Raw genomic sequence first — 41,408 nt, 5'->3', positions numbered from 1 at the left:
AGATATAAAACAAAAAACAGTTGCAAGAGGGTTCTTGCAACTGTTTAATTAATTATTTTTATGTAATAACCTGTATCGCTTTTTTAGGACGAGACAAAATAATTCTATGAAAATTTGGAACTTCTGTCTTAATCAAATTTTCACTTCGTATTGTGTTGTTTTTTAATGATTTAAGGCGCGGTCTGTGTTTCCTGCTAATAATCGGTTAGTGTCTTTGAATCTGTTATGAAATTTCATCCTAGTTTAATATGGCTTGCAGTTTCAACTGCAGGGAGAGTAGTAATGTATACTATTTCTATTATCAAAACCAGAGGCAATGCTTGATGCAAATATTTGGTTAGTGTTTTTGAATCTGTTTTGAAAATACATCCTATTTAATATAACACACAGTTTCAACTACGGGGTAAGTTGTACTTTATTTTCTCGTTACTGTTAAACTGAAAAATGAAGAAGGACGATGTGTTTTTTCTGGTCTCCTTACCCGCAAAACAGGTATTAATACTTGTCTTCAATCGCTATAAATTAGGTTACTTTACAATCTTGTAAGAAATTAATTGGTAAAGATTTAATCCCTTAGAAATTGCCTTGGACACCTTTTGAACGGTATGATTGGGTTTTAATCTAACGGTAAATTACCCCGTATTTTACATCAAAAAATGATGGGTTTGAAAGGCTTTTACAAGATTAAAAACTTTGAGCGGATAAGAGAATGCAGGGTTAATTTTTAAATACACAAGTTATTAACGCTAAAAAAAGAATATTATGTTAAAACGTAAAGACCTTGAAGAAGGGGGGAATTTAAATCAGCTTACGGCCGATTTTGCTCAAAAGGCAAATGAAGCGGTATTTGGAGCTCTTCAGGAAGAAGAAGGAATACTGCATAAGTTAATGTCCAAGTATCAAAAAGTTCAGATTGAAGACCCGATCCGACCTTTTTATGAGGAAAACCTACAAACAATTGTAAACAATGTAGATTACGGAATTTTAAGGGTATTAGAAGGTACCTGGGTGAGCTATAACAATAACAATGAAGACCAGAGTAAGAGAAAACTAGTAGGGAGCGGGATACACACGACCATCATGCCTTCTCCAGGTACTAATGCAGGAACCATTCCTGGAAAGTACAGCTTTGAATGCGAAGAGTATATCGAAAAATTAACTTTTAACCTCGTGCCTGGAGGCGTTCGTAATCGCGGAGGTGCAAATGAGCAGTTTTGTGGAGCAGTAAAATACGAACAAAGTATTAAAAGCGTAAACAGCATACCAGGGCAGGATGCATTGCAGTATACTCCGATTCACGAAGAGAACGGTATGTATTTATGGTTGAGTGATATTTTTAATTATGCGGCAACAGATAAAACGATTAAAGAAGATCGCGGTGTACATGCAGTATCACCAAATAACCCGCACAAAGATTTATACAAAAGCGGATATCAGGACGAAACTCTTTTTCTAATCAAGAACGATCAGGGGAAGAAAGAATATGTAACGCTGGAAAACTTAAACGGACGCAAATATTATGAGATTATTGCTTCTAAAGAATTAAAAGCAGGAGCGGGTCAGACCGGACCATATTTTATACCCGATTATTCGATCTCCCGAAGCGGCGTAATTCCACATGGAAGTACAATCACGTTGTTAGGCGATTTAACTCCCGGTAAAAAAGGCTATTTAGTTAAAGGAGCGCCGGAGTTTCCTGAAGGATTTGCGGCTTGGGACTATAATCATCTCTCTATTTCGAGAACAATGGGGGGAGCTGGTGCAAGTAAAGAGCCTATAAATCTTGACGCACCGCCACCGCCTTGGGTATTTGAGGAATTAAACGATGTAAATGATGAAGGTGAAAATAAAATCTACACCCAGCGAATACTGGCAAATCATTTGTATCCGTATTCTGTAAGACCGGATTTACGCCTTCGTGATACGTTGAAAGGCGAAAAAGAGGTAAGAAACCATGTATTGATAGAATTGTCGTCCAAAAATAAAACAGGAGCACAAGGAGGGATATTAAATGTTCCGTTTGTGAATCGTTTTGTTCCTACGGTTGAAATGAACATGAGAATGTGGGTAGAAACAATTTTTGAAAATGATAAAGAAATTCTTCAGTTGCAATACGAGCAGGTTATATTTTTCGAATTTGATTTCGGAGATGATGGAGGCACTACAAGCTGGCCACACATTCAGGTCAATACACTTCGTAAAATGGAAGATGTTTCTCCTGATCAGAAACGTTTAATAGAAGAGCAATTCCCGGGAACTTATAAAGCAGGATCATCGGGAGCTTCAGGCACTGCTTCGGAATGTCCTTATAAAAAGGAGTAATTTTTAAACTTTTAAACATTAAGAAAACGAGTTAAATATTGATTGTAGATATTTTAACTCGTTTTTCTTGTAAAAATGAGCGGCTATTCCAATAAAGTATCTTTTTGAATCTCTTATTAGTGAAATTTAAATCAAGTATAAATACTTGATTTATATGTTTTTAAGTTTGATATATTTGATTTGCTTCTTTTATTTATAATTTCACTCTTGATTGCAAAGCACTAACCAATTAACCACTACATATCATGGCAACAACATACGCAGTTGATGAAGCAGATTATCAGGCTGACTTTATGATTTCTGAAAATTATATCAAATTTACAGCTGAGCTACTTCGGCTTTCTTTATTGGCCATTGCAGGGTTTGGGGCACTTTTCATTGCGAAAATAAAAAATGAAGGATTAGCTCCTAAATTAGATTACTCTGAATTTATTGTAGCCTTAGTATTTTTTGTTATTTGTTCAGGCGCTTGTCTGTGTCACAGGTATTTTGCCACAGACGTGATGAGTTGGTTTATTTGTTTATTGCGCGCTCAGAACAATGGAAATGCGGCTAAAGCTGCTGAAGAAGAAAAGGGTTTGCATCGAACATTATTGTTTTCGAGAATCTTTTTAATTCTCAGCGAAATTTCATTTGGATTGGGAGTGATTTTTTTCTTTATCGCAATTTATAATCTTCTTTAATCTGTTGAGTAAAATTTGTTAGATCTTCTGATTGTATGATTAATTGAATTTTAGTGCTAAGTTTGTAAATACATACTGAATTAAAAATTCTGATCAAACGAGATTATGAGTACATTATTTGTTAAAAACATGGTTTGTAACCGTTGTATTATGGTAGTTCAAAACGAACTCGAAAAACTCGGTTTGGGCTTTACCAATATTAAGCTGGGAGAAGTTACACTGACAAGAGAACTAAAGCAAGAGGAAAGAAACTTACTGGAGGGAGTACTGGTTCCGCTAGGATTTGAAGTCATAGATGATAAAAAGAGCAGAATCATCGAAAAGATAAAAAACATCATTATTGACCTGGTACATCATCAGGATAATGATACCAAAAACAATCTGTCTGATATCCTGAGCGAGAAAATCAATCATGACTACAACTACCTTTCAAATTTGTTTTCTGAAGTGGAAGGTACTACCATAGAAAAGTACTTTATAGCACAAAAAATCGAAAAAATAAAAGAGCTTTTGGTCTACGATGAGTTATCACTTAGCGAGATAGCTTTACGCTTAAACTATTCAAGTGTTGCTTATCTGAGCAATCAGTTTAAAAAAGTAACCGGATTAACACCAAGCCACTTCAAACAAATTCGGACAGAGAAAAGAAAACCTTTAGATGAGGTCTAAGTAAATTTTACAAATCAAATCCATAATTCCACAATAGAATTCAGTGCTATTGTTGCCAACTTTGCAGGTATAATAAAAGAAGCGAATTATGGCAACAAATTTTAATAGTAAGGAAACAATTTACATTCCGCTGGAAGATGTAGAGAGCGAGCACTGTGCATTAATCGTAGAGAAAGGATTAGCCGAAGTTAAAGGCGTTGAAACCCACAAAGTAGAAGTCAACAACCGCAGGGCTGCTATTACGGTTAAAGATAATGAAACTGTTGGTAATGCCGTAAAGGCGATAAAAGACCTGGGATATGGTGTGCCAACAGTTAAAAATACATTCCCAGTTTTAGGAATGACTTGTGCTTCTTGTGCAGGAAGTGCAGAAAGTATCGTCACTTATGAATTGGGAGTAGTAGATGCATCGGTAAACTTTGCAACAGGAAATCTTACAGTAGAGTATCTTCCCAATCTTACAGATGCTTCTAAACTTCAAAAAGCTGTTCAGGCCGTTGGTTACGATTTACTTATTTTAGAAGAAGCGAAACAACAAGAGTCTTTAGAGGCTATTCATGCAGAGAAATTCAAAAAACTAAAAAACAAAACCATCTGGGCCGTTTTACTGTCGTTACCAGTAGTAGTGATAGGGATGTTTTTTATGGATATGCCTTATGCCAATGAAATCATGTGGTTTTTTTCTACGCCCGTAATTTTATGGCTGGGTAAAGATTTCTTTGTAAATGCATGGAAACAAACAAAACATCGTTCGGCAAATATGGATACATTAGTGGCTTTGAGTACAGGAATTGCCTATTTGTTTAGTGTGTTTAATATGTTATTCATGGATTTCTGGCACCAACGCGGACTACATGCCCACGTATATTTTGAAGCAGCGGCAGTCGTCATTGCATTTATTCTTCTGGGTAAATTATTAGAAGAAAAAGCCAAAGGTAATACTTCATCAGCCATCAAAAAGTTAATGGGTTTACAGCCCAAAACCGTGATGGTTATTCAGCCCGACGGTACAGAAAAACAAGTGGCTATTGAAGAGGTAAATGTCGGAGCTATTGTTCTGGTAAAACCAGGTGAAAAAATTGCTGTCGACGGTATGGTTATTTCCGGTCATTCTTATGTGGATGAAAGTATGTTAAGCGGTGAACCAGTTCCGGTATTGAAAAAAGAAAATGAAAAAGTGTTTGCGGGAACAATTAACCAAAAAGGAAGCTTTCAGTTTAAAGCGGTTAAAGTAGGTAAAGAAACGATGCTTGCCCAAATTATCAGAATGGTGCAGGACGCGCAGGGAAGCAAAGCCCCTGTACAGAAATTAGTTGATAAGATTGCCGGTATATTTGTTCCGATAGTAATTGGTATCGCGCTTCTAACTTTTATTGCCTGGATTGTTCTGGGTGGAGATAATGCTGTGGCTCAAGCGCTATTGGCTGCTGTTACAGTATTGGTTATTGCCTGCCCTTGTGCTTTAGGACTGGCTACACCAACGGCCATTATGGTAGGTGTAGGTAAAGGTGCTGAAAACGGAATATTAATTAAAGATGCTGAAAGTTTAGAACTGGCAAGAAAAGTGACTGCTATTGTACTGGACAAAACAGGAACTATTACTGAAGGAAGACCTCAAGTGACGGGTATAAAGTGGCTAGATGATGCAGATGCAACCAAAGATGTTTTGCTAAGTATTGAAAAGCAATCAGAACATCCGTTGGCAGAAGCCGTAGTAAAAAATCTGGAAGGTACACCAGCTGTAGTGCTATCCCATTTTGACAGTATTACTGGTAAAGGAGCAAAAGCCACTTACAAAGAGGAAACATATTATGTAGGGAACAAGAAATTGTTGGCAGAGAATAATATCGTTATTGCAGATTCATTATTGAATCAGGCAGAGGAATGGGGCAAAGAATCTAAGACCGTAATTTGGTTTGCCAATAGTAAGCAGGCACTTTCGGTTATTGCAATTTCAGACAAGATCAAAGAAACATCAGTTCAGGCAATTAAAGAATTGCAGGATATGAATATTGAACTTTATATGCTGACAGGTGATAACGAAGCTACTGCAAAAGCTATCGCGGCACAAACAGGTATTAAACACTATAAGGCAGAAGTATTGCCACAACACAAAGCTGACTTTATAAAAGAATTACAACAACAAGGCAAAACAGTTGCGATGGTTGGCGATGGTATCAACGACAGTACAGCCTTGGCAACCGCCGATGTAAGTATAGCAATGGGCAAGGGGAGTGATATTGCAATGGACGTGGCTAAGATGACCATTATCTCGTCAGATCTTACTAAGATACCTCAGGCTATACGACTGTCTAAACAAACAGTAGCCACGATCAAACAAAACTTGTTTTGGGCGTTTATTTATAACCTTATTGGTATTCCGCTTGCTGCAGGAATATTGTATCCTATAAACGGGTTCTTGTTGAACCCAATGATAGCCGGTGCTGCAATGGCTTTAAGCAGCGTAAGTGTGGTGAGTAACAGCCTTCGCTTAAAATGGAAAAAGTAAACTCCTTGATGCGTTTGCCCAACGGCGGTTTCAAAATTTAGAAGCCGCCGTTTTTATTTTTTTATTATTATTGATTTGTAGTAATGACCTCATTTTTTTCCTTCCTTAACATTTTGGATTGGGTTAAAATGAGGTTATTTTTAGTTAATAGTAACGTCTAAAACATTGTCAATGGTTTCAAGTTTCAGGTTTCAAGTTTTAAAATATATTATTAAAGTGATGCTTGAAAAGAACGGTTTTTAACTAATGGCTAACAAGAAGATGGATATTTGTAAAATGTGAGATGTGAAGTGTGAAATGTAAAATGTGAGATGTGGAAAAAGGAAAGAGCAAAGAAGAAAGAAGAAAGAAGAAAGAAGAAAGACTATAGATTAAAGACCTGTAAAATCAGCCAACCCGAGCGATAGCGAACAGGCGAAGCAATCTGCGAGAGAAGAATTGTCGCACAAGGGATAGGTTTTTAGGGATGTAAAATGTAAGATGTGAAATCTAGGATGTAGAATTAAAGTGACAGTTTTGAAACTTGAAACTTGAAACCTGAAACTTGAAATTTAGAGTTTGGAATTTGGTTTTTAGAATCAGTAAATGTCATAAATCAAACCAGAAATAGTGTATGTCAGTTGAGGATTAATTAACGGAAATTTACAGTATTAAATAACGATTAAAATATCAATACCATGGAAAAGAAAGATTTTCAATTTAAAACAAACCTTAATTGCGGTGGATGTGTAGCGAAAGTGCAATCAGATCTGAATCATGCAGAAGGTATATGCGAATGGAATGTAGACACTACTAATAGCGATAAAATACTTACTGTTCAATCGGATGGTGCCACAGAGGAAGAAATAATTGCTATTATCAAGTCAAAAGGTTTTAAAGCAGAACCTTTAGTGATCTAATATCTAAAGCTTTTATTTAATTATAAAAAAAGGGCAGTCCGAATCATTTTTGGACTGCCCTTTTTGCATGCTCATTTGAAAGTAAATCTGTTCTTCAGATCCTACTTTTTTATTCCTTGGTTTGACAGAAGAAAGTTCTGGTAATTCTCTTCCGATTCAAAGTAAGCTACATTTCCCTGTTTGTTCAATGAAACAATATAAGCCGATGCTTTATCGACTTTTACCCCGGTATGCGGATCAATTGCTTTGCGAACACTTTCGTCACTTGGAATGCGTTCTACGCACATATTACAGCAGCCATAATACATTTTTCCATCAAACGGAACTTTCATTTGTTTTTTGCCCATATGAAGGTCATTGACCATGCAGACTTCATCATTAGGTACGTGATTTCCTTTTGCAACAGCAGGAACATCTTTTGCAGTTAATTCCTGCTGGTCTGAAATCTGATTTTTTTCTTTGTTTTCCTGATCTTTACATGAAATCATTACTATTGCCATTGCGGCAATAAGGAAACATTTACCAATTGTTTTCATCATTGTTATTTTTTAATTTTTGTTCCTTCTATTATTTCTTCGGTCGCTTTCATTAAAATAGCATCACCTTCGTTTAATTCGCCAAATATTTCAACCTGATCCGGCAATACACGTCCTTTGGCTACCGGAATATTTTTGGTTTTCCCTTCTATAACCTGAATGACATACATTCCCATATTGCTTTCTACTAATGCTGTTTTAGGCACAAAGAATGTGGCTTCATCGGCTTGTAGCGAAAGCATAGCTTCTACCACCATTAAAGGTTTTAATTCAGGGTGTGTTTTCAGGATATCGGCTTCTATACGTTCTGAACGTAATTTGAAATCCAGTACTCCCGATTTACGCGAAATTTTAGCACTATATTTTTTCTGCGGAAGAGATGTTACTTTAAAATGTATCGAATCTCCTAAGTTTAAATAAGGTGTATTGGCTTCCGGAATGGAGAGCGAAACACGAAGTTTTTTATTATCCTGAAGTACCAATAAAGGTTTGTCAGATCCTTTACCCATTGGGCCTACATAAGAACCGGGATCAACATTTCTTTCGGCAACGATTCCGTTAAAAGGCGCTCGGATAACTAAATAGTCATTCATAACCTGTATTTCCTGATAAGCAGATTTTGCAGCCTCTAATTGTGACTGGTCGGATAATTTTCTGGCAGTAATCTGGTCTAAAGCATCTTTGGCAATAGCCCCTTTGGTTTCATTGGCCTTAAACATTCGGTCATAATTAGATTTCGTAGCAATGTATATCGCTTCCTGCGCTTTCCATTTGGACTTTGCAGCAGCCAGTTGTGCCTGAATTTCGGGTGCTTCCAGAACCATGATGACTTGTCCGGTAGTAACCGGAGAACCAATATCGACATAGAGTTTTTTTACGTAGCTGTTTACTTTTGCATAGATAGCCGTTTCCTTGTCGGAAACCAGTTCCCCGGCAAGTTTTAAGGGAACTAACGGATTGCTCTTTTTCAGGGATATCGTTTCAAAATTCTGCATCATCATCATGGGCATTGCTGCCGGTTTCATTTCTTTTTTATTTTCTGAATTGCAGGATGCAAATACAATTCCGATAAGGATATAATAGACTAATTTCATGGTTTATTTTTCTAACGTTATATAATGAATACTGTTTTCGTCTTCAGGATCTAGTGAAGGTGATTTGGTGGATGTTTTATTTTGTATCCATACAAATACCAATGGTAATAGGATCAATACACTAAACGAAGATGCGATTAATCCGCCAATTACCGCTCTTCCTAATGGAGCTACCTGATCACCGCCTTCTCCATGTCCGATAGCCATTGGAAGCATACCCGCGATCATCGCTAATGTGGTCATAATGATCGGGCGTATACGTAATGCAGCCGCCTGAACAGCCGAATTAAGGGCATCGCCATTTTGTAAACGGAGAGACTCGGCATTACTAATCAGCAAAACGGCATTCGCAATAGAAACTCCTACAGACATAATAATCCCCATATACGATTGTAAGTTCAGCGTAGAACCAGTAAGTTTCATTAAGATCAAAGAACCCAGAATTACAAATGGTACAGTTGTCAGGATGACCAAGGATACTTTAAAAGATTGAAAATTTGCCGTTAGCATTAAGAAAATAACGATTATGGCAATTAATAATCCTGTAGCCAAACTGTTCATGGTTTCTTCTAAAACAGGAACCATTCCAGAGACCTGAATATTAACTCCTTTAGGCAATTCGCCAAGTGAATCTATTGCAGCCTGTACGTCTTTTTGTGCCCTTCCTAAATCGGCATTGTGAATGTTTGCCGTAACGGGCGTGTAGCCCATGGTACCCAAATTGTAACTTTCGCCTACTACCTTTGTTGGAGTGATCGTTGCAACATCGCCCAAAACAGGTCTATCTGAATTTTTTCCTAACGGAACATTCATTAACTCATCTTTACTGTTTAGAATATTCTGAGGCGTTTGCACCTGAACATCGTAGGCAATTCCCATCATTCCGCCTACCCACATGTTTTTACTGGTGTAACGGGAAGAAGCTGTGATAGGTATTAAAGAACGTGCAATATCCTGCGCGTCGATCCCCAGCTGAGCAGCTCTTACTCTGTCAATATTGATTTCGAAAGCCGGATAATTTAAGGATTGCGGAATTTGCTGATCTCTTAAATAATCAATTTCTTTTAGTTTAGCCAAAAGCTTGTTGGCATACATTACATTCATTTTTTTCATCATTCCGGAGAAACGAACCTCAATAGGAGTGTTGGTTCCCTGGCTTAGAATCTTTTCTGTAAGCTCGATAGGTTCAAAAGAGAAATGCAGTTCCGGCATTTTTTCCTTCATGTGCTTACGAATTTTTTCTTTTAGTTCATTTGTATTGCCGTCAAAATCTTTCAGCGCAATTTGCATTAAGGCCTCATGTGGACCGGCATTGTACAAATAAATCGGACTTACCGCAAAAGAGGAAGGATGCTGACCAATAAATACTGATGAGATAGCAATATGATCTTTGCCAATGATAGTTTCCAGTTCGCGTAAAACCTGTTTTATTTTTAGCTCTGTCTTCTCTATACGAGTTCCTTCGGGAGCTTTAATACGCACTTGAAACTGACTCGAATTTACGGTAGGCAATACGTCTTTACCTGTAATGTTGTACATTAAGAAGGCACTTATTGCTACTGCGATAAAGCTTACGATTAAAATAGGCTTGCGTTTGCCCATTATCGATTGTAAAAATTGTACAAAACGATTTTTGAATCTGTCGAATTTATCTTCCGCATGTTCATGATCTTCTTTGTTTACCATTAACCAGTTTGCCATTACCGGAACAAAGGTTTGTGATAGTATAAAAGACAGTAACATGGAGAAACCGATGGCTAGTGCCAGAGGCATAAATAACGATCCCGGTATGCCTGTCATCATAAAGGCAGGAGCAAATACAGCAAGAATACACAACAGGATTAACAGTTTAGGAAATGCAATTTCTCTACAGGCATCTAAGATGGCTTTAGCTTTACTTTTACCCATGGCAAAATGCTGGTGAATATTTTCTATGGTAACGGTACTCTCATCCACCAAAATTCCAATGGCCAATGCCAGTCCGGACAATGACATGATATTGATGCTTTGTCCAAATAGTTTAAGGAATAATACTCCTGAAATAATAGAAATCGGAATGGTAAGCACCACAATTAAAGCGGCTCTTCGGTCGCGTAAAAATAAAAGCACCATTAATCCGGTTAGCATCGCTCCTAAAACACCTTCTACAATTAAGCTTTTTACGGCATTGATTACATATACGGACTGATCGAATTCGTATGAAATCGCAACATCATCCGGTAAATTATTCTGAATAGCAGGAATCGCCTTTTTAAGGTTTTTTACCACATCCCAGGTGGAGGCGTTACCCGATTTTGCAATGTTAATGTAAACCGATCTGGCACCATTAATAAGGGCATAACCGGTAGTGATATCGGCTCCGTCTTTTATGGTAGCCACATCACGGATATAGATATTATCGACCCCATTTTTAAAAATTGGAATGTTTCCAAAATCAGCTACCTCTTTTATGGTATTGTTCGTAGGAGTCAAATAATTAATATCGTCAACATATATATTACCCGAAGGCGACGTAATGTTGTTTCGGCTAATAGATTCAACAATTTGCTCAGGTGTTAACTGGTGGGTACGCAGTTTATTGGGATCGATGTTTATTTCGATCGTTCTTGGACTTCCTCCAAATGGCGGAGCGGTGGTTAATCCCGGAATTTTAATCAAAAACGGACGTGCCGTAAAGTTGGCTATATCCTGTAACTCGTTATTTGTTTTTGATTTACTTTTAAATACCAGCTGTCCAACAGGCTGAGAGGAAGCATCAAAACGAATAATAAACGGAGGTGGGGCTCCCGGAGGTAAAAATACCTGCGAACGATTGGAGAGCGCATTGATTTCGGCAATCGCCTGTCCCATATCTGTACCTTCATAAAAATTAATTTTCATTAAGGTAAGTCCTTGAGTATTTTTCGTTTCAATGCTTTCGATACCACTGGTAAAAAGCATCATGTTTACATACATTTTTGTAAAATAACCTTCCATTTGCTGAGGTGTATATCCATTAAATGAATGGGCTATGTACACCACAGGAAGATTCATATCAGGTAAGATGTCGACCTTTATTTCTTTAGAAGCTTTAATCCCGAAGAATAAAAGCCCCAACACCATCACCATAACAGAGATGGGCTTGCGCAAGGCAAAACGTATTAAATTCATAATTTCGGGTTTATTGTATCGCGTTTAGTAAAATGTTTAAATTGCCTGTCGCAGCGGCTTTAATCCATAAGGCCTGCCAGATGTTATTCTGGGCAATTTCATATTCAATTTCTGCTCTGTTGAGGGTGTAGTAAGACTGCGTTAAATCGACAATTGTGGTAAGACCATTAGTATACAAAGCAGTATGCTGACGGTAAGCGTCTGTAGCGGCGATTACTTGTGTTTTTGTTTCTTCAAAATTTTCATAAGCATTTTTCAGTTTGTCACTAGCAAGTTTTTGCTGAGCAATAAGTTCCTGATTCATGTACTCATATTCGTTTTGAAGCGATTGGGTAATTAACTTTTGTTCGCGTTTTTTAGAAGACTGGCGATAGATGTTGGTTAAGTTCCAGCTTAAGTTGATTCCAACTATATAATTGCTACGATCTATTCCGACACCGTCTGCATAGGATTTTGAGTAAGCTGTATTGTCCTGTACATAATTCCAGTCAAAACCCGAACCGCGTCCCTGCATGACACCAAATGCCGAAATGTTTGGTAAAGCCAATACGGTTTGTAGTATTTCCTGTTGCTCACTTTTTAAAATATCACTTCTTCGCCATTCGAGTATGGGATGTTTACTTGTTTCTACAACAGGCTCCGAAAGAATTTCAGGTGTTTTAGTAGTAAACACGCTATCGAGTTTATAAACCTGATATTCTTCACCCAGCATTACAGCCAGTGATTTTGAATGATCCAATTCCATATCGTAGGCCTTTATTACAGCCGATTTGGCATTGGCAACTTCGGCTCTTGCCAAAGAATAATCTACTTCAGGAATCAGGCCGCTCTCTGCACGGCTTTTTGTAGTCGTTTCTACCACTTGGGCGCGTTCCAGATTTTTGTCCTGTACAAATTTAATGCGTTGGGCAGCGAGCAGGTTGAGGTAGGCAGCACCCACTTTTACCTGATGCTGAAATTTTATCTGTTCAAGATCTTTTTGTGCTACATTTTCATCAGCTTTGGCAATGGCAACCTGTGTCTTAATTTTTCCAAAAGTGAAAAGATTCCAATTGACATTGGCAAGATACAGCGATCCAAAAGCGGCATTCCAGTTTTGGTCCTGCAAAGGCATTGAGGTTGCAGCGCTGCCTAATCCGCCATAACTATACATGGGCCCGTTTTGGGCATTAATAGTACCATAACTTTGTTGTGCCATTAAAGTAAAGTCAGGTAAATACTGGCTTTTTTGATAGATGGTGTTTTCTTTTGAAGCATTGACAATGGCTTCTTTGGCTTTTATTTTTTCAAAATTTTGAATAGAGCGTTCAAGAGCATTGGGTAACGTTACCGTTTGTGCCCAGAGATTTCCGGAAACAATACAGAACATTGCCAATGCAAAATATTGCATTTTCATAGTATGTATTTAAAATTAAACAATAGAAATCGTATAACATTTGGGATAAATGCTACAGTTCGTTCAATTGCCTAAAATCAAATACGGTAGACGCAGTAAAAAATATACAGAGGGTTATTCCGTATCGGAATAAATGAGGAGAAAGAATATTCGGCTTTGTTGACTTTAGGTGAATAAGAGCCAAATACTACATCGTAAAAATGAATAGGGAGCGCAATTCCAATAAATTTAGGAACTAAATCACTGGGAGCTGTTTGGTGCACCTTTTCGGTAACTTTATGAAATTGCGCCTTATGTTTACAGCAATCTTTGCTTTTTTGCTGGTTTTTCGCAACGCATTTCGGGCAAACTTTTCCAACCGGAATATCACCAAAAAGATTGGTTTCCTGTTGTACTCCTTTACAAAAATGAGTTATCGTAGTAAAGCCTGACGACAATACCAGATAAAAAACCGAAAGAAGTATTAAAAGTGCTTTTCTCATAATCAGTTGCAAAGGTTGCTCTATTATGTCATATAAGTGTTGTAAAATTTTGGCTGAATTTTGCAAAATTTATAAATCTTAGGTTGGTAGAGAACTTCAGGTTTTGTTACCGTAAAATAGAATGTAATTCACTTTATTTGAAATAATGTTTAAGCGAAAAAATAGAAATTTATATTCCTCTGATCCTTTCCACATTCGATAAAGAAATAAAATTAGAATTAAACACGAAAGATGATATTCTAGTGTCAGATCGTTCCAAGGTAAAATCAGAAATGCGGTCAGAGTTAAAATTTTATCTCAAAACAATATCATGAGTATACTTTAAGATAAAATTAAAATGATAATAATTCCTAAGCAGTATATTGCAGTATGGAAATAAATTACTTTTTTTCGTGTCCAGCTGAAAAAGACGGTAATAATTAAACGGGATTAGAATGAAATTGAGAAGAAAATCAAAAATGACATTAGAAGACTATTTTGAAAAAAACTTTAATAACGAACAGTTATGGAAATCTAAGCATGAAAATGTAGAATTACTGGTGCAACTGGTAAATTTGATTCGGCCTAAGGATCCAAAAACAATTACTCTGGTTGATCTTTCGGAACTCATTAATCTGCTTCAGGAAAATTCGAATTATCGCAATGGGCTGATGGACTGTATCAACGCTCATTTAGAAAAGAAGAAATTCAATAAGATCCTTTCGGATGCAGGGATTCTTCAGGACGCTAATTTCTTTTTTGAAGTACGCAAGAGGATTTTTGCTAAATTAATTCCTGAGCAACCGGAAAAAGACACCTTACAATTTATCTTGAATCAGGTGTTTTTTGTCAATACCGACCCAATATGGGTTAAGAAAATACCTAAGAAGCAAATAGTAAAGCTATTCTCGTTATTAGAATTCCAAACAATTTACGGATTAGAAACAGAGAGATCATCGCTTACCGAACTCGCTTTTGCAATGGAAGTTATTACTTATCGTATTTGTGGATGTGCGATGGAAACAGATGTAATCCAGATGGTACCCGAATATGAAAATTATGAAAGTCCGTTCCTTGCTTTTCAACGCGAATTACTGCTTATAAATGAGAGATTGCTCGAATCTCCTAAAAATTGTATTGTTGAAGAGGATTTAGGGTATAAACAATTGTTGATCTTGCACAAACAATGCACAGATTATATAGAAACGGCCTTCAGGAACAGTAATAAATTTGGTATCTCATTGCGAGTGAATCAAAGTCTGTTGCGAATCCGCCAACAACTCCAACGCCTGAAAGCATTATTACCGCTTTTGATTCAGGGCAAAGAAGAAACTGCTAAAAAAAATACAATTTCGCTCGCCTATAAACTCATTAAATACAATTGCGATAAAAACAATATTCAGAAACTAATTAACGAAAGTACCCAACTGCTATCTTACGAAATAACGCAGCATACAGCCAATACCGGAGAACATTATATCACTAATGGTCGAAAAGAATATTACAAAATGTTATACTCTGCGGCTGGGGGAGGTTTTATAGTGGGAATACTATGTATCATAAAACTTTTACTGGGTAAAGTAGAAACCAGCGGATTTGGACATGTCTTTCTGTACAGCATGAACTATTCTATAGGTTTTATTATAATTTACATCCTCGGGTTCACATTGGCAACAAAGCAACCGGCAATGACGGCTTCTGCTTTGGTTAGAGCGCTGCAGGAAGGATTTAAACAAAAAACGCAGGAAAAGATAGACTATAAGTATAAAGAATTTGCCATATTTTTTGCCAGAGTATTTCGTTCGCAGTTTATTGCTTTTGTAGGGAATGTGATTATTGCCTTTCCGGTTTCATTACTCGGAATCTGGCTTATCGATAAAACGTTTCATTATAACATCGCAAAAGAAAAGTGGCCAACTTTAATCAATGATTTGAATCCAATTTATTCTGCGGCGATTTTCCATGCTGCGATAGCTGGAGTCTTTTTATTTTTATCAGGTATTATTGCCGGTAGTATTGCCAATCGTGATAAACATAATCATATTTACTATCGTATTCAGGAACATCCGTTACTCAAATTGAGTTTAGGAAAAAATCTGACTAAGAAACTGGCGAAATTATATGAAAACAAGTGGGCAGGAATCATTTCCAATTTTTGGTTCGGTGTTTTTATGGGAAGTACAGCCTTCATTGGAATTTTCTTCGGATTAAACATTGATATCAGACATATTACTTTTGCAAGTGGGAATTTTGCAATGGCTTTGTATGGTGCTGACTTCGGCGTAACCAAATGGATGTTTTTGTGGTCAATTATAGGTATTGGGCTTATTGGTTTAGTTAATTTTATGGTTAGTTTTAGCTTATCACTAGGGCTTGCATTTCGTTCCCGAAACATTCCGCTTTTAGAGTTAAGACTCGTGGCGGGAGCAATCTTCAGGTATTTTTTAAATAAACCATCACATTTCTTTTTTCCTCCAAAAAACAATACACCATAGTATTATTTACAATCAGGAAGGACTCAGGTAAAAGAAGCAGCTATTCTTTTGTTCACTTTTCGAATCATCTGTACTACTACAGAAAAAATACCTGTAAAGCATCTATTTTGATGACATATAAAGATTAGTTTTTGTTTTACTTGAGTCCTTTCTTTGATTGTGTTTTCCTTATGAAATGATTTTAAGTATTTTGGGAATATTTTAGTTTAAATCTATTCTATTTTTTTTAGTTCGTTTCTTGCGTCATTTTTAAACTTATTAAATACCGTTATACTTACTTTCAAGTTTGATTCCATTTGGTTAAATGCATTATCAATTTTTTCGGCGGAAAAGTATTGAGAAGCTAAAGCATTGTATTCTTTTATAAATTCAGCGTACTTAGCTTTAGATTTTTTTAGAAAAGCGGTTTTATATTCATCCGTATTTTCTCCTTTTGATTCGTGGCCTGTAAAGGGATCCATTATTTTCGATTTCCAGACCAGATTCCATGGTGCAGTAAAAAGGAATGGATTTTTTGTGCGCCCAAATATATGAGTGACCTGATAGTTGCTTATTTTTTTACTTTTTGCACTATCTTTTTTTATCGTTTTTGAAAAGCCAGTGATTTTTTGTAACAATTGGGTTGGTTTTGCATTGTTGGTTGAATCTTTCTTTATTTTGCCATTTCCCAATAAGATTTCGTATAATTCTTTGTATAAATCGGTAGCATGAGCATCCCTTCCATAACCGCGAATATAAACCTGTTTATCATTGGTAACCGAATCGATTAAATCTTTCCATTCTGTCTTAATTTTATCAGAGTCCGGATAAATGGTATCCATTTCAACTCCAAAGTTTATGATTTCCTTGAATTCTATATTAAAATGTTCAAAAAATCGGGTATAAGAATCTCTCATTTTGTTTTTAAATTAATTTCATTTTTTGACTGCTTTCAGCTTTTTTATTTCTTGATTTTGCATTTTTACATGATTTTCGAGTTAGTTTTTTCAATCTTTGAACTCTAGAATATCTCCAGGTTGGCACTCTAGTACTTTACAAATGGCCTCGAGAGTACTAAATCTTATGGCTTTTGCCTTTCCGGTTTTTAATATGGAAAGGTTAGATAAGGTTAAATCTACTTTTTCGGAAAGTTCGTTTAATGACATTTTTCGTTTTGCCATCATCACATCTAAGTTTACAATTATTGCCATAGCTTATATTGTTAATTCGTTTTCTTCTTGTAATTCGATTCCTTTTTTGAAAATATAAGCTACAACAAACAGTATTACCCCCATGAATAACCAAACGTCAGAACCGGCAATTTGTAGTTGCTGAATGTCTTGTAGTTTAAGACCGCTATTGGATAAATTGTTTACCAGTTCTATTCCCCATGAAGAGAATAAACCAATGCCCAACGATATATAAGCCAGTGTCAGTATAAAATTCCTGAATAAGTTATTAAACGGTGCCGCAATGTTGAGGTTTTTGTTTAGAAAAATTTTTATAATGCAATAAAACAATATTGCTTTTAATGAAGCAGCAATAATGATAATACTGCTAAGTGTTATGTATTGGCTCTGATTATATTGGTACAATTCAGTTAAATCAACTGATTTCCAAAATTTAGCCGCATCATTGGGATTTAGCGTTAGGGTAGCAACTGTTTTTGTCAGTATTCCAACCGCTTCGATACATAATCCAACAAAAATAATCCATGAAAGTACGTGTAATACTTTCAGTATGGTTTGGGTACTAATTCTAATTTCCATAACATTAAGTTTAAAAGTTTTATGTGAAAGTAATAAATATTTATTGATAAACAATAAAATTATACTGAAAAATAATCAATTTTGTAAAAGATATTTCTAAAGACGAGTAAAATCAAGGCTTTTGAAGCAAAAAAACAAGGCTATCCAAAAAGTAAGGACAGCCTTGTTTTATAAATAATTTAGATTGAATTATAATCTAAAAAGAAGTTTATTTGGTTGGCAAAAATTATACGTCTTAATTCAACGCTGATTTTACGGATTCGCTATCGCGAAGACGCTGATCAAAACGGATTCTATACCTTTAAAAATCTTTTAAATGAGGAAAAAAATCTGTTTTTATTCGCGTCGAACTAAAGTAAAAATTTAAAACAATAACATAATAAGAGGAAGTTCATACTTTTCGGATAGCCTCTATAGTATTTATTCAAGTTTTCTTTTTAATGCTGTTTCGTATATTTCATTGACCAAATTATTTCTCTTTTACACCAAAAACTAATAGCCACAAACAAATTCCAATTTCACCAAATGTGGCAGGCATACTTATATATTTAGAAATTCCAAGTGTTGAATAATCTGAAATCAAAGTATTACCCAAAAAGTTGATTAAATATCCAAAACACCCCATCATTAATAAAATCCCGAAAAATTTAGGTAAAAAGCCGGATTTGTAGACCAAATAACCAAAAGGGAATAGCCAAAGCCCTGAAAAGATATGTACTATTCGCATGCCGTTATCGTATTGATTGAGATTTAGCATAACCTGCGATTTGATTTGCTCCAATGATAAACCAAGACTATTATCTGTTAATAGAGAAAGCACATTAAATTGATTCTGGGCATTTAAAAAATAAATAGGTACACTTAAAATAGCTAAAAGCGCCATCGTTTTGGCATAACTTATATCAACGGGTTCGAATAGTTTGTAAAGCTGCAGCACCAAGAAAAAGAAGAAAAGATAACAAGACAATCCGGCTACAATTCCAAATCTAAAAAGCGATTCAGCGGCTTTGATATTATTGTATGTTGTGGTTAAATTATCCCAGACAATAAGTTTAGAAGGGACATAAGCTAAACTGAATATTCCTGTCAGGACTACTGCTAAATAGAGTAGACCTGCAATTCGGGCTGTTTTTTTAGGTGTCTTCATTTGGTTTTGGATTTAAAATAAGACGCCAATAAGTTGATTCTGTTACACGTTCTAAAACTATACTATTTAATAACTAATTCAGAGCCTTCGTTTCCTCTCAATAAAATATTGATTTATGTAGGTACAGTTTGTACTTTTGCCTTTATGAATGATAATTTTACAAATGAATATTTTGGGATAGGGATACAAAATGGTAAAACGCCTGAGAATTTGGGTGTTTTGTGGCGATCTGCTCAAAATTTGGGTGCTACCTTTATATTTACTATCGGCAATCGATATGCCAAACAAGCCTGTGATACCCATGATGCGGTAAAAGCAATTCCTTATTTTCATTACGATACTTTTGAAGCTTTCCTCGAAAATTTACCAAAAGGAGCACGCTTAGTAGGGGTTGAACTAAACGAAAATGCTTCCGACTTAGAGACCTATGAACATCCAAGACGTTGTGTTTATTTATTGGGTGCGGAAGATCATGGACTGTCTAAAAAAGTAATGGAGAAATGCCATCATTTGGTAAAGTTTAAATCCGTAAAGAGTTTAAATGTGGCTGTCGCTGGAACTATTATTATGTACGACAGAAACTTACCAAAACCACGCTCTTAGAATAGTTAAAAGGCGGACGGTTTACCTATTAAGTAATAATTACAATGTAATGTAGTATTCTAAAAAAAACAGATAAAATTATAGTGTTTAGATTTTTAAGTAGTTTTATCGGTATCAGTTCTTTTGACTTTTAAACTTTCGACTTACACATTATATTTTATTGGCGGTTGTTTATTGGGCGGCAAAAGTTATCAGTATCAGTTTAAAATTTTACATCCTTAAAATAATAAAGTATGAAAATACTAAAACCAATCTTTGTTGTCCTTTTTCTGACTGTTTTAAGCACCGTTTACGGTCAAAGAGTAGAGGTAGAAAGAGACATTCAAATTATTCCGAAACCAAAGCAATTGGTTCTTAAAGAAGGAAATTTTCAGTTTTCTGCAGCAACTAAATTTGTGGTAAGTGGCGACACTCAGAAAGAAATCGCTACGGTTTTAATAAACAAATTTGAAACAGCAGCAGGATTTCGTCCTGAAATTTCAAGTACCATTCCAAAAAGAAATTATGTGCAGTTTAAAGTCGATGCAACTTTAAAGAACGAAGCTTACTTGTTGGAGGTAAATAAAGAAAACATTGTAATTACGGCAAAAGGAAATGCGGGTTTTATTTACGGTTTAGAAAGCATTCGACAATTGCTTCCTGAAGGTATTGAAAGTAAAAGCATCGGAACAGCTACAAAATGGGAGATTCCAAATCTAACTATTACAGATGAACCTCGTTTTCAATGGAGAGGATTAATGTTGGATTTATCGCGTCATTTTTTTGATAAAAACTATATCATTGAGACTATTGATCGATTGGCAATGCATAAAATGAATGTTTTGCATTTGCATTTAGTTGACGATCAGGGTTGGAGAATTGAGATTAAAAAATACCCAAAACTTACAGAAGTTGGAGCCTGGAGAGTCGATCAGGAAAATGCGGCCTGGAATGCAAGATTGGTTACAAATCCGGATGAAAAAGGAACTTACGGTGGCTTTTTGACTCAGGAAGAACTAAAAGAAATTGTAAAATGTGCTGCAGCAAAAAATATAGAAATCATTCCCGAAATCGAAATGCCGGCACACGTGAGTTCTGCCATTGCGGCTTACCCTGAACTGGCTTGTTTCAATCAGAGAATTGGAGTTCCGTCGGGCGGATTATGGCCAATTACAGATATTTACTGTGCCGGTAAAGAAACTACTTTCGAATTTTTGCAAGATGTAATTGATGAAGTCATTACCATTTTTCCTTCAAAATACATTCATATTGGTGGTGACGAAGCAACTAAAACCAATTGGGATAAATGTCCGGATTGTCAAAAAAGGATGAAGGATAATGGACTGAAAGACGCTCATGAACTGCAAAGTTATTTTGTGAAAAGAATGGAGAAATACATTAATTCTAAAGGCAAAAAAATAATTGGCTGGGACGAAATACTCGAAGGCGGTTTGGCTCCCGAAGCTACTGTAATGAGTTGGAGAGGAACGGTAGGAGGGACCGAAGCAGCAAGACAAGGTCATGACGTCATCATGTCGCCGGAATCGCCATGTTATTTTAATTTTTATCAGGGACCGCAAAACGTAGAGCCTTTGGCTTTTGATGCTTATAATCCACTGAATAAGGTTTATGAGTTTGATCCCGTTGTTGCTACAATGAGCCCACAGGAAGCCAGTCATGTTCTGGGCGGACAAGCAAATTTGTGGGCAGAATATATTACAAGCCCAAAAGCTTCTGAGTATATGATTTTTCCGAGACTGGCTGCTTTGTCTGAAGTTTTGTGGAGTTCAAAAGAAAATCGAAATTGGAATGATTTTACCTCTAGATTGCCTTCTTTGATGAAACGATATGATTATCTAGGAATCAATTATGCCAAAAGTGCTTATTTGGTTACGGCTACTTCTGTGGCTGATTTAAACCAAAAAGCGATTCAGGTTACCCTTAAAAATGAATTTCAAGATTCGGACATTCGTTATGTTCTGGGAGATAAAAACATAGAACATCATGCTATAAAATATGTAAATCCTATTCCGTTTAAAGAAACAACGGTTTTAAAAGCCTCTTTGTTTCAAAATGACAAACCGGTTGGAAGAATATTTACCGATACAATCGTATTTCATAAGGCGTTTGGGCATAAGGCTAGTTATTTAACGCCCTTTAGCCAAAGTTATAAAGGAGATGGACCTTTTGTAATGGTCAATACCATCAGAGGGTCTAAAAATTTTCATGATGGTCAATGGCAGGCATGGCTGGTCAATGATATGGAAATTGTGATTGATCTTGAAAAAGTACAAAGTATCGAAAATGTAGTGATTGGTACTTTAGAAAGCCAGGGTGCCGGGATTTATTTCCCGACACAAGTAAAAGTTTTGGTGTCTAAGGACAGTATTAACTATAAAGAAGTTGGAAAAATAAAACGTCCATTTGCGGTGAATGTGAATTCGGAGTTGAAAGATTTTAAAATCAGTTTTGAAAAACAAGAGGTTAGGTTTGTAAAAGTAATTGCTTCCAATTTAAAAAAAGACCTAAGAGGAGGAAGTTGTTGGTTGTTTGTTGATGAGATTTTAGTGGATTAAAGAAGTTTTGTGAGACCTTTCTCTCGATATACTACATTTATATTGAGAAAAGAATAGCTATTTTCGGATCTAGTGTTTGACTTTTTTTATTGCTTACCAATTAAAGGATTATATATTTCTCGTAAAGAACGTTCTATATGAGGAACTATAAAATCATAATTCAATACGTCAATTTCTATTGTTGTTACTCTAAATTCTAAGCCATGAAGGTTAGTTCTGTGTCTCAATTTCATGGCATATGTTTTTTTGGTAGGACAGAGGTCAATATGTTCTTTAATTCTGCCGTATATGTCTTTGTTTTTTCCTATGTACAAAGGCAACCATTGCTCATCGTAATTTGACATTAAATGTAATCTCTTTTTGATGACGCTCGAAGAAATGAAAGAGTCATTCTTTTTTTGTGACCAGTCAGTTGCAAAGTTTCCAATTTTTTCTGCTCTATTTTTCCCCACTAAATTTGAACTGTCTAGATTTAGTTCAAAAAGATATATGCCTTTTTGCTTACTGTAAGCAAACAAATTTTTACAATCTAATTCATCCGAATTTATAAATTGAATACTTTTTTTTACATCAAATGTGATATCTTTCAGATCATTTTTTAATCTTTCGATATAACTTGTTATATCATTATCAAATTCTTCAAGGGTAGTTTTATAACTCATATTTTTAAATTTCTGTTTTGGAAGTTAAGTTGTGGCGTATAATTTTGTTTTGATATATAAGTTACTTTTATTGTCAAACTAAAGAAGATGATAATTATGTGCAATTATCAACAAGGAGTTTTATTATTTCATTTTCATTACTGTAGCCTTGTATTCTGAACCATTCAAGAATACGATCTTTAATACTTTCTTCTGTATAGGGTTTAGTGAGTTTAAAATTCTTAGATTTTGGAATAATACAGATCAATATATTCTCATTAATTGCCAGTGTCTGAACTGCGTTCTTTTCTTTAGAGATTTCAACCCCCTTAAGTTTCTTATTCAATAAAATCGAACCTTCTCCCAGATTACCGCTTGGTCCTGTATCGCCAATAATACCAAATACAATATTTTTATTAATTGGATTATAGGCTACAACTAAATCTCCTTTTGAAGCTCCGTATTTTATTTGGTCATTTAATACAATTGAAGGAATTTTAAATGGGTCTAATTGGTTGGCACAATAACACTCACTGGTATCTTTTTTTATACCATTATCTTCGGCCGTCATTGAGGCAAAATATCCTTTAAATTGTTTATTCTTTTCAAAAATGCATGGTTTTCCATTTTTATTTACCAGCACGTTTTTCCAAATTATTTCATAACCTTCAACTTGCTTTTCAGGAAAACCGGCATCACGCCATTCTTCAAATACTTTGTAAGCGAGAGCTATATATTTTTTCTTGTCTTCTACAGAAGTTTTCTTAGGGTCAAACTTTGCATTTACCCGGAATCTTTTGGGATATTCATCTAAAGATTTTAGGGGAATACTGATACATCTACTGTCAGATAATCTGTAGATGGCGACTGCATTAGTAATATAGTTTAAGGCCAATGAATTTGCTCTTAAGTCGTATGGATGATAGGATAAGGGAGTACCATCTGTATTAATTGCCATATTGGTTTTGAATACAATAACTTTAGTCTTTTGTGGATTCTCTAATAAGGAAACCTTTTTATTTTGAGGTTTAAAGATATAAGAATCAGAGAACTTAAATTCTTGCCCATGCGTTAAGCACGAAAATGTAAAAAGAAATAGAGTAAGGATTAGCTGTTTCATATCTTATATATTTTAAAATTTCTACTAAATATGTTTATTCGAAGTTTAAAGGATCATAACAGACTTAAAGTTAGCTTAGTTTTAAGAAGTAGAGCATAGCTAAATTGAGGTAAACATTCTACTGGTATCATCTTTATTTGCCTGAGTTTCTGATAGGCTTTGAGATGCGATTGTTTTAGGAATCCTTGCGTTTTTGAATCGATTTATTCTGTTATATTTCCATGCAGTATATTGTTTATTGCTGTTTTTTAAAAAAGTTGAATGGTAAAGCTAAACAAAAGTTCTAATATGCAAACCAGTATATATACGTGATGTCCATCAATTTGAAAAACATTTATTAGTTACGGTTTTCCATAAAAAAAGAATAAATCTTTTAATGTTATTTGTTGTTGAGAAACAAAAATCATTACTTAATTAAAAGAAATTATTATGAACGATGTTAAAGCAATTAAACCTGGTCCGAAACCTAAAAAAGAAGATGGAACACCGGATAAAAGACCGAGAGTGAATCCGCCAAACAAGGATAAACATCCTGATTTAAAGCCTCACAAGCACAAACCTAAAGATTAAAAGTGTTTGGAATGTTTGGAATTTTAAACTAAAACCTCAAAACTGATTATTTCAGATTGAGGTTTTTATAGGTTAATAATCAGGTAAATAGACCCGATTTTCTCCGAATAGTTTTTTTGCGATGCGATGTGAAAAGAATTTTAAATTAGAAATAGTTAAATTAATTGGATTGGGTTGGAAAGTAGAGAGACTTCGTACGGTGGGGATAATATTTTTAATAAATAACTAAAATTTAAAAGATGATTAAAAAGGTAACGATATTAATAATTGTACTCTTATTTATTAATTCTTGCGGTAAACAAGAAACAAATAGCCTAACACCGGAATCTAAATACGAATACGATTCAAATTCGGAACAATATTCAAAGGCTTCTGATACTTTTACACAATATGAAAACACAGTCAAGAAAAAAGTAGAACAAACAACCGATGAACTATTTGAAGTATATCATTATATATACTCTAAAGGAAATGTTGTTGAAGCAGAAACTAATGTACTTTTTGTTGATGGAAAAAATGATGAATTGCAAATAATAATTGATATGCCTAACGGAAAAACTTACGAATATAATTTAGCTGACAAAGTAAGTCTCGGTATTTTAAAAGGAATGGATTCTTATATGTATACATCGGATAATAATGAAAAAATTAATGTTTTTTTTAAAGATGGACGTAAAATGATGGGAATGACATCGGGTAAAGAAGATTTTGTTTTTATGAATATTTCAAGTTACAAAGAATAATAAAAAAATATCTTTATAGGATTATAAATAGAAAAGGCTTTTTAAAATATCTCATAGACACCAAAAATAATGGATACTTCTCATTAGAATTCTTTTGAAACGCGAAATCTCCTGGCCATTCCAACAAAGAGAATCAACAAAGATTATTTTGCAAATAATCACAATATAGACTATTGGAACAGGTATTGTACAGAATCAAACTAAAATTATTGCTCGAGTACTGAATGTTTGAGAGTAACATTCAGCTTTGTTAGAAGTATGTATAAAAAAAGACTGCAATAGCAGTCTCTCGTAATTATAATAATAGAATTCTATTTTTTCAATAGCTTCTCCAAATATTCGATCTTATCTTGCTCGGCTTTCAATAACCTTTCGTAAAGCTTTTTATTTTCGTCTACAGATTCCATTAATTTGTCTAATGGGTTAAAAGTACACTGGCTATTTAATGATGAATTATCATTAAAGTTATTAAAGCTATTGAAATAATTAAAAACCGCTTCTTCTGAGAAATTTTTAATGGCTTCCACACTTATGCCTAATGCCTTTGCAACCTGAATCAATTTTTCCTCATCTATGGTTTCGCTGTTTTCTATAATAGAAATTGCCTGTTGGTTGGTTCCTAAGGCTTGTGCCAAAGCTTCTTGTTTCATGTCTTTCAGTTCACGAATACGACTTATTTTTCGACCTATATGGCTGGGTTTCGTTTGTGTGCTCATAATTCAAAGATAATAATTAAGTATAATAAGAGACAAGATGTATGAAACATATTTGGTTGTGTACCATACAGCCTGAAATAATTGGCGTTTCTGTTATCTATTCTTTTCTTTTCTTGCGGCTTGTTAAACAAAAGTACACTTTTTCTTATAATTTATATTCGAAGAGGTAATTTTTTTAAACACATAGAAACATAGTTTGGTTTGCGTTTATAAGGCGTTTCACTTTATTTAAAAGTGCATAGTAAGCTGTTTGAAAGAAATTCTCTTATAGAAGTGATAAATTTTTTAAACACATAGAATCATAGTTTAGTTTGCGTTTATAAGGCGTTTCACTTTATTTAAAGGCGCATAGTAAACTATGTGAAAGAAACGTGTTTCTTTTTTGCATTCTTTTATCCAGTTTAAAATCTATGTTTCTATGTGTTCAAACCAATTACTCCCAATAGGTTATAAGAAAGTAAAAAGTACACTAAAAAAAATACGATTATGGAAAGAAATGAAATGGAGAATCTGGAGAAATTTAAAAAGCTAACGGCGCGTTATTTCCACACCTTAAAGCCGGGGGAAGATCAAACACAAAGCAATACTGCTCAACTGAAGTTTGTCAATTATTATGAGCTGGGTAGTGTGATTACCAATATGCTCAGATTGTGTATAGTGACACTGGATCAGCATGCTCCTAAGTTTTCGGAAAGAGAAGAGTGTGAGCCTATTAATGTGGGGCTTATTTTGGAAACGGTCTTACAGCTGTTTCCTATGGATGAACTTGAATTTTTGAGCGAGCTTAGTCAGTTGCTGGCTGCCGAGTCGTAGAACGGTATTTAAAAAAACGTGACACGTAATTATTTTTAAACATATAGAAACATAGTTTGATTTGCGTTTAAAAGGCGTTTCACTTTATTTAAAAGCCCAACCGCAAAGAACTGAATTACGAATGAATTACCTGAAAAGTAAAATCAGAACTTGAATTAATTCAGCGGCAAATGTGTTCCTTAAATCACGTATAAACACTTGCTTGTAAAATATTGATTGTCAGTATATTTGATAGGCTTTAATGTTTTGAATGATGTTGCTTATAAAACGATAAGCAACGAACGCTACTACTCATTTTTAATCCTAAACAATGACTTCGACCTATTGATTTTATGCGTAAAGAGGTTCGTATTTGTGATTTTATCATCCGTAAATGCAAATTGAAGGTATTGTTTAAAAACTATCTTATTTCAAACCCTAAAAAAACAAATCCTTATGAAAATTGACAAAAACTGGCTTGTTCAGGAAAGCCAAGCAGAAAAAATAGTAAAAGATCCTACCTCGAATTTTCAATATCAAATTTCGCCAAAATATTTAATAATACATTATACGGCCGGAGATAAAGCAACTGGAGCAATAACATGGTTTAAACAAACAGCGGCACAAGGAAATACAGACCGGATTTGTGCTCATATTGTAATTGATCTCGACGGAACGATTACGCAGCTTGCTCCATTTAACACCAGATGCAACCACGCCGGCTACAGCAGTTGGGACGGACGAACCGGAATGAATGAGTATGCTATTGGTATTGAAATCGTAAATCCCGGTTTCTGTGAAAAATTGGCTGATGGCAGTTTCAGAAGAAGAGTAGGAGAAAACAAAGACGGAACACCTAGTTATAAACTATATCCTGTGTCAGAAAAAGACAGAATTGTAAAATTGAAACACAAACATAAATTTTGGGACAGTAAAGAAAATCAATATTGGTTTAAATATACAGACGCCCAAATAGCAGCAGTCTCCAAATTGAGCAAACTGTTGATAGATACATATCAATTATCCTTTGTAGTGGGACACGACGATATTTCACCGGCAAGAAAACCGGATCCGGGACCTGCTTTTCCCTGGGATGAGTTTAAAATTAATGTTTTTGGAAAAACGGATAATATAGGAAAGATTTTTATTGTTGACTCTGCTTCTGATGGCGTTGCTGAGTTTAGAACAAAACCAGACAAAACTTCGAGTTCGATTCGAAAGCTAAAAAATGGTTATGAAGTGGGATTAATTGAAACCTTCGGACAATGGTCTAAAGTTTATCTCGTGAATGATATTAAAGACATCAAGGATTGGAAACACAGTATTAAAATAGAAGGCTGGATACATTCAAGTCTTTTAAAACCTAAGGGGTAAGCTATTTTTTTATGAAACGGATCTTATTTAAATTACCATAAAGCAATACTGCACCATTAGTTTTAATCTGGCTACTGTGTTCATTATTGATTTAGAGTACATTTCTTTATTTCGCAATGTTAAAATACAACCCTGATACTTTTTTATGCAGACCAGAATGAAAATAGGAAATGTAGCTATGCTAAGTATACATGATGATAGCACATTCTCGTTTAACTAATACATCTCAAAAATGCAAACCCCAAGAGGAGCAATTCTATTGGGGTTTTGTATAAAGTCTACTTTTGAAATATGATTTTCACGATTTCGTGACAGCACCTTTCCAAGAGCGAAAAAACGCTCTTGTACTGTTATTCCGGTTTCCTACACATAAAAAAATGGCTCTCATGCCATTTTTTTAGTTTGTACTACAGAGTCAACCTACTTTTATCAAAAACATCAGCTTCTCAAATAGAGACGGAGAATGTTTAGAGCTCTAAAAATTTTCAATTTGCAAAATGTGCTTTTATGAGAATAGAAATTATTGAAGTACTTAGGAAGAATCAAATGACGAATTAGGGATGACTATTGTTAAATCATTATAGGAGTTAGCCCTATGATTTTTTGAACTTTTCATTTATGTCTGTTAAATCCGGGAGATGCAACAGAACCAATATAAAAATATAGTACAGAATAAATTAGTCAAGTAAATAACTAGTTTTTTGATAAAAAGGCGGAATCTGAAAAGCCTATATTAAACAGAGTAGGAAAAAATCAATAGAATGTTTTTTTTGTAAAAGAAGTAAGATAAAAGGTATGTTTAGTAAAGGGTAGAATTTACATTCAGGATTATCCATAGAACAAAAACGTCCTCGTAGTAATTTTTAATGGTATTTTTTTTGAGAAGCCATTTACTTTATTCTTTTTCTTTTACATAGATAAGATTCGCTAAAATAAGATTATGGCACAATTAACTACTCCGGCCGGAATAGGTAAAGAAACACCTAGTGGCACCACAGAATTAACAGTTACAGTTACATGGACTAAGCCTGACCCGGATTATCCTGATGGAACTACTTTTAGTTACCAGTTTGTAAATAAAGGTAATCCAAATGATATTATTGTACCAACAGTAGCGCAAACAGGCGCACCAACTATAGTTGTTGACAAACATCAGGTGGTATTTACTTTTGGAACCAATGCAGATGCGGTAAAATTAAAGGATTACATAGCCGAAGTTAAGGCAATTCCAGCTACAGGTTCGGGTCCTGATAATAGTGAGTGGGGAAAAGAAATATACTGGATTATAGGTCCTACCTTAACCATTAAAATTGGAAATCAGGAATACACATTGACAAAAAATACATTTGCAGGTGCGACTTCCAAAATTTATCAATTACCGGCATCTGCCGATAATCCTATTACCATTACTTATGATGATATCAAGACTTTTGCAACATCATTAGGTTTAAATCCTCCCGAAAATTATCCGGATGGAACGCCAATTGAAGGATCTTTAAATATCTATCAATTAATTGTGGATTTAGGAAACAATCTTTTCACATTAAGTATTTCATTGGATATACCTGCTTCAAATCCTTTAAACAATATAATTCCTCATTTATCAGTATCTAAAATGGGATTGGTTCTTAAACGCACAAATGGTTCACTTTAAGATGATATAAAAATAGCCTCCTGTTGGATAACCTAACATGAGAGGCTATAATTTATAAATCGAGATTTTGGAAAGGACCTGTTTCAGAAAATTTAAAACAAAATAAACTTGTATTATATTATTCTTAAGGTTTGTGAGTATATCTCTACTATGCCAATTGTTTATCATAATTGAAAAGTATTCAGGTGAATGAAGAGTAATCTAATTCAAAATCTCAAACAATTGTAGCGGCCTGATTGGTTGGGTTGTGGGGTAGTTCTATCGATACAATAAGTAAATCCAACAAATGAAAAACGGAATTAAAACAACAAAATAGAGTGTAAAGACTATTTCAATATCCTTGGCACTCATCAAATGGTTCACAATATAGGTGGAACAGCATCTGAAGATTTCTTTAATGAAGGTCCAATTACAGTAAAATGTGAGAAGATATAATAGTTCAGGATACAATCACATGCCTGATTTTGATAGTAGAATGAAATATCTCCTTATATACGAATAGGCTTTATTAATAAACCATGGCAGAAAATTCACCTGATATAAAAGTATGGGCTATAGGTACGACTATCATCTTAATGATAGATCGATACGAGTTGGTTTTGATGGGAGTCAAAGATTCCGCAACAGGGCTTACAAAATTTTCAGGAGAAGTTAATTTTTTCGACAATCCAATTAGTATCAGGAATCTTATAAATCGATTTCTGTCTAATTTTAATTTAACACTTCCAGAAAGTGTTCCTGATATCACATTCAATTCTTTTGGCGGGAGTGCTGTACTTTCCCCCAAGGATAAAAAAAACTATAGGTTTTATGCCGAGTCTAAAGTAATACTTCCAAATCCTTTTGGACTTAGCAATAATGCACTAAGTTTTGACAATCTAAAATTAGCATTAAATAGATCTGTTAAAATTTCACCAGTATCACCAAAGAAGGATGAAGAATGGGATACAAGCGTATCGGTGTCAACAGATATTTCTTATGTACCAAGCGGAACGAGTACTGATCCGATTACTTTTGGTTCTGGAAATTTTTATTTTGCTTCTGGAGGAAATTATGCACTGAGTCTTTTTATTACTAAAGAAATAGACCCGGCCGGAATTATAGAAGATTTAATTTCTATAACGATACCAGCTGAGGTAAAGACATTTTTACCAATTTTTAAACCTGAAGCCCCCGACAAACCTATTCGGCTCTATAAAGCATCTTCAGATTTTACGTTTCAAAATGTTGAAGAAGACGGCTCACTTTTTCCAATTCATTTTAATAAGGGTTTTAACTTAGATCAACTGGATATCGAGATTGTGAATACCAACTTTTTGGTAGCAATGAGTATCGTGAATGATACATTTAGCATTTCAGCACAATCAGAAAGTATCAAATTATTTGGATTGGTTGAGGTGATAAAAAAAAGTACCAGTATTACTTCTGCTACAGGACCCGGATTGATTGTAGTTTCAAACACAAAATCAATAACACTATTTGGGGGGTTGAAGTTTTTTCCGGATTCTGAAACTCCTGAAATTTTAGATTTTGATTTTACATATTCAAATAAGACGAATGAATTTAGCGGAGATCTTACTTATCAGGGAACTATAATAGGGCAAAGAAATCCAGGACTTGGATTTGCCTGGAAAAAAACAGGAGGATTTAGAATAACCAAATTTCCATTTAACCAGGATGCACTTTCCAAGGCAATGGATTGGGGAAAAAAAATCAAGGATTTCGCAAATGCATCAAAAGATGAATGTGCGGAGAAATGTGGTGAATTGGTTGATTTGGCATTTAATGAACTTATTACAACTTCTTATGATCTGAAATTTACACCAGGGTCATCAAGTAAAAAAGGATATGTACAAATATCTGTAGAAGGAACATATAAAATAGCTGCTGTAGGTAAATCAGTTTCAAATATTACATTCAGTCCGATCGATTTTGAAATTAAAATCCCAACAAGTTTTGATAACCTGGCTGAAGCAATATGCGATTCGTTAATTGCCAGTAGTGAAAAGTTAGCTGAAGGGCTTTGGAATAATAAAGCGCAGATAACAGAATTTTTCACTTTTATTACAATTAAAAATGTAACAGAAAGTCAGGCCTGTAGATTGGCGTGTAAAGTAGGCAGAGAAGTTTTGAAAAAAGCTTTTGAAGATTTATTGAAGTCTGTTGCCGGAAATACACTAGTCGCAGCAGCAGAAGCGGTAGCAGCAGCAATTGGTGTGCTAGCCGCGATTGCGAGCGCAGTTAAATGGCTTGTCGATGCATTGAGTGGAAAGAAATCGGAGGCTGAAAGACAAAAAGAAGAAAATACAAATAGAATCCAAAATGAATTACTTGCAATTGATAATATGGCGGCTACATACTATCAGGAAAATGGAATTGATAAATATATAGAAGTGAATTGGGATGATATTCCCGGTAAAGATTCGGGAGGAGGAGAGGTTTATTATATCATGAGTTGGAGATATTCGGAAATCACAAAATCTAGAAGAATTGCCAGAAATGATACTGGAACCGCATATACACAAAATTTGCAAAGAGAAGAATTTCAAAATGGTGTAGCTGTAGTTATAACTGTCAAAGCATATTTCAATTACAATGGAGAATCGTATTCATCCAATAATCCTGGAAAAGCAACGATAAATACACCTATTTTACAAACACCGGTACCTATTCCCAAAACTATTGATCTTCAAAAAATATGGGTAACAGAACAGCAAAAAAAATTAGGAATTATTGACATCAGCTGGGCTTCTGTTCATGTGATTCCTGTAAATCCGCCAAATCCAGTGACTTGTTTTGAATACAATATATCGCTTTGGAATACGTCTACGAATACGAAGCTCAAAGAACAAACGCTAGTTCTTCCTGCAAAATCATTGGCTGTAACTTTTGATTTATATAAAGATACCATTCCGGTGACACCTTTGGATCAAAGATTTATGCCAAATCCAGAGCATTTATTTCAGATAAAAATTAATGCTATGGCAACAGATCCGGATTTAAATAGTTTAACGGGGACTTCTGATAAATTTAAAATACCATGGGGTATTGGTTATGTAAGAGTAGGATACAATTTTAAAATAGAATGAAATGAGTGAGCAAAATAGAACCATATTAAAAAGTTATTTTGAGACGAATGCTATTCCGACTTCAACTCAGTTTGCAAATTTTATTGATTCAGTAATCAATAAAAAAGAGGATGATATTATTGTTTCTTCCGGGAATATAGGATTTGGGAATCAAAACCCTCTAACGAATGTATCCGTTCAATCAAAAATATTTCAGCTTTCCGGAACAGTTAGTGCAGCTGTAGGGTCTAACTCATTTACTGGTGTAACGACTACTTTTACCAGTCAACTTGTTGTGGGGGAAAGTATTCAAATAAATGGACAAGTCTTTACAGTCGCTTCAATAATTTCAGATATTTCTTTTACAACGCAACAAAATACTCCCACAGCAATTAGCAATGCATTAATACAAAAGGTATACGACATTTTTTCGGTACTGAATAGTAGTGGAAATTCAATTATCTACGTGACAAAGGATGGAAAAGTTGGTTTCTCAAAAAACAATCCATCTGAACTGGTTGATATTGGAGGAAATTTAAAAGCGGAAAGATTTATAGGAAACGGTAATGGTCTTACGGATATTCCTGCCAATCAGTTAATAGGTATTGTACCGGAAAGCAGTCTTCCTGCGGTAAAAGTATCGGCTATAGAAGGTTTATTAACGATTACAGAAACATATGATACAGAGATAACAGGAACATTAAGTGGCACAACAGGCACAACGACTTTAAAGGGTACAGATACTAAGTTTCAAACAGAATTGTCCGTTAATCAAAAGATACAGATTGCAAAAACAGTTTTCGAGGTAGTTGCAATCACTAGTGATACACAATTAACGGTCAAGAATGTTCTCACCGATACCATTACAAATGCAACAGCTTTTGCGGCAGGTAATTTTTTAAAGTTGGTTGATATCAACGGAGCTACTGTTGCTTCTATTGATGAGACGGGCAATGTAACAGCAGCAGGTTTTAGAGGAGATGCATCGGGTCTTACTGATATTCCTGCCAATCAGTTAATAGGTATTGTACCAGAAAGTAGTCTTCCTGCGGTAAAAGTATCGGCTATAGAAGGTTTGCTAACGATTACAGAAACGTATGATGCAGAGATAACAGGAACATTAAGTGGCACAACAGGTACAACGACTTTAAACGGTACAGGTACTAAGTTTCACACGGAATTATCCGTTAATCAAAAGATACAGATTGCAAAAACAGTTTTCGAGGTGGCTGCAATCACTAAGGATACACAATTAACGGTCAAGAATGTCTTAACCGATACCATTACAAATGCAACAGCTTTTGCGGCAGGTAATTTTTTAAAGTTGGTCGACATCAACGGAGCTACTGTTGCTTCTGTTGATGGGACGGGCAATGTAACAGCAGCAGGTTTTAGAGGAGACGCATCGGGTCTTACTGATATTCCTGCCAATCAGTTAAAAGGTATCGTACCGGAAAGCAGTCTTCCTGCGGTAAAAGTATCGGCTATAGAAGGTTTGCTAACGATTACAGAAACATATGATACAGAGATAACAGGAACATTAAGTGGCACAACAGGCACAACGACTTTAAACGGTACAGGTACTAAGTTTCAAACAGAATTGTCCGTTAATCAAAAGATACAGATTGCAAAAACAGTTTTCGAGGTGGTTGCAATCACTAGCGATACACAATTAACGGTCAAGAATGTTCTCACCGATACCATTACAAATGCAACAGCTTTTGCGGCAGGTAATTTTTTAAAGTTGGTTGATATCAACGGAGCTACTGTTGCTTCTGTTGATGGGACGGGCAATGTAACAGCAGCAGGTTTTAGAGGAGATGCATCGGGTCTTACGGATATTCCTGCCAATCAGTTAAAAGGTATCGTACCGGAAAGTAGTCTTCCTGCGGCAAAAGTATCGGCTATAGAAGGTTTGCTAACGATTACAGAAACGTATGATGCAGAGACAACAGGAACATTAAGTGGCACAACAGGCACAACGACTTTAAGCGGTACAGGTACTAAGTTTCAAACGGAATTGTCCGTTAATCAAAAGATACGGATTGCAAAAACAGTTTTCGAAGTGGTTGCAATCACTAACGATACACAATTAACAGTTAAAAATGTTCTCAGCGATACCATTGCAGGTGCAACAGCTTTTGCAGCAGGTAATTTTTTAAAGTTGGTCGATATCAACGGAGCTACTGTTGCTTCTGTTGATGGGACGGGCAATGTAACAGCAACACGTTTTACAGGAGATGCATCGGGTTTGAAAAATATTCCGGCTGATGAGATTACTGGAGATTTAGATCTAAAAGGAAACCTAACAGCTGCCGAATTTATAGGCAATGGTTCAAAATTAAAGGCTTTAGACGCTGCTCAAATTACAGGACTTCTCTCTTCGGCAGTAATTCCGGAGGTAGATGCAACAAAGATAAAAGGTGTTATAAATCTTGCGTTAATTCCTGATCTGCCGGGCAGTAAAATCTCAGGAGAATTGGGGATTAATCAAATACCAACTTTAACACCCAATAAAGTTGAGAAATATATATCGGTCATAGCAAACCAAACCATATTATTTAATGAAACAGGAGTTTCTCTATCATGGAGTACAAAGTCAGTAGCAAATTTGCAGGTCCAGTATCTATACAATGGAATTATTGTTAATCTTTCGTCATCCAATAATGATATTAACCTTAATCAATCTGTTTATAGTATAAAAAATCTTTATCAAAACACTGTATTGACATTTATTTCCACAGATCTAATGGGGAACATACTTGATCAACACCAGTTGTATATAACTATTATTCAGACAGTAAATCAATATGCAAAGCAGTTAAGATGGGAAAGCTTTGGTTGTGCGTATGTCATAGAACAGGTAGCCAATCGGTTTAATCTTTCGGAGCTTACTACAACCTCATTGACAACTCTTGCAACCGCAATTTGTAGAGCTGGTTATATTGACAGTGATGCATTTAGATATATTCCACAATATTATAGAAATCTGGGAGAGAAATGGGATGTGGCTATTTACGGAGGAATTCTGAGTAGGATATATTTAGAGGAAGGGATATCTCAGGGCCAAATAAATGTATTTGCGAAGAAAATAGTTCTCTCGGGAGCGACTCCTCTGGTTGTAATTACTAAAGTTGTAACAGAATTTAATTTACAAAATTCAAGTAGTATAAATGTAACAGGAGTAGGGGTAGCTATCAAATTTGCGGGTATCTCTGCAGGTGATGCATTTCGATATGTTGCATCTTATTATCGAAGCGTTAATCAACCCTGGAGCCCGGAAGTTCAGGGAGCGGCATTAACAAAAGCATATACAGGTTAGCCGTTAGGTGTAATTAACAAAAGAGAATACGTGTTTTTAAATGAGATGACTATGGATTAAAAATGGTTACATCCATCGGGTTATAAATTAATATAAATTTAAATAAATAATTATGTCAAACACCAACACAATCAGCATCAACGATGTATTAAGAGGAGCCGTAGAACTGGCAACTAACGACCAATTGCCATTGGAAGTCGTATTTCAGCAATGTTATGATAATGAGCATTTAAGTCCTGAGAATAACTTTGGGGCCTGGGATTTATGTTTACAACAGGTTTACAATACGAGAAATCCTAAACCAGGAATCGAAGAATTTGGAGATGCGATGTATTCCGTTTGGAAAAATGCAGGGCTTTCCAGAGCAATTATGATCAAAGCACTGGAAAGTATTCCGGGCTATACAGGTGCACCAATTTATACAGAAGTAAATAAGTATTACCCAATCACTGTATTAATGACGGTAGATACTATTAAGACTGTTCAAACAGGTTCTTTGTATATTACTATAACGGATGATAATGGAGATCCTAATCAGGGCTCAAGTGAGATTCAGGTAAATGCTAAGATTTCTACAATAATACGATGGAAAGCAGTATCTTTAAATGTAACTGATACAGTTCATCTCAAACAATTTGTAGTAAGAGGCGGAGTAAATCTATTTTCTGCAAACGAACCTAGCCTTCAGTCAGATGGTACATTTCAGGGAACTTTGATTACAACAGGTACTGAAGTCTATAGCTTTACTATTACAATTAATGATGGAAGTCAACAGTATGATTGGGATCCTTATATTGTTTGTACTGCCTAAGTTACGAAGAAAAAGCAGGTAATTTTTTAGATGATTACCTGCTTTGTTTTTTTTATAACATAATAATAAAACCGATGTTATTGAGAGTTTGTACTATAAAATAATTGCTGTGCCGTTTTTTTGGAATTTCGACTCTTAATATAGTTTTGATAAATTAAGTACCTCCTTGTTGTTTGTTGATGTGATTTTGATTTTTCTTAGAAATCTGATTATAATGTTCCATAAAGATTTGTTTTCGAGATGAAATATTTTAATACTATTTTACTTTTGCTTTGTTTGATAAATTGAAAAGAGGAGTATTATTTTTTAGAATATTATCTAGTTAATGTCTTATATGCCTTTTGATTTGTGTAAAAGTCAAAGAGGGATATATCAATAACAATACTAGCTCTCCAAAACCATTCTTTTTCTACAAAGTTTGGTGTTCCGTCTTCTGCTATCGATTTTAATTCAGGTCCCATTTGCCCTCCTAAGTTTAATGAAATTGGGCATTTACCAAAACCATAGGTCAGGTAGGCACCTGGTGCAAATACATTGTCCCAAGAAACATCAGCCATCTCGGTTTTACTATCTTTTAGTCTGAAAGCTGTTACTGCACCAACATCGATAAGCGAAACGAAAATCCCGAAAGATTTACCATTGACTTTTTCTAGTATTGTAGATTTATCCGTACTTCCTTTACAGGGTTCTTTACCTAAATTACCCCATCCTAAATAAATACCGGCAGGTGCAGTAAAACCAAATATTTGGGTTTTTTCAAAGTTGGTCCCTGCAAAGCCACCAGCATAGGCATTCAAGGATATATTAAAGGTAGAGTTACGCTTGATACGATAGCTGCCTACTGGATTAGCAGAGGTTTCAAGTGCTGCAATGAGTTCGTCTTTTGTTTTTGCATCAAGACAGTTTGCAATAAAAGATGTATATTTTTTAATCATTGTTTTTTGCTCGGCAGTTAATGTAGTCTGATCAATTGTAAAAATAAAATCGGTCAGGTTGATCAAAGCCAGCCCATATTTTTTATCCGCTATAAAGCCAACAATAACATTTACTTCTTTCCCTTTTAAAATAGCATCTTTTAGTTCAGTCGAAACTTTTATATTTGAATTTTTTTCGAAAACATCAATAGTGTTTTCAAAGCTACCCAACATAACTTCTGTACTTTTCTGGATGTCGGATAAGGAAAGCTTATTATTCTTGTTATTCGTTATTATCCTGTTGATTTCATTTGCCAATGCTTCATATTCGGTTTGAAGGGACTGTACTATATTCAACAATTTTCCGGTATCAGCTTTCTGAATACTCAAATCTTCAATATACTTTTCGTTTTGTCTTACTAAAAGAGCAAGATAAATTTTTGCAAATTCAGGATTACTTAATTTCGCTAAATCGACATTATTCATAAAGGAACCTAAACCAACCCCATTTTTTTTGAACATATTGATTCCCAATGCTAGAATTTTGAGATCTTTTGTCAAGATGTTCATATTCGATTTTGTTTGGTTATTTTCAATTAAGTTAGAAATGCTTCCGGGTAAATTTGAGATATTCTTGATATCCATCAACGTTGCGATTACAATTAAGCGTGATTTTATGTTTACATCAGTTATATTTAATTTTGAGACAATTAAAGGTAGATTTTTAGAAAAATTATTTAAGTCATTATCAAAAGCTTCTCTTAAACTATTGATAAAAACAGGGTAATTATACGGATCACTTTTTTGCAACACCTGATAACTTGTTGGAAAAATCTCCTTCAGAAAAGGAATGGTTTCCAAATCCTCTTTAAATTTATTTAAAAAAGCAATGTTAATTTCCTGCTTGAAACGGTTGGCAATAAAAGTTCCTAAAGCATCAACTCCGGCAGATTGACTTATGGCTGAGGAACTGAATAACCCCTGAATTGAATTGCTATTATCCATAATAAGGAAAGTAGCAAAGTCTGGATTAGGCAAACTAAAATTATAAAGACTATTAAAGTTATCAATTTCGGCTTTATTCTTGAAGTAATGGGAAAGTATTTCAACTTGTTTAGCCGTAGTTACGGGTGAATTTAATAAATTTTCAGTATCATTGAATACAGAAAAATTCATTCCGTGATTGGTGGTTTGGCCATTCATCTGAAAGGCACATAATAACAAATACAGGACTGTTCTTAAAGTTATTTTCATAATATAATTGGTTTAGGTTAGTATAGTTTTTGTCCTGCTTAAAATTCTTTCAATAGGAATTGCATAGGTATATTGACTATTACCACCTACGACCATTCCTAATGCTTTTTTTTCTTGGGTCAGATAAACAAGAGCTCCTGAATCACCTCCTTCAGTCAATGATTTTAAATTGCCTATCGTATTTTTTGAAATTATAATGAGCTCTTTTAACTGATGGGTATTGCCATTGTAATGAAAATCGATTTTTTGTTTTTGATAACCTACTACATATCCCTCTGATTTATTAATGTCTCCATTTACAAATACTTTTTTATGCAATTGTTCTTCAGGGTAACTTTCAAAGGAATGCACCGGATTGGTTATTGCTCCTATTTCAAGATCTATTTCAATTAATGCGGCGTCAAACAAGTTGTTAATTTCTCCATATTTCCAACTGCCGATTGCATTTTCATTACTATCATTGCTGTAAATATCTTTTTCAGTAGGATTCAGGAGCCATCCTTCACTGTCTGTGTTGGTAACCTGGCTGATTCCACCGGTAAGAACATGTGCGCAGGTTAGTAGATATTCGGTATTGTTTTTTGAAACTGCACAGCAAATTGTTCCATTGACATAGGCATTGTTCTGTTCATATACATTGTCTCCGCTATTTAAATGAAGTTTAGGGATTTCATAGCTATAAATTATTTCAGTTCGTACAGTAAATGGTTGTCCATAATTTAATTTGCCATTTAGTGAATGGGGATATGAACCACCAAAAGGTAGTGTACTGTTTAGTATTATAACTGGTTTGGAGTCTGAAGAAAAACCAACGTAACAATTTACAATACCTGATAAACTGTCGATGAATATTTTATTTTGTTCCAAGGCTATCTTAGCCAATTCATAACTGTTAGTTTCAAGATATTGTTCCAGATTCTTTAAACTTGTTGCTTCATACGTTGCTTTATCGACCAACTTTTCTTTTAAATTTTTAGCATAGAAAAGCATGTCGAGCATGTCGTGCCAAAATTTAGAGCCCAAACTGATAAAACATGCCGTTAAGGCACAGCCAACAAGCATTGACCCAAATGCATGAAGATCCAATGATGCAAAATCCCATCCCAATAAAAAATTTACATCTGTTTCGCTATCGTAAGTAAACATTTTAAATAAACTTGCATTACTAATCAAAGCAATAAAAAAAGATATTGTTAAGTTGATTGATAAAATTGCCCTCTGCCTTTTATTTTCTAGGGTTGCATCTTCATATTTTTTTGATGTGTCAAGCGCTTTGGGAACTATAAAAAAAAGGAAACTATTTCCTTCTACACACCATAATTTGAAGAAGGTGACCACTCTTTCACTAATCATACTCAAGATAAAGAGCATAGTGGCAACCATGGTTAATTTTTCATACATAATATTAGGTTTTAATTCATCATATTTATAAAAAGCACAAAAACTCCATAACAAATAGCTCAATTGCGAATCAGGTTATGATTGAATTGAAAAGGACATAAAGTCCTTCTGGAGGATTAAAAAAGTAATTTCCCGAAATAAATTTTGATTGTACTACTAAATACAATTTTAATGTATTCGCCGTAAGTAGATAGTCAATGCACTCTCTGCCTTTTTTTATTTCAAAATAGATTAATACAAAATCAGATAGTTGTATCAATATTATAGCTATACTACAGGAGACGAATTTTAGAATTAAGGGTTGATTTTTTACTTTTTTTAACTAGTTGATAAATATGATGTTAGATATAATTCTGGTTTTGTTCGTGTTAAATGTTCCTAATGAGGTATTTAGAAAATGCTTGATAAAATTTGCTAATCCGTCAATGAAGTAACTTTCTACCAGACAAATATATACTATCAATTATTTCTGTAGACGAGTATAAGTACCTGTTTTTTATAGGTGTATAGGGTAAGATTCTAATGTTTCCAGAGAAAAACGTAAGCCATAGGAGGTGAAAAGATGCTCAATTTTGATTATTTTGGAGGCTTATATTTCTCAAATTATTTAAAATACTCATTTGGGTGTATTTTTTTTAATTGATGCTTGTATTAATTTTATTCAGAATTATAGAAGAGTATAAATTAAAAAGAAATCTCATGATCAAAAACACCTTTTCTTTTTATACTTATTGTTTTTTTTTAGTTTGCCTGAATATTTT

At 34.7% G+C, this 41,408-nt stretch carries 30 protein-coding genes; 16 read left to right on the top strand and 14 right to left on the bottom strand.

The genetic code is table 11. From position 1 onward, the window contains the following. Positions 1–762 precede the first annotated feature (762 nt). The 5 genes from FLA105534_RS19070 to FLA105534_RS19050 all read left to right on the top strand — a co-directional run bounded on the left by FLA105534_RS19070 (position 763) and on the right by FLA105534_RS19050 (position 7,082). Positions 763–2,322: a peroxidase, FMP-type gene (locus FLA105534_RS19070; protein WP_173967677.1), complete on the top strand. Its 1,560-nt coding sequence runs from the start codon at positions 763–765 to the stop codon at positions 2,320–2,322. 245 nt (positions 2,323–2,567) lie between these two features. Further along, positions 2,568–3,005 (top strand): hypothetical protein, encoded by a 438-nt coding sequence (locus FLA105534_RS19065; protein WP_173967676.1) that lies wholly within the window; start codon positions 2,568–2,570, stop codon positions 3,003–3,005. A 105-nt stretch (positions 3,006–3,110) separates the two neighbouring features. Next, positions 3,111–3,674, top strand: coding sequence for a helix-turn-helix domain-containing protein (locus FLA105534_RS19060; RefSeq protein ID WP_173967675.1), 564 nt, complete (start codon positions 3,111–3,113; stop codon positions 3,672–3,674). A gap of 88 nt (positions 3,675–3,762) precedes the next feature. Then, positions 3,763–6,183 carry a heavy metal translocating P-type ATPase gene (locus FLA105534_RS19055; RefSeq protein WP_173967674.1) on the top strand — a complete coding sequence of 807 codons (2,421 nt, stop codon included), beginning with the start codon at positions 3,763–3,765 and terminating at the stop codon, positions 6,181–6,183. A 677-nt stretch (positions 6,184–6,860) separates the two neighbouring features. Then, entirely contained in the window at positions 6,861–7,082 is a 222-nt protein-coding gene (locus tag FLA105534_RS19050; RefSeq protein ID WP_173967673.1) for a heavy-metal-associated domain-containing protein, read from the top strand. Positions 7,083–7,183: 101 nt separating this feature from the next. Here FLA105534_RS19050 and FLA105534_RS19045 read toward each other — a convergent pair whose 3' ends face one another. The 5 genes from FLA105534_RS19045 to FLA105534_RS19025 form a co-directional block, all read right to left on the bottom strand. Next, on the bottom strand, positions 7,184–7,621 hold the full coding sequence (locus FLA105534_RS19045) for a hypothetical protein (RefSeq protein WP_246253269.1): 438 nt from the start codon (positions 7,619–7,621) through the stop codon (positions 7,184–7,186). Positions 7,622–7,623: 2 nt separating this feature from the next. Next, positions 7,624–8,712 carry an efflux RND transporter periplasmic adaptor subunit gene (locus FLA105534_RS19040; RefSeq protein ID WP_173967672.1) on the bottom strand — a complete coding sequence of 363 codons (1,089 nt, stop codon included), beginning with the start codon at positions 8,710–8,712 and terminating at the stop codon, positions 7,624–7,626. 3 nt (positions 8,713–8,715) lie between these two features. After that, positions 8,716–11,862: an efflux RND transporter permease subunit gene (locus tag FLA105534_RS19035; RefSeq protein ID WP_173967671.1), complete on the bottom strand. Its 3,147-nt coding sequence runs from the start codon at positions 11,860–11,862 to the stop codon at positions 8,716–8,718. 10 nt (positions 11,863–11,872) lie between these two features. After that, on the bottom strand, positions 11,873–13,258 hold the full coding sequence (locus FLA105534_RS19030) for a TolC family protein (RefSeq protein WP_173967670.1): 1,386 nt from the start codon (positions 13,256–13,258) through the stop codon (positions 11,873–11,875). A gap of 77 nt (positions 13,259–13,335) precedes the next feature. After that, complete coding sequence (locus tag FLA105534_RS19025) at positions 13,336–13,740, bottom strand: HYC_CC_PP family protein (RefSeq protein ID WP_173967669.1); 405 nt, start codon at positions 13,738–13,740, stop codon at positions 13,336–13,338. 434 nt (positions 13,741–14,174) lie between these two features. Here FLA105534_RS19025 and FLA105534_RS19020 point away from each other — a divergent pair, with 434 nt between their 5' ends. Continuing rightward, entirely contained in the window at positions 14,175–16,214 is a 2,040-nt protein-coding gene (locus FLA105534_RS19020; RefSeq protein WP_173967668.1) for a site-specific recombinase, read from the top strand. Between the two features lie 212 nt (positions 16,215–16,426). Here FLA105534_RS19020 and FLA105534_RS19015 read toward each other — a convergent pair whose 3' ends face one another. From FLA105534_RS19015 to FLA105534_RS19000, 4 genes are all read right to left on the bottom strand, one after another. Next, entirely contained in the window at positions 16,427–17,110 is a 684-nt protein-coding gene (locus FLA105534_RS19015; protein WP_173967667.1) for a hypothetical protein, read from the bottom strand. 90 nt (positions 17,111–17,200) lie between these two features. After that, positions 17,201–17,404: a helix-turn-helix domain-containing protein gene (locus FLA105534_RS19010; protein WP_173967666.1), complete on the bottom strand. Its 204-nt coding sequence runs from the start codon at positions 17,402–17,404 to the stop codon at positions 17,201–17,203. A gap of 3 nt (positions 17,405–17,407) precedes the next feature. Then, positions 17,408–17,962: a DUF2975 domain-containing protein gene (locus FLA105534_RS19005; RefSeq protein ID WP_173967665.1), complete on the bottom strand. Its 555-nt coding sequence runs from the start codon at positions 17,960–17,962 to the stop codon at positions 17,408–17,410. A gap of 469 nt (positions 17,963–18,431) precedes the next feature. Then, positions 18,432–19,109 carry a DUF4386 domain-containing protein gene (locus tag FLA105534_RS19000; protein ID WP_173967664.1) on the bottom strand — a complete coding sequence of 226 codons (678 nt, stop codon included), beginning with the start codon at positions 19,107–19,109 and terminating at the stop codon, positions 18,432–18,434. A gap of 144 nt (positions 19,110–19,253) precedes the next feature. Here FLA105534_RS19000 and FLA105534_RS18995 point away from each other — a divergent pair, with 144 nt between their 5' ends. After that, positions 19,254–19,712, top strand: coding sequence for an RNA methyltransferase (locus FLA105534_RS18995; RefSeq protein ID WP_017496800.1), 459 nt, complete (start codon positions 19,254–19,256; stop codon positions 19,710–19,712). Positions 19,713–19,945: 233 nt separating this feature from the next. Further along, entirely contained in the window at positions 19,946–22,267 is a 2,322-nt protein-coding gene (locus FLA105534_RS18990; RefSeq protein WP_173967663.1) for a glycoside hydrolase family 20 protein, read from the top strand. An 86-nt stretch (positions 22,268–22,353) separates the two neighbouring features. On the opposite strand, the gene FLA105534_RS18985 is transcribed toward FLA105534_RS18990, so the two are convergent. Both FLA105534_RS18985 and FLA105534_RS18980 read right to left on the bottom strand, forming a co-directional pair. After that, positions 22,354–22,929, bottom strand: a complete 576-nt coding sequence (locus FLA105534_RS18985) for a hypothetical protein (protein WP_173967662.1) — start codon at positions 22,927–22,929, stop codon at positions 22,354–22,356. A 94-nt stretch (positions 22,930–23,023) separates the two neighbouring features. Beyond that, positions 23,024–24,028 (bottom strand): glycoside hydrolase family 75 protein, encoded by a 1,005-nt coding sequence (locus FLA105534_RS18980; RefSeq protein WP_173967661.1) that lies wholly within the window; start codon positions 24,026–24,028, stop codon positions 23,024–23,026. 429 nt (positions 24,029–24,457) lie between these two features. Between FLA105534_RS18980 and FLA105534_RS18975 the strand changes: the two genes are divergently transcribed. Both FLA105534_RS18975 and FLA105534_RS18970 read left to right on the top strand, forming a co-directional pair. Beyond that, the gene (locus tag FLA105534_RS18975; protein ID WP_173967660.1) at positions 24,458–24,598 is read left to right on the top strand and encodes a hypothetical protein; all 141 of its coding nucleotides are present in this window, start codon (positions 24,458–24,460) and stop codon (positions 24,596–24,598) included. A 239-nt stretch (positions 24,599–24,837) separates the two neighbouring features. Continuing rightward, entirely contained in the window at positions 24,838–25,341 is a 504-nt protein-coding gene (locus FLA105534_RS18970) for a hypothetical protein (protein ID WP_173967659.1), read from the top strand. Between the two features lie 311 nt (positions 25,342–25,652). Here FLA105534_RS18970 and FLA105534_RS18965 read toward each other — a convergent pair whose 3' ends face one another. Continuing rightward, positions 25,653–26,057, bottom strand: coding sequence for a helix-turn-helix domain-containing protein (locus FLA105534_RS18965; RefSeq protein WP_173967658.1), 405 nt, complete (start codon positions 26,055–26,057; stop codon positions 25,653–25,655). Positions 26,058–26,543: 486 nt separating this feature from the next. On the opposite strand from FLA105534_RS18965, the gene FLA105534_RS18960 reads away from it, so the two are divergent. From FLA105534_RS18960 to FLA105534_RS18935, 6 genes are all read left to right on the top strand, one after another. Further along, positions 26,544–26,870 (top strand): hypothetical protein, encoded by a 327-nt coding sequence (locus tag FLA105534_RS18960; protein ID WP_173967657.1) that lies wholly within the window; start codon positions 26,544–26,546, stop codon positions 26,868–26,870. 435 nt (positions 26,871–27,305) lie between these two features. Further along, positions 27,306–28,223, top strand: coding sequence for an N-acetylmuramoyl-L-alanine amidase (locus tag FLA105534_RS18955; protein WP_173967656.1), 918 nt, complete (start codon positions 27,306–27,308; stop codon positions 28,221–28,223). 940 nt (positions 28,224–29,163) lie between these two features. Then, positions 29,164–29,877 (top strand): hypothetical protein, encoded by a 714-nt coding sequence (locus FLA105534_RS18950; protein WP_173967655.1) that lies wholly within the window; start codon positions 29,164–29,166, stop codon positions 29,875–29,877. Positions 29,878–30,395: 518 nt separating this feature from the next. Then, on the top strand, positions 30,396–32,966 hold the full coding sequence (locus tag FLA105534_RS18945) for a hypothetical protein (protein WP_173967654.1): 2,571 nt from the start codon (positions 30,396–30,398) through the stop codon (positions 32,964–32,966). Position 32,967: 1 nt separating this feature from the next. Further along, positions 32,968–36,267 carry a hypothetical protein gene (locus FLA105534_RS18940; RefSeq protein WP_173967653.1) on the top strand — a complete coding sequence of 1,100 codons (3,300 nt, stop codon included), beginning with the start codon at positions 32,968–32,970 and terminating at the stop codon, positions 36,265–36,267. Between the two features lie 112 nt (positions 36,268–36,379). After that, the gene (locus FLA105534_RS18935; protein ID WP_173967652.1) at positions 36,380–37,078 is read left to right on the top strand and encodes an AidA/PixA family protein; all 699 of its coding nucleotides are present in this window, start codon (positions 36,380–36,382) and stop codon (positions 37,076–37,078) included. 314 nt (positions 37,079–37,392) lie between these two features. Here FLA105534_RS18935 and FLA105534_RS18930 read toward each other — a convergent pair whose 3' ends face one another. Then, the gene (locus FLA105534_RS18930; RefSeq protein WP_173967651.1) at positions 37,393–39,246 is read right to left on the bottom strand and encodes a hypothetical protein; all 1,854 of its coding nucleotides are present in this window, start codon (positions 39,244–39,246) and stop codon (positions 37,393–37,395) included. Positions 39,247–39,258: 12 nt separating this feature from the next. After that, on the bottom strand, positions 39,259–40,647 hold the full coding sequence (locus FLA105534_RS18925; RefSeq protein ID WP_173967650.1) for a hypothetical protein: 1,389 nt from the start codon (positions 40,645–40,647) through the stop codon (positions 39,259–39,261). Positions 40,648–41,408: the final 761 nt, after the last annotated feature.

The organism is Flavobacterium collinsii (assembly GCF_902804485.1).
Taxonomy (GTDB): domain Bacteria; phylum Bacteroidota; class Bacteroidia; order Flavobacteriales; family Flavobacteriaceae; genus Flavobacterium; species Flavobacterium collinsii.
This window is presented reverse-complemented; position numbering and strand designations above follow the sequence as displayed.

What these genes read in the sequence shown, in the direction of transcription:
- FLA105534_RS19070 (WP_173967677.1), top strand. Translation starts at nt 763, where the DNA reads ATGTTAAAACGTAAAGACCTTGAAGAAGGGGGGAATTTAAATCAGCTT.
- FLA105534_RS19065 (WP_173967676.1), top strand. Translation starts at nt 2,568, where the DNA reads ATGGCAACAACATACGCAGTTGATGAAGCAGATTATCAGGCTGACTTT.
- FLA105534_RS19060 (WP_173967675.1), top strand. Translation starts at nt 3,111, where the DNA reads ATGAGTACATTATTTGTTAAAAACATGGTTTGTAACCGTTGTATTATG.
- FLA105534_RS19055 (WP_173967674.1), top strand. Translation starts at nt 3,763, where the DNA reads ATGGCAACAAATTTTAATAGTAAGGAAACAATTTACATTCCGCTGGAA.
- FLA105534_RS19050 (WP_173967673.1), top strand. Translation starts at nt 6,861, where the DNA reads ATGGAAAAGAAAGATTTTCAATTTAAAACAAACCTTAATTGCGGTGGA.
- FLA105534_RS19045 (WP_246253269.1), bottom strand. Translation starts at nt 7,621, where the DNA reads ATGATGAAAACAATTGGTAAATGTTTCCTTATTGCCGCAATGGCAATA.
- FLA105534_RS19040 (WP_173967672.1), bottom strand. Translation starts at nt 8,712, where the DNA reads ATGAAATTAGTCTATTATATCCTTATCGGAATTGTATTTGCATCCTGC.
- FLA105534_RS19035 (WP_173967671.1), bottom strand. Translation starts at nt 11,862, where the DNA reads ATGAATTTAATACGTTTTGCCTTGCGCAAGCCCATCTCTGTTATGGTG.
- FLA105534_RS19030 (WP_173967670.1), bottom strand. Translation starts at nt 13,258, where the DNA reads ATGAAAATGCAATATTTTGCATTGGCAATGTTCTGTATTGTTTCCGGA.
- FLA105534_RS19025 (WP_173967669.1), bottom strand. Translation starts at nt 13,740, where the DNA reads ATGAGAAAAGCACTTTTAATACTTCTTTCGGTTTTTTATCTGGTATTG.
- FLA105534_RS19020 (WP_173967668.1), top strand. Translation starts at nt 14,175, where the DNA reads ATGAAATTGAGAAGAAAATCAAAAATGACATTAGAAGACTATTTTGAA.
- FLA105534_RS19015 (WP_173967667.1), bottom strand. Translation starts at nt 17,110, where the DNA reads ATGAGAGATTCTTATACCCGATTTTTTGAACATTTTAATATAGAATTC.
- FLA105534_RS19010 (WP_173967666.1), bottom strand. Translation starts at nt 17,404, where the DNA reads ATGGCAATAATTGTAAACTTAGATGTGATGATGGCAAAACGAAAAATG.
- FLA105534_RS19005 (WP_173967665.1), bottom strand. Translation starts at nt 17,962, where the DNA reads ATGGAAATTAGAATTAGTACCCAAACCATACTGAAAGTATTACACGTA.
- FLA105534_RS19000 (WP_173967664.1), bottom strand. Translation starts at nt 19,109, where the DNA reads ATGAAGACACCTAAAAAAACAGCCCGAATTGCAGGTCTACTCTATTTA.
- FLA105534_RS18995 (WP_017496800.1), top strand. Translation starts at nt 19,254, where the DNA reads ATGAATGATAATTTTACAAATGAATATTTTGGGATAGGGATACAAAAT.
- FLA105534_RS18990 (WP_173967663.1), top strand. Translation starts at nt 19,946, where the DNA reads ATGAAAATACTAAAACCAATCTTTGTTGTCCTTTTTCTGACTGTTTTA.
- FLA105534_RS18985 (WP_173967662.1), bottom strand. Translation starts at nt 22,929, where the DNA reads ATGAGTTATAAAACTACCCTTGAAGAATTTGATAATGATATAACAAGT.
- FLA105534_RS18980 (WP_173967661.1), bottom strand. Translation starts at nt 24,028, where the DNA reads ATGAAACAGCTAATCCTTACTCTATTTCTTTTTACATTTTCGTGCTTA.
- FLA105534_RS18975 (WP_173967660.1), top strand. Translation starts at nt 24,458, where the DNA reads ATGAACGATGTTAAAGCAATTAAACCTGGTCCGAAACCTAAAAAAGAA.
- FLA105534_RS18970 (WP_173967659.1), top strand. Translation starts at nt 24,838, where the DNA reads ATGATTAAAAAGGTAACGATATTAATAATTGTACTCTTATTTATTAAT.
- FLA105534_RS18965 (WP_173967658.1), bottom strand. Translation starts at nt 26,057, where the DNA reads ATGAGCACACAAACGAAACCCAGCCATATAGGTCGAAAAATAAGTCGT.
- FLA105534_RS18960 (WP_173967657.1), top strand. Translation starts at nt 26,544, where the DNA reads ATGGAAAGAAATGAAATGGAGAATCTGGAGAAATTTAAAAAGCTAACG.
- FLA105534_RS18955 (WP_173967656.1), top strand. Translation starts at nt 27,306, where the DNA reads ATGAAAATTGACAAAAACTGGCTTGTTCAGGAAAGCCAAGCAGAAAAA.
- FLA105534_RS18950 (WP_173967655.1), top strand. Translation starts at nt 29,164, where the DNA reads ATGGCACAATTAACTACTCCGGCCGGAATAGGTAAAGAAACACCTAGT.
- FLA105534_RS18945 (WP_173967654.1), top strand. Translation starts at nt 30,396, where the DNA reads ATGGCAGAAAATTCACCTGATATAAAAGTATGGGCTATAGGTACGACT.
- FLA105534_RS18940 (WP_173967653.1), top strand. Translation starts at nt 32,968, where the DNA reads ATGAGTGAGCAAAATAGAACCATATTAAAAAGTTATTTTGAGACGAAT.
- FLA105534_RS18935 (WP_173967652.1), top strand. Translation starts at nt 36,380, where the DNA reads ATGTCAAACACCAACACAATCAGCATCAACGATGTATTAAGAGGAGCC.
- FLA105534_RS18930 (WP_173967651.1), bottom strand. Translation starts at nt 39,246, where the DNA reads ATGAAAATAACTTTAAGAACAGTCCTGTATTTGTTATTATGTGCCTTT.
- FLA105534_RS18925 (WP_173967650.1), bottom strand. Translation starts at nt 40,647, where the DNA reads ATGTATGAAAAATTAACCATGGTTGCCACTATGCTCTTTATCTTGAGT.